The 43056-nt window shown below is 36.5% G+C and carries 28 protein-coding genes; 17 read left to right on the top strand and 11 right to left on the bottom strand.

Annotated elements, in window-relative coordinates:
- Together QM538_06230 and QM538_06225 are read left to right on the top strand one after the other, a co-directional pair.
- The coding region (locus QM538_06230) for a hypothetical protein (GenBank protein MDI9348086.1) at positions 1-3295 on the top strand (3295 nt) is incomplete at its 5' end.
- An 86-nt stretch (positions 3296-3381) separates the two neighbouring features.
- Positions 3382-4503 (top strand): alkene reductase, encoded by a 1122-nt coding sequence (locus QM538_06225; GenBank protein ID MDI9348085.1) that lies wholly within the window; start codon positions 3382-3384, stop codon positions 4501-4503.
- Positions 4504-4562: 59 nt separating this feature from the next.
- Here QM538_06225 and QM538_06220 read toward each other — a convergent pair whose 3' ends face one another.
- Positions 4563-5744 (bottom strand): SulP family inorganic anion transporter, encoded by a 1182-nt coding sequence (locus tag QM538_06220; GenBank protein MDI9348084.1) that lies wholly within the window; start codon positions 5742-5744, stop codon positions 4563-4565.
- A gap of 148 nt (positions 5745-5892) precedes the next feature.
- On the opposite strand from QM538_06220, the gene QM538_06215 reads away from it, so the two are divergent.
- Both QM538_06215 and QM538_06210 read left to right on the top strand, forming a co-directional pair.
- On the top strand, positions 5893-8529 hold the full coding sequence (locus QM538_06215; GenBank protein MDI9348083.1) for an ATP-dependent helicase: 2637 nt from the start codon (positions 5893-5895) through the stop codon (positions 8527-8529).
- Complete coding sequence (locus QM538_06210; protein MDI9348082.1) at positions 8526-9377, top strand: hypothetical protein; 852 nt, start codon at positions 8526-8528, stop codon at positions 9375-9377. Before QM538_06215 ends, QM538_06210 begins: the two co-directional genes overlap by 4 nt.
- A 181-nt stretch (positions 9378-9558) precedes the next feature.
- Here QM538_06210 and QM538_06205 read toward each other — a convergent pair whose 3' ends face one another.
- A complete protein-coding gene (locus tag QM538_06205) occupies positions 9559-10704 on the bottom strand; it encodes an ATP-binding protein (GenBank protein MDI9348081.1) in 1146 nt (381 codons plus the stop codon).
- A 337-nt stretch (positions 10705-11041) separates the two neighbouring features.
- Here QM538_06205 and QM538_06200 point away from each other — a divergent pair, with 337 nt between their 5' ends.
- Positions 11042-11497 (top strand): hypothetical protein, encoded by a 456-nt coding sequence (locus QM538_06200; protein ID MDI9348080.1) that lies wholly within the window; start codon positions 11042-11044, stop codon positions 11495-11497.
- A 174-nt stretch (positions 11498-11671) separates the two neighbouring features.
- Here the strand turns inward: QM538_06200 and QM538_06195 are convergent, their stop codons facing one another.
- Together QM538_06195 and QM538_06190 are read right to left on the bottom strand one after the other, a co-directional pair.
- Positions 11672-12910 (bottom strand): hypothetical protein, encoded by a 1239-nt coding sequence (locus tag QM538_06195; protein ID MDI9348079.1) that lies wholly within the window; start codon positions 12908-12910, stop codon positions 11672-11674.
- A 4-nt stretch (positions 12911-12914) separates the two neighbouring features.
- Positions 12915-14117, bottom strand: coding sequence for a hypothetical protein (locus QM538_06190; GenBank protein MDI9348078.1), 1203 nt, complete (start codon positions 14115-14117; stop codon positions 12915-12917).
- A gap of 378 nt (positions 14118-14495) precedes the next feature.
- Here QM538_06190 and QM538_06185 point away from each other — a divergent pair, with 378 nt between their 5' ends.
- Positions 14496-14939, top strand: a complete 444-nt coding sequence (locus QM538_06185; protein ID MDI9348077.1) for a hypothetical protein — start codon at positions 14496-14498, stop codon at positions 14937-14939.
- 81 nt (positions 14940-15020) lie between these two features.
- Here the strand turns inward: QM538_06185 and ileS are convergent, their stop codons facing one another.
- Positions 15021-18056, bottom strand: coding sequence for an isoleucine--tRNA ligase (ileS, locus tag QM538_06180; GenBank protein ID MDI9348076.1), 3036 nt, complete (start codon positions 18054-18056; stop codon positions 15021-15023).
- Between the two features lie 127 nt (positions 18057-18183).
- Between ileS and QM538_06175 the strand changes: the two genes are divergently transcribed.
- Positions 18184-20298 (top strand): Plug domain-containing protein, encoded by a 2115-nt coding sequence (locus QM538_06175; GenBank protein ID MDI9348075.1) that lies wholly within the window; start codon positions 18184-18186, stop codon positions 20296-20298.
- Here the strand turns inward: QM538_06175 and ribF are convergent, their stop codons facing one another.
- From ribF to QM538_06145, 6 genes are all read right to left on the bottom strand, one after another.
- Positions 20299-21267, bottom strand: coding sequence for a riboflavin biosynthesis protein RibF (gene ribF, locus QM538_06170; GenBank protein ID MDI9348074.1), 969 nt, complete (start codon positions 21265-21267; stop codon positions 20299-20301).
- Positions 21236-22840, bottom strand: coding sequence for a murein biosynthesis integral membrane protein MurJ (gene murJ, locus QM538_06165; protein MDI9348073.1), 1605 nt, complete (start codon positions 22838-22840; stop codon positions 21236-21238). Before murJ ends, ribF begins: the two co-directional genes overlap by 32 nt.
- On the bottom strand, positions 22837-23781 hold the full coding sequence (locus QM538_06160) for a GDP-L-fucose synthase (GenBank protein ID MDI9348072.1): 945 nt from the start codon (positions 23779-23781) through the stop codon (positions 22837-22839). The genes murJ and QM538_06160 overlap by 4 nt, the downstream gene beginning before the upstream one ends.
- A gap of 8 nt (positions 23782-23789) precedes the next feature.
- On the bottom strand, positions 23790-24845 hold the full coding sequence (gene gmd, locus QM538_06155) for a GDP-mannose 4,6-dehydratase (GenBank protein ID MDI9348071.1): 1056 nt from the start codon (positions 24843-24845) through the stop codon (positions 23790-23792).
- A 24-nt stretch (positions 24846-24869) separates the two neighbouring features.
- On the bottom strand, positions 24870-26060 hold the full coding sequence (locus tag QM538_06150) for a hypothetical protein (protein ID MDI9348070.1): 1191 nt from the start codon (positions 26058-26060) through the stop codon (positions 24870-24872).
- A gap of 97 nt (positions 26061-26157) precedes the next feature.
- Complete coding sequence (locus QM538_06145) at positions 26158-26619, bottom strand: tRNA (cytidine(34)-2'-O)-methyltransferase (protein MDI9348069.1); 462 nt, start codon at positions 26617-26619, stop codon at positions 26158-26160.
- Between the two features lie 31 nt (positions 26620-26650).
- Between QM538_06145 and lspA the strand changes: the two genes are divergently transcribed.
- The 10 genes from lspA to QM538_06095 form a co-directional block, all read left to right on the top strand.
- Positions 26651-27136, top strand: a complete 486-nt coding sequence (gene lspA / locus QM538_06140; protein ID MDI9348068.1) for a signal peptidase II — start codon at positions 26651-26653, stop codon at positions 27134-27136.
- Positions 27137-27145: 9 nt separating this feature from the next.
- Positions 27146-28105 carry a 4-hydroxy-3-methylbut-2-enyl diphosphate reductase gene (gene ispH / locus QM538_06135; protein MDI9348067.1) on the top strand — a complete coding sequence of 320 codons (960 nt, stop codon included), beginning with the start codon at positions 27146-27148 and terminating at the stop codon, positions 28103-28105.
- A gap of 48 nt (positions 28106-28153) precedes the next feature.
- Positions 28154-28510 carry a hypothetical protein gene (locus QM538_06130; protein MDI9348066.1) on the top strand — a complete coding sequence of 119 codons (357 nt, stop codon included), beginning with the start codon at positions 28154-28156 and terminating at the stop codon, positions 28508-28510.
- A gap of 5 nt (positions 28511-28515) precedes the next feature.
- Positions 28516-28947 (top strand): DUF1761 domain-containing protein, encoded by a 432-nt coding sequence (locus tag QM538_06125; protein ID MDI9348065.1) that lies wholly within the window; start codon positions 28516-28518, stop codon positions 28945-28947.
- A 14-nt stretch (positions 28948-28961) separates the two neighbouring features.
- The gene (locus QM538_06120) at positions 28962-29369 is read left to right on the top strand and encodes a GtrA family protein (GenBank protein ID MDI9348064.1); all 408 of its coding nucleotides are present in this window, start codon (positions 28962-28964) and stop codon (positions 29367-29369) included.
- A gap of 71 nt (positions 29370-29440) precedes the next feature.
- On the top strand, positions 29441-33643 hold the full coding sequence (locus tag QM538_06115; protein MDI9348063.1) for a right-handed parallel beta-helix repeat-containing protein: 4203 nt from the start codon (positions 29441-29443) through the stop codon (positions 33641-33643).
- 92 nt (positions 33644-33735) lie between these two features.
- Positions 33736-37230 carry a helicase-related protein gene (locus tag QM538_06110; protein MDI9348062.1) on the top strand — a complete coding sequence of 1165 codons (3495 nt, stop codon included), beginning with the start codon at positions 33736-33738 and terminating at the stop codon, positions 37228-37230.
- Positions 37211-40666, top strand: a complete 3456-nt coding sequence (locus tag QM538_06105) for an Eco57I restriction-modification methylase domain-containing protein (protein MDI9348061.1) — start codon at positions 37211-37213, stop codon at positions 40664-40666. The genes QM538_06110 and QM538_06105 overlap by 20 nt, the downstream gene beginning before the upstream one ends.
- 480 nt (positions 40667-41146) lie before the next feature.
- Positions 41147-42238 (top strand): hypothetical protein, encoded by a 1092-nt coding sequence (locus tag QM538_06100; protein ID MDI9348060.1) that lies wholly within the window; start codon positions 41147-41149, stop codon positions 42236-42238.
- A gap of 54 nt (positions 42239-42292) precedes the next feature.
- Positions 42293-43056, top strand: a 764-nt coding sequence (locus QM538_06095) for a hypothetical protein (GenBank protein ID MDI9348059.1), incomplete at its 3' end; no start/stop codon positions are given.

Raw genomic sequence — 43056 nt, 5'->3', positions numbered from 1 at the left:
TGCTACAGCTGGATTAGGAACTTCAAATATTTACGAAAATACCCTAGAGGCAATTACTTCTGGAACCATCACTCTCTCCGCACTTAATGGAATTTCCATGAGCGGCACCTTTACTTCAGGATTAACCCTTGCCAATAATGTTAATCTATCATTAACTACTACCTGTACTGGTTCTGTATGCACAGGCACCAATGACAATATAAATATCTCACAAGCAATTACAGCACAAGGCACAGGCACTATCACAATAACATCAGGTTCCGCTCTTGTTTTCCATCGAAATATATCTGCTAATTCAGTAACTCTTTCAGCTGAAGGGGATATTACTAGGTTTTTTTCTAGCTCCATATATCGGGTATCACAGTATGGCGCAATACCAAATGGTGGTTCCTTTTACATAGCTTATTTTTCTAATTCTAGGCCTATTAGTGTAGGTGATCTATTAGAAGTTAATTCTACGGTATATACTGTTACTTCAATTATAATTGATGGCGGTCTTACGCAAATAATTTTTGACTCACAACCTCCTTCAGCATTTAGTACTGATTACACTATAAGCTCTCCTTTATCTACAGTTACCTCATATTCAGGAACTATTGCATTGACCTCAACTAATGGTTCTATCGGTACTTCAGCTGAACCCATCTTCGTTGCCCAAGACTCTCAAACAGGCGAGTTATCCGCAACCGCATCTAGCGGTAATGTTTTCATCAGATCACGAACTTCTTCGCTCTCACTTGGAGCAATTTCTGGTGCGACTGCTTCTACTAATAATATCTCCATTGTAAGTACAGCAGCGAATGCTGATATTAATATACGAGGCAATATATCAGGAGGCAATGTAACCCTCACAACCACTAGGAATATTAGTGGTATGAACGGCTCTATTTCAATTGGCACATCAAGCACCCTTACGCTCAGGGCAACCAATGGTAGTATTGGTGATAGCACAAACAGTCTCACCATCTCTGGACCAAGCGCATGGACATCCACTAACCTCTTGCTCACCACTGCTGCTGCAGGAAACATCTACCTTAAATCAGCAAGCTCAGGTCTTCTCAATGCCACCATAAACACATTCTTGGCTGGAATCCTCTCCCTAGAACAAACTTCTGGAAACCTATCTCTCACATCAAACCCGTTGTATCCTTCCGCTACACTTATTCTTAAAACCACTGACAATACAACTGGTAATGGCTCTATTATGATTTCCTCATATATCATGTATGCTACAAATGTAACCCTTGATGCCTACAGAAACATCACCACCACTACTGGAACGATTTCTGTTGGCTCATCAGGCACCCTCACTCTCAAGGCAAACAATGGTAGCATTGGAGATAACACCAACAGCCTCACCATCGCTGGACCAAGCGCATGGTCATCATCTAACCTCTTGCTTACCACTGCTGCTGCAGGAAACATCTACCTTAAATCAGCAAGCTCAGGTCTTCTCAATGCCACCATAAACACATTCTCAACAGGCACCCTCTCCCTTCAACAAACTTCTGGAAATATATCTCTTTCCACTAACTTAAACAGACCAACAGCTACAGTTATTCTTAAAGCTTCTGACACTACTTCTGGCAATGGCTCCATCTCACTTGGTACATTTAATATCAATGCAGCATTCCTTACCCTTGATGCCTACAGAAACATCACCACCACTACTGGAACGATTTCTGTTGGTTCATCAGGCATCCTCACTCTCAAGGCAACCAATGGTAGCGTAGCAGATAGCACCAACAGCCTCACTATCTCAGGACCAAGCGCATGGTCATCATCTAACCTCTTGCTCACCACCGCAGCTGCAGGAAACATCTACCTTAAATCAGCAAGCATAGGTCTTCTCAATGCCACCATAAATACTTTCTCGTCAGGCATCCTCTCCCTTGAACAAACTTCTGGAAATCTAACACTCTCCTCCAACATAAACAGACCAACTGCTACTCTTATTCTTAAAGCTTCTGACACTACTTCTGGCAATGGCTCCATCTCACTTGGTACATTTAATATCAATGCAGCATCGCTTACCCTTGATGCCTACAGAAACATCACTACCACCACTGGAGCTATCACTATCGTTTCATCAGGCATCCTCACTCTCAATGCAACCAATGGCAGCATAGCAAATAACACCAACAGCCTCAACATATCTGGACCAAGCGCATGGTCATCATCTAATCTCTTGCTCACCACTGCAGCTGCAGGTAATATATACATTAGAACAAGCAGTATTTTTGGTGGTGCTACTATCAACAACTTCTCAACAGGCACCCTCTCACTAGAACAAACTTCTGGAAATTTATCTCTTTCCACTAACTTAAACAGACCAACTGCTACAGTTATTCTTAAAGCTTCTGACACTACTTCTGGCAATGGCTCCATCTCACTTGGTACATTTAATATCAATGCAGCATTCCTTACCCTTGATGCCTACAGAAACATCACCACCACTACTGGAACGATTTCTGTTGGTTCATCAGGCATCCTCACTCTCAAGGCAACCAATGGTAGCGTAGCAGATAGCACCAACAGCCTCACTATCTCAGGACCAAGCGCATGGTCATCATCTAACCTCTTGCTCACCACCGCAGCTGCAGGAAACATCTACCTTAAATCAGCAAGCATAGGTCTTCTCAATGCCACCATAAATACTTTCTCGTCAGGCATCCTCTCCCTTGAACAAACTTCTGGAAATCTAACACTCTCCTCCAACATAAACAGACCAACTGCTACTCTTATTTTTAGAGCCACAGACAACAGCGCAACTAATGGTAGTATTGATTTCTCATCGTTCTCAATTACCGCTAATTCTGTAACAATTACCGCAAGAATAATTACCGCGTCATCGCTTTCAACTAATACATACCATATTAGATCACCTGCGCTATCACTTATGACTACTAGTGGTGACATAGCAAGCATCACTAATAAACTAGTTATATCAAGTGCTGTAAATGAAACACCAGATTTTACCTCTCTCTCTGTTAATGTCCCGCTCGGCAACATAGCGTACTTAATTAGATTAGGTGGAGTTACTGATAAGGCACAATCAGCAATAGATTTAATCAAAGCAAGTGGCACTACTGGAGTAGTTAATATTTATAAAACAAATACAGACACCACTCCTATTGTTGCAACTGCTTTAGTTAAAACCAAACAAAAGAAAGCAAAATATGAAGGGTTTATCTCTGAACTTCTCTACAACCTAGTTGGCTCACTAGGATTTAGCTGTGATAAATCAGGATTGCTTGCAGAAACAAGTAAGCTAATTTGCTCGCTTGGCCTGTAATAGTATCCAAAGCAATAAGTAAAAAGCTAATCAATTTCTAAACTAAAACATGTGTAATCGAAAGTCGTGTAATATGTGTCATACGCATGAAACATCTGATAGAAAAAGTTTCAATTGGCAATATAAATCTTGAAAGCAGAATGGTGATGGCACCACTAACTCGCAATCGAGCTCCTGGAGCGATGCCCAATGATTTAATGAAACGCTACTATGCACAACGAGCAAATCCTGCAACTGGAGTTGGTCTGATTATTTCTGAAGGCACAGCTATTAGTAATGAGGCACAGGGTTATGCTGATGTTCCAGGAATATGGAGCCAGGCACAGTTAGAAGCTTGGAAGCCAATAGTTCATGAAGTGCATAAGTTAGGCGGTAAATTTGTTTCTCAATTATGGCATGTTGGTCGCGTTTCACATGTTGATTTGCAAATACAAGGAGCTCAACCAGTCGCCCCCTCCGCTATTGCTGCTGATACTCGTACAGTATTGCTGGAAAATGGTGTGGCAAAATTTGTTAAAGTATCTGAACCTCGCGCACTACGCTTAGATGAAATCCCTCGTTTACTTGATGACTATGTAGTGGCTAGTCGCAACGCTATAAAAAGCGGATTTGATGGAGTAGAAATCCATTGTGCAAATGGATATTTGTTACATCAGTTTTTAAGTGATACAGCAAACAAGAGAGATGATCAGTATGGAGGAACAATTGAAAACAGAGCCCGACTTTGTTTAGAAGTTATACGCGCAATAGTTAGCGAAGTTGGTGCTCATAAAACTGCTATCCGATTGTCACCTACAACTAAAGCATGTGGAATAAGTGACACTACCCCCCTGCAAATGTATCTTTATCTATTAAAAGAACTTGCCAACTATCCGTTACTGTATATTCATGTCATTGAAGGGGACACTGGTGGCGCTAGAGATAATCAGTATGCTCATGCAGAACAAATTGATTATGCCCACTTAAAAAAACACTACCTTGCTTGTGGGGGTACTAGTGCATGGATGGTTAATAATGGATATGACAAAGCGACAGCTGAAGTTGTTATCATTAATGATGCCGATTTAGTATCATTTGGAAAACTCTGCATAGCTAATCCAGATCTACGCAAACGATTTGAATTAAACGCTTCATTTAATAGTCTTGATGTAAAAAATTTATATGGTGGCGGTGAGAAAGGGTACACCGATTATCCGTTTTTATCATAATAGCAAGTTTAATTCATTGCATTACCAGAGCACTGTAAGTGCGCTAGTGGTACGCAATATTAGGACCCAACAAATTTATTTTTTAACCAGCCATAACTAACGCCAATAATAATTGCTACCAAAGGATTGGCCAAATAGGTAATTACTCCTAATGAAATCAATATCCAAAAATAATGATTTTTTGTTTTAAACAGTTTTATTAGTGCGGAATAATCTATTAAGGTAAGGGCAATATAAAATAATATTGCAGCTATAATTACCATCGGAACATAGCTAAATAAGTAAAAAAACACAGCCGATATAATCACCATAGTGCCCACATTTAAAATACCTGCACTTTTATCAGTTGCACCAGATTGACCCATAAAACTAGACCTTGAAAATGATGCGGTAGCTGGTATCCCACCAGTCAGCGCACAAAAAATATTTGCAACTGTTAGCCCTTTTAATTCTTTTTTATCATCAAAACCTATCGCACACTGTTGTTCAACTAACTTAGCGGATAACACTGTATCAATAATACATATAAAAGCTATAACCATAGATACCTCTATAATTTCAAATGTTAACATGGTTGGCTTCGGAAGAATAAAAAGCTTAAAGGTAAGTGTTCCAAAGGAATCTTTGAGGGTATATAATTTATCAGGAAAAAACTGAAAGTATCCAAGCACTACACCGAGAGCAAAAATAAGTATTGCGCCTGGAAATTTTGTTTTAAGTTTAAGTATAAATAGTAATGTTAATGCAATAACAAAAATAAATATATTTATTAATGCAGACTGAGAATAAAAATTAGTAAGTGGAGCGTTTTTCATTTCTGGAATGCTAGTAAATCCAAAAATATAACAAGATTGACCAAGTGCAATTAATCCTGCGATACCAATAGTAACTCCAAGAATTATTTCGTAAGAAACCATTCTGCAGTAGCGGTGTATTCCTATAAAATAAAAAATAGCAATTAGCGCGCTGGATGTTAAAGTTATGGTTGGTAGACATTCTGGACCGAGCTTAGCGACTACCACTCCCAATACTCCAGATATCGCAGCTGCGGTACCCACCACATTTGCTGGACAGCTACCAAAAATTGTAAATAGTAATCCAGCCCAAAAAGAAGTTATGATGCCTACCTCTGGAGTAGCGCCAGAGGCTACAGCAATAGCAATGGAAAGTGGCACATTAACTAATCCAACTGCTATGCCTGCATGAATGTTGGCTTTAGAAAAACTGTAGTTAGGAAACAAGTGGGTTAAATTAGAGTCTAAGTCTTATATAAGATATATATTATACATTTAATTAATTAGGAAAAATTAAGCAAAGGTATGCCCATTGCGGTATTGATTAATTAAATATCTACTTAGAAATTCAATTATAATTAATAAATACAATTGTATGTCTTTGGCTTCTGAAATGAAAACCCTTGAACAGTACTGGTCTCAATTAGGTTTTAGACCTAACCCTGAACAAGCACAAGCTATTCTATATGAGGGAAGAAGCCCTTTGTTTTTAAGTGCAGCACCTGGGTCAGGCAAAACCCGAGTATTATTGTGGCGCACATTCAATTTATTGGTCAATCGAGGTGTGAAGCCAAGTGAAATCTTATTATGTACCTTTACCAAAAAAGCTGCGCGTGAATTAGTTGAGGGATTAAAGCTACTATTATCTTCATATCAAAAGGTGAGTGGTGAATCCATAGATATCGCCGGGATGTTCGTAGGCACCATCCATTCGAATTGTTATCGTATCCTTGGGAGTAGAGATTTTGATGTTGCCAGAGAGCGCAAAAAGGTGCCCATGGTACTTGATGAGTTTAAGCAATATCTCTATGTACACAACTATACCTTTATGAATACCATGCTTGAGTTTGCTGGGATTAACTCTACGAGCATTGAGACTTTTATTCCCGAAGTAAATGAATATTTAGGGAAGACTAATTCTACTTCGCGGCATAAATTTACCGACAATGTAATCTCATTGTTTAATCGTCTCTCCGAAGAGTTATTTGATACTAGTCTTGATTGCGTCGGCGATGATCTAGATTCACGCTTACTTAGAATGTATCAATATTATGTTAACTCACTCACAGAAAATAGCTACAGTGATTTATCATTAATGCAGAAGGATGCGTTACATAGAGTAGTGAGATTGAAAATCAGCCCTTTTGCTCATGTGATAATTGATGAGTATCAAGACACCAACCATGTGCAAGAGCAATTATTCTTTGCGTTGACTAAAGCCGGTAGCCATATATGTGTGGTCGGTGATGATGATCAGTCCCTATACCGCTTTCGTGGTGCTACCGTTACAAACTTCACCCAATTTGATTTACGATGCCAACATTATTTAGCTATGCGGCCAACTATGATTTCACTGAATACCAATTATCGCTCATTGCCAGAGATTGTAACCACCTATCAGAATTTTATGGAAAGCCAAGATTGGGGAAAGAACTCACTATTTCATATCAAAAAGGAATTACAAGTCCATCGTAAAAATCGCAATTCAGATGCAATCCTAAGTGTTTGTGTAACCGATGAACAAGACTCTAAAGAAGATGCTATAGCCAATCTTGTTTTGTTAATTAAAAAATTAAAATCAGAGGGCAAAGTCAGCGACTACAATCAAATTGCCATTTTATTTACCTATTTACAAGGAAATAAATTTTTATCAGAATTGCGATCAGCATTAGCCGAAAGCGGGCTACCCAGCTATTGCCCACGAGCGAGTTTAATGTTAGAACAAGATGTCAGCAAAGTGATGGTGGGTTTACTCTGCACTATCTATGGGTATGATAAAAAAATCTTTGGTGAATTAAAAACATGGATACCAGCAGTGCTTCAACGGGCGCATGAGGAGATGCGAGAAGACACTGAGTTAAAAAAATATTGCAAGAACTTATCCAAAGAAATTGCACTGCAATGTGTGTGGCTTGAAGAAATAACAGAACGCATAGCTCAATGCGCAATAGATCGCGACCAAAAAATAAGTGAAGAAAATCTTGCCGCATTGCTCAAAGGTGTTAGTGCAAAAAATCAAATCGCAAAATCGTTAAGGCAAAATAAATTAATGGAGCATGGGATGAGCCGTTACCCACTCAGACGAATGCTCTCCTACGCTTCTACTTCTGATTATGGTTTCCTAGATATATTCTATAAACTACTTTCGTTTAGTTATTTTTCAAAACAGCTCAGCATAGATAAAAACTCCAGCAATGAAGATGTAACTGTCATGCACACGCTCTCTGCTATTAGTGATTTTTTAAACACCTTAGTTGAAATGGGTTACGCCAAACAACTTAACTCTGCCCTAGAGTTTGCCAATCTCACCCAATCTAAAGAAGATGAAGACGACGATGACAATCCATCATTTTCTATTTTGCCAAAGTTTTACCATAAAGGATTTTCAAGTTATTTGCGGGCAATGTATTTACAGGAAATAAAAGAGCACGAAGACTCTGATGACCCATTCCCCAAAGGCAGAGTCCCCATTATCACCATTCATCAATCAAAAGGATTGGAGTTTCCCGTAGTTATTCTTGGCAATTTATACAAAAAGAAAAATGAGGTTAATGTGCTTGAATCATTTATAAGGAAAGTAATCCCCCGTTACAGTACTATGCCACCAGAACAGCTAGAACCGATTGCTAAGCTTACCCTGTATGATACTGCAAGATTATTTTATGTCGCGATGAGTAGAGCAAAAAATACGCTGATTATGTTGCGATTTAAAAAACAAAATCGCATTGATTCACTTAAAACAATTACTGACAGTTTAAATAGTATTTCCTTATCAGAAGTATATCAATGTGTTCATGAAGAAAAAAAACAAACAGTTAGTTTGGGAAAGAGTTATAGTCTCAGTGCTGATATTAATTCTTATCAACAATGCCCAAGGAAGTATATGTTTTACCGAATGTTTGGATTTACTCCATCTCGAGAAATTGGCCCACAGTATGGTGCTCTGGTGTTTAAAACAATTAATGATATGCACAACTATGAGCTCTTGCAAAAACAAAACAAATCATCATGAGTGAAAGTGTAATATCAAAGCATCATCTCGCAAAAATACGGGAGTACTTTGATAATAATGTCAATGAAATTAAATCACAAGGTAGCCACACACTCAATAACCATGTTATTACTAATGCGTATATTGAAGTAGTTGCTTACTGGCTGAAACATGAGCAAATGAAAAATAGTATCATTGCCAGCGAAGAAAAAATTCAAGAGAATAATATTAATACCACCAAAGGAAGAGTATGCTCACTTCAAGGTGTAGTTGATATCATGCAATATGATGATGTAGAAATGAGTGCCGCTTTATTTGAAATTAAAACACAACCCAAAGAATATCTCACCGATATAGCAATTCAATGTGAAAAACAACTTTCTCTCTGCAAAGAAATTTGGAGCAAGAATATTAATAATAAGGACAAAAGCATAACCAACACCTATGTTATTTCTACTTCCGTACCTAGACATATTAAGCAAGAAATAAAAAAATTGTACCTAACTCCTGAGTCTTCATCAAGTGTAATCCAATCTAACGCCACATTAGACTCTTTTATTCGTGATTGGGACCCTATTCTCCAGATTAATACCAATGCTAAACTTGCGCGAGAGACAATCGCTGACTGCAAAGAAATAGTTGACCAAATAGAAGACTACAAATTTAATCCACCACCACCCAGCGTATTGAAAAAAGTAATGCCAGTTTCTAAAAGACCATTTGGATCTGAAGTGTGTCGCCATTGTGATGTGCGCTTTTCCTGCGAATCGTACAAAGCTTTCGTTTCATCAACTAATCCCAAAGAGATAAAAGATAAAATCTTATCAGATGATACAGATACTGAATTTGATATTGAAATGTATTTATAACTTAAAATAAAGTAAAGGTCAATTACCAAATTAAAAGGCACGATTACCTTTGAAGATATCATTGCTCTCAAGAGCACTTGCGAAATAAAATTAGCATCGCTAGGAAAATCTGCCCGATTAGGCAATAAGCTGCTTAAATATTTATTTAAGCGAAATCGTAGTTTTATATTTAGAAAATATATTACATTATTTTGATAGAGCAGTAGTTGACCAGCCATTGCGCCATTGGTTGAATGGCAACGCTACCTACTTTGTAGGGGTGATTAATTTGTTCAACCAGCTGTATAGTTTCTGCGTTGCCACATCGTTTAGCTATATTGATTAGACTTTTGCTTGGTTTGCCGTCGCTTTGTTTGCATTCTATGAGTAGGGTAGGTGTGTTATGGTTGCTAATTACGAAATCTACTTCTGCATCATCTTTTGTTCTTATGTAATGAAGTGCATAGCTTCCCTTACCTAAGTCATTTTGTAGCTGTACCCATTGGTGGAGTTCTATTGCGACAATGTTTTCAAGCGTTACGCCTCTTGATCTTTTTACTTGCGAGACATCGTAAAAATAATATTTTGGTTGTAGTTTGTTTGCATGTGCTATGTTTTTGTGCCAAGGGGTAATTTTAAAAAGTAAAAACACTGCTTCAAACAGTGTTAGGTATTTCTGTACGAGATGATGGCTAAGTCCAATATCTCTAGCGAGGGCTGTGATTGATAGGGGAGATCCAACTTTGCTCCTAAGTTCCTCATAGAGCACATCAATACTACTAATACTTCTAATAGAGTCTAGTTCTAATAGATCGTTCCTAATAATGTCTCGTGCGTATTGGTTGTGCCATTGTTGTGCAGTAGCGTCATTAGTTGCTAGACATGGTTCTGGAAAGCCACCTCGCCGCAAGAGATGTTCTAGTGATTGCTGTGCGTCCCAACTATATTCCTGCTGTAGTTCAGCTATTGTTACAGGATATAAATGATGCTGTAGATATCTGCCTGCTAGTGAATCGCCGCTCCTTCGCAATAGATTTAATTTCATACTCCCAGTAACGAGTAACTTCATCTTTGGTTTTTTACTATCAATCACTCCTTTTAGCCATGTCTTCCACTGCTTCATCTTCTGTATTTCATCTAGGATAAGCACAGAGGAATAGGAATCCCATGCTTGCTTTAGAATTATTTTCCTGTCTTCAGCAACATCATAGTTAAAATACTGGTAACCATTAGCTTGACTTGCAATCATCTTGGCTAGGGTGGTTTTGCCAGCTTGCCTAGCCCCAACCAGTATTACTGGCTTTGCATTGATTGAATTGCTGATAACTGAATCAAGATCCCTTTTCATCCTATAATTATAAGATATATTTGATATATATAGCTATATTTATCAAATATTGCAAGTTGGATATATCAACTTCTTTCAATTTGTAAGAAGTTCGTTTCCAGCAATAGCCTTGCTCTGCTAATCGGGTTGCACCTCCACCCCTATTTAAATCATGGCATAAGTAAAACAACTCCGCCTTTGACATAAGTACTATATATAACATCGTGCGAGCCATCTGCAAAGGCGTAATCTTTAGTTATCTAGTATGTAAAAAAATCAGAATTTCCCTCATCGTTTTATATTTTTATAATAATAAGATATGCATAAAACTAATTGATTATAATAAAATGGAGATGCCATGGAAAATGTAATTACTTTGATTAAAGATTTGTCACAGTTTAATATAGCAGTATTGATACTGTTTGTTTATTGTATGCATAGATTTAATTTAATGGGAGTCTGCCAAGCATCACTTGACCAAAAGATGGACGATAAGTTTAAAGTTGTGGATGAAAAGTTTAAGAATGTGGATGAAAAGTTTAAGAATGTGGATGATAAGTTTGCTGAATTGATTTTTCAAATTAAAGAATTAGTTCAAGAAAGTAAAGAATTAAGAAAAGAATTTAAAAATGATATTTCCGAATTAAGAAAAGAATTTAAAAATGAAATTACAGAATTAAGAGCTGAAATGGCCAAGGGGTTTAAAGAAGTTGCTAATGATATTCATGTGGTTAGGTTAGATATTACTCGGATATCAGAAAAGCAAGATTCTTTGCACGCTAGAGTGTTGTTGCTCGAAGGTGCGCAAAGTTAATAAAAGAATTACTCGGCTTCTCTTGTCCTCTAGAACTACAAAGATTTATTGATTAGGATTTTACTTTTCTAAGGGATCAAACTATAGATACTTCTGCGAATCACAAGTAAAGTTTGTAGATTGGCCTGATATCTCATCAGGCATTTGGCACAGTTTTACTGGATATGGTCAAAATTAATAATTGTACAGCTGATAATTTATTTTGAGTTTGCTGATAATTTCTTTAGTAATCTTGGGCACTAATATTCCAAATACTGGAATTGGTGTATCTAAATAAGGGTGTTCGTAATAACTCGAAACTAGGTAGTTGGATTGGTTGGAGCCTAAAACTCCTAGGGTTGTATAGGCAATAACTAAAGAATTTTCAAGATCATAATTTATAAAATACTCTCTAACAGTATATGAAACATGCAAGTACAGTGTCTCGCTCTCATATTTTTCTGGTTTACTCGTTAAATAGATTGGCACTGAAAATCCGTATCCCACAAGGTCTTTAGATAGTGATTTTTGTAATTGTTTATTCATCTCATTTGCTAAGTCTTGCATATTGTATTTTGTACGCGCTATAGCTCTTTTATTAATCTGTTCAAAGGCCTTTCCTTCTAAGAGTAATTCTCCAGTTTCAGCATCTCTTAATTCTTTATCTACACAATCTTTACATTCCAAGATAATTGCAATTTTCAAATTTGATTTTATGGATTTAGCTGATTCCTGCACTGCTTTTAATAATTCGAGCTTTTTAGCTTCAAATTCTTTTTCTTTCCCAATTGTATTATCAAGCTTAAATATTTCAATGGCACTTTTAATGTCATCGTAGCTAATTGTACCTAATCGTACAAAATCTGCATAGCAGGTTAGCCCACTCGCTACACAAGAGGCTGGGTTTTCTTGATAGCGTTTCATACGATCATAAGTGCCTAAGGTAAAATCTTTTATAGATTTGCTCACGACAGCACTATCCATATTACCCTTAATTATTACCTCTCTATCATTTTTAGCCAATGACATTTTCGCAATTTCTACCGTACTATGTCTTTCAGCCAATAATCTAATCAAATCTTTGTTAATACCTCTAGCAAAAGCACTTTTATAGTTACTCGCTAATTGATCAACTACTTCTTGTATGAACCAAGCATTATTTATTTCAAGATCAGGATACCGCCTCATAGAAATTTTAGTCCAATAATTAATTGCATAGACTTTTTCTCCCTTAACGGAAGAATCTACTTTTTTCTTCCAATCAGAATTTTCACCATCGATATGATTTACATTAAGATTAATATAGTCTATGGCAGCCGTATTCAATGCGCTACTTAAAAGTAACCCTATCAAAATCAACTTCATTGCTGGTAGTGTGTTATTGTTTGAGCGGTGATAATTATTATAATTATTATAATTATTTTCCTGTTGCATGAGATTAATAACTATACAATAAGAAATTATTGTTGAGATTCTCAATAATAACTCTAGTAGATTTAGGTACTATACTTACAAATGCTGGGATTGGTGTTTCAAAATAGGATTTAGTAAAATAATCCGTAACCAAGAAGTTGGATTGTTTGGAGCCTAAAACCCCTAAGGTAGTAAAGGAAATATATAATTTATTATCATACGCCCCACTTCCAAACATCTCAATAATTGTATAATTAACATATATGTATAGTGTCTGACTATCATAGGTATCAGGAGTGCTAGTTAAAAACAGCGGGGTTGTATATCCGTTTGCAACAAAGTCATTAGTAAGTGATTTTTGTAATTGATCGTTAAATTCTTTTATTACGTCCTGCATGCCGTATTTTGTGCGTGCTTCAATTCTTCTCCTGCGCGATTCATCGGCAGCAATTTCATTAATTAGACTAAATTGTAAAGGCTTTATTTCTTTGTCAAAACAACCTTTACATTCAAGGATAACTGCAATTTTCAAGTTTGATTTTATGGATTTGACTGTCTCTTGCAATGATTTTATTAATTCTAACTTTTTAGCCTTAAATTCTTTTTCTTTCTCAATAGTATTTTCAAGTTTGAATACTTTTATAACACTTTCAATATCATCGTAGTTAATAGTACCGAATCTTGCATAATCTGCATAGCAGGTTAGCCCACTAGCCACACAAGAGGCTGGGTTTTCTTGATAGCGTTTCATACGATCATAAATGCCTACTGTAAAATCTTTGATTGAATTGGTCAAGGCTGAGCTGTCTAAAGTACCTTTCATAATCAATACAGTACCATTTTCTAATGTTCTAGCGACTTCAACCGTAGTTTGTCTTTCAGCTAGTAACCTTATTAAATCTTTGTCAATACCACGAGCAAAATCTTTTCTATACTTACTCGCTAATTGATCAATTACTGATTGAGTGAGTCTAGTGAATCTAATGTAATCTAAATCAAATTTAGGATTATTCAGAGCGCTTTCTGTCCAGTAATTATTTGCATAGATAATTGAATCATTAACAGTAGATTCTTCTTTTTTTCTCCACTCAGGACTCTCACCATCTATAAGATTTACATTAAGATTAATATAGTCGATGGCAATTGCATTGAATGCATTGCTTAAAAGAAGCCCAAGTAAAAAAAATTTAAAAGCTGGTAGTGGATTAAGGTTTGATATGTTTTTCATACTTGTATTCTAGCATTAAATTTATATATTGTGCTTTTTTTTATGACAGCCTCTGAACTAGCCCATCGTCTGTACCAATTCTTAAATGAAATTCTTGCTAACCTACAGCACTCAAGAATTGCATGGGTGATTGATACTTAAGTGCGCTATGTGGTCGTTCTTCGTTGAAATACTTCTGGTATTTATTAATCTTCTCACTAACATCTTGAATATTTGTGAAGTACGCTTTATTTAAAAGTTCGTTTCTAAACTTACCATTGAAACTTTCAAGAGTCGTTATTTAGTAGGTAAAAAAATCTGAATTTCCCTCATCGTTTTATATTTTTATAATAATAAGATATGCATAAAACTAAATGATTATAATAAAATGGAGATGCCATGGAAAATGTAATTACTTTGATTAAAGATTTGTCACAGTTTAATATAGCAGTATTGATACTGTTTGTTTATTGTATGCATAGATTTAATTTAATGGGAGTCTGCCAAGCATCACTTGACCAAAAGATGGACGATAAGTTTAAACTTGTGGATGAAAAGTTTAAGAATGTGGATGATAAATTTAAGAATGTGGATGATAAGTTTAAGAATGTAGATGATAAGTTTGCTGAATTGATTTTTCAAATTAAAGAATTAGTTCAAGAAAGTAAAGAATTAAGAAAAGAATTTAAAAATGAAATTACCGAATTAAGAGCTGAAATGGCCAAGGGGTTTAAAGAAGTTGCTAATGATATTCATGTGGTTAGGTTAGATATTACTCGGATATCAGAAAAGCAAGATTCTTTGCACGCTAGAGTGTTGTTGCTCGAAGGTGCGCAAAGTTAATAAAAGAATTACTTGGCTTCTCTTGTCCTCTAGAAATACAAAGATTTATTGATTAGGTTTTTACTTTTCTAAGGGATCAAACTATAAATATCTTCTTTCTTCCCCTGTATCAGGGTTTTCAAGATTAGTAATGCATCTACTACATATAGTATTGTGTGAGCCATCTGCAAAGGTATAATCTGTGCAAGACTCTTCATAATGCCAACATCGTTCGCATTTGGTGTGTGGGCACTTGGTGACCTGAAGTTCAATCTCACTGATATTTTTTTTAGTGCTATCAATTGATAGTGCGACTTTAGAGCAGATGAAAAGATGCCTCAATTCATCGCCGAGTGGTGTGAGAAGATCATAGGTGTTCTGATCGCAAATAATTTGCACTTCACTTTCTAAAGAAGAGCCGATAGTGCCTTCTTTTCTGTGTGGCTCCATTTTAGTCTCGTAGGTATTTTTAAGCAATATTAAATAATTGAAATAAATAAATATATAATCAAATACAGAAAGTTTTCCAGGATGAACATTCTGAAGCATATGAGTAAATGTCATAATCATACCTGGTTTGATCCATCCACTTTGTTGAAATTTATTTTGAATATCTATTTGCGTTAAAAATAAATCTAATTTATTCTCATTTGGTATGCTGTAATTGAAGCCACCTATTTCATAGCGATAGAAATGTTTTATTTCTTTGGTAGTGAATGGAAATATTGGAGATAAAAGTTCTATTAAAGTAGTAAGAGCAATATCCATAGCAGTTTGGGCAGACTTTCTTGGTCGGCCATTTTTTGCTCCAGTGTACATTCTGTCTTTGTTTAGATCAAGGTAATAGTTACTTAATGTAACGGTACAGAAATTTATAATCTCATGTACAGCATTACTGAAATCATAAGCTGCGCTGAGTTCTAAGAATTTATTTTTCAATAAAATAATCTGAAGTACAACCCACTGGTCAATGAGCAACAGCTCTTCAAATGGCAGGGTATCTGTTTTAGGATTGAAGTCATTGAGATTGCTATGTAGGTAGCGTAGGGTGTTTCTGATTTTTCTATAGGCATCTGCATGTTGCTGAAGGATGGTGTCTGAAATTTTTATTTCATTGGTGGTGTCGCTGCTGGCGACCCAGAGCCTTAGGATATCTGCGCCTAGTGTTTTTAGGATGGTTTGTGGTGCTATGACATTGCCGAGTGATTTGGACATTTTATGTCCCTTTTCATCAACGACAAATCCATGGGTGAGGACATGATCATAGGGTGCGCCATAGCCATGCATGGCAACTGAGGTGAGCAGTGATGATTGAAACCATCCACGATGTTGGTCTGAGCCCTCTAGGTAGAGAATTGTCTCAGTTGGTGTTTGATGGTTTCCCTGATTGCTGTCTTGTTTCGGGCGATTATGTTTTCTATCATTCAGCACCGAATGGTGCGTTACGCCAGAATCAAACCAGACATCCATCGTGTCAGAGGCGATGGTGAGTGCGTCATTTTTATTTTCATTTTTAAGTAGTGATAGAAGTTCTGGGAGGTTGCTATGCCATGCCTCTATGCCTCCTTCACTAATTGTTTTAATTGCTAAATTGAATATTTTTGTTTGCAGGCTATTGTCGCTTGTATCGTTAAATGATTCATGAGGTTCGCCTGTTTCTTTATAGACGACTATGGGTATGGGTGTGCCCCAGATTCTTTGACGGGAGACGCACCACTCTGTTCGCCCAGCTACCATTTTGGAAATTCTCTCTTGCCCCCAATTTGGAAACCACTGAGATTCTTTAATGGCATCTTGTGCTGCTTTTTGGTCTATGGAGATAAACCATTGTGGCGTTGCTCTAAATATCACAGGTGATTTATGTCTCCAGCAATGGGGATAGCTATGTTGGTAGGTTTCATGGTGTATGAGATTACCTTGTGATTGAAGGGTGTCTAAGATGATTTGATTAGCTTTGGCGTAGAACTGATTATCCCATGCATTGGTGTTGGATGGGTCAGGGGTGAAGACGCCTTGCTCATTGATGCTGGTAGTATTGGGAAGGTTATATTTAATTCCAATGTAGTAGTCATCTAGGCCATGCGCAGGTGCAATATGGACTGCCCCTGTACCTGTGTCAAGTGCAACAAAGTCTCCTTGCACTACTGGTACGATTTTATTTTTTATAAAAGGGTGGTGTAGGGTGAGCGAGAGTTGATTGCCGAGATACATGTTGGTAAGGATGGTGGCGGTGCAATGTTCATGGGTTTTTGTGATGGTGTGAATAAAGTTCTCTGCTAATGATTTAGCGATAAGGTAGTTGGTGATGGAGCTTTGATGCTTGAGGTTGGTGATCTGAATTAATTGATACTCTGCGGTAGGGTTAAGGCACACTGCTTGATTGGCAGGGAGTGTCCAAGGAGTTGTCGTCCATATTACTAATGCTGTGTTCTGTGGAATGGTAGCATGGTTAGTTGGTTGCGCTGCGATTGGGAATGAGACATATAGGGAATGTGAGCTGTGGTCGTTATATTCAACTTCTGCTTCTGCGAGAGCGGATTTGCAGTCTATGCACCAATGTACTGGTTTAGCACCGCGCACTAATTTTTTATTTTTCCAAATTGTTTTGAGTGCTTCTACGGTCTTGGCTTCTGTTTCAAATGCCATAGTTTTGTAGGGGCGTTGCCAATCTGCCAGCACCCCCAATCGTTTGAAGTCCTGCATTTGTTTGGTAATTTGTTCTTCAGCATACTCGCGACATTTTTTTCTAAATTCATCGTTGCTTAATTTGCCTTTGCCATATTTTTTTTCTACGGCAAGTTCTATTGGTAGCCCATGGCAATCCCATCCTGGACGATACTCTATCTTTTTACCGAGGAGTAGCTGGCTTCTGACAATTATATCTTTTAGTATTTTATTTACTGCATGACCGATATGAATGTCTCCATTAGCGTAGGGAGGGCCATCATGGAGAATAAAGGTATCTTTTTTGTCTTTGGTGTTTTCTTCGATAGTGTCATAGATATTTTCTATTTCCCATTGCTTAAGCATCTCAGGCTCTTTAGTGGCTAGATTTGCCTTCATAGGAAAGTCAGTCTGCGGAAGATGTACTGTATCTTTTAGGTGCTTGGGTCTATTATTATGATCTGGGTTATTCACTGGAGTATTTTATTGAAGCTACTGGTTGCTAATAATGTCTTTATTTTACAGGTTAGCGCTACTAGTTGCTCTGAATTGTAATCGTGGTGTGACTAGAAATTTAAATGATTGACACTATAATAATGGTATGTGGTTGTTTCAATTAGTAAAATATCGAAATCTTTGTTTAGTAGTATCATTCATATCCCTTTTCCAAGTGCCTTTTTCTGCTTTAGGAGCTGACGAAGAAGTTGAAATTATAGGTAGGGTCATTGACAATGGAAGTAGTGCAACAACTTTTTCAATAGAAGAAGCTAGCCAAGTGCCAGGTGGAAGAGGAGACATTCTCAGCGCTATTCAAATCATATCTGGTGTTTCTCCGCCACAGGCCAATAGTTTTGGTCCTGATCAAGGGTATTACATTCGTGGTTCAAATCTAGTCGATAATCAATATATTGTAGATTGGTTGCCAGTAGGTTATATATTTCATTTTGGTGGTTCACAATCATATTCTGTAGTGAACTCATCTCTGATTGAAGGTTTTGATGTAATCCTTGGCGGGTTTAGTAGTAAGTATGCCAATGCAGTAGGCGGGGTAATTGATGTGCGCTTGCGCAATCCTCGAGAAGATACATTTCATCATGAGTATAGATTTGGTACTGAGATTGGTTTTTTATTAGAGGGGCCATTAAGTGAGACTGAGAGTTTTTGGTTTGCTGCGCGCCGAAGCTATCTAGATTTCTTTTTGAAAAATCTAAAATTGAATACTGGGGTTACCTTCACTCAATTCCCAAAATTTTATGATATCCAAGCCAGACTTCATTCTAAAACTGAAAATGGTTTTGTTGATTTTACCGTAATCAAAAGTGATGACACCACGGGAATTTTATTTGAGAAAACCGATGACCCAACATTTTTAGGCGCTGCAAATTTTAGTAGAGGCTTTACCGTTGCCGGTGTTCGTTGGATAGAAAATGTCGGTGGCTGGTATCAATCTTCCCAATATGTTAATTTGTATGAAAATACTAGTTTTATTACATTAGGCACGCAGACTGCGGGAGCGAACGATCCAGAGCCAGGAAAACCTTATGGCATAGATACAAAATTGAAAGGGGTTGAAGTGCTGAGTCGACATGAGTTTTATTTAAATGAAAAAAATCAGTTTTTTATTGGAGTTGATACTAGGAAAGTATTTGCTTTTGCGGATGGGTATATTACTGCTCCTCCTTCAAATGATACTGGCTCTCAATTTCCAGGATTAATTAAAACCCAAAAAACTTCAGCCAACGAAAGAGACGATTTTTTATCCATAGAGCCCTACTGGACCTATACCTACACAGATCCTGCAGTGCTGGTTAGCATCGGCACGCGAGGTATTAATGTTGCATTAAGCAATAATGTCGCAAAAGGAAAAAAATATTATTATTCAGGTTTTTCTGATAGGTATAGACTGGAGTTTCCCTTCCCAGATGTAAATGCTAAAGCATATATTCTCTACGGCACCTATGTGCAGTTGCAAGATGATATTTATTTAACGGAAACTTTTGGTCAGCCAGGCGTGATTGATTTGATAAAAACACAACATCAGATATTGGGGTTCTCAGGTACTAATCAAGATGGGCTGTTCTGGAAAGTAGAATTATGGAATAAGCCAACCGAACGGTTAGGCATCCAACCAGTACCGGGGTGTATTAAATGTGTAGTGGGTACTGCGATTGGAAAAGCTAGTGGCATAGATGTTGAGTTTAGAAAAACCTATTCCAGAGATAGTTCTCTGTATGTGGCACTATCGCGCAGTAGTGGGAAAAGAAAAAATAGTAACAGTGAAGCTAGTTATCCATATTCAGGAGATCAACCTAATTCTTTTAATCTAGCATTTGGCGATGTGATATCCAGTGATAGCAATTGGACTTGGGGGATAAGATCAATTCTTCATGATGGGCAGCCGTTCACTAGAGTCATAGGCCGAAGCGAAAAACAGACTATTCAAGTTGCGGGCAAAGATGTTGATTATTACCTTCCTGTTTACGAAGGATACAAGGAGAGCAGGCTACCGTTATTTTTTCAATTTGATTTTGGTTTTACTTACAAGGAGCGAGATTCTAACTGGAGTTATAAAATTGAATTAGTTAGCGCCTCGGATTTAATTAGGCCGAATACTTCAGGCTATGATTATGGCGACAATTATGTTAACTACAATAATCCTAAAGAACAAACCAGCGGTAATTTTTTCCCTACATTTATTATTGAAGGAAAGTTTTAGTTATTTCCATGTGCGCACCAATGCGCAATCATGTGCAATCGCAGATATTAATGCTTCTCTAGTATGGTAGCGCTCTTGGTCTCTAATCTTGTCTAGCATTTCAATGTGTACCCATTCCCCATAGAGACTCCCAGAATAATCTAAAAGATGAGCCTCAATTACTTTTCCGACAGCATGGGCAATCGTCGGCCTGGTCCCAATACTTAAAGCGCAGAGATGAGCAGTTCTAATATTATTTTTGTTGCGATGCATTTTGGCAATGTATACTCCCATCGGCCATGATTGAAGGTTGGTACTATATATATTTGCAGTGGGAAAGCCAAGCGATGCCCCTATGCCTAATCCACGCACTATCCTGCCATACCCACTCAGTGGCGAACCTAGCAGTCTAGTTGCTTCAGTAATCCTTCCCATATTGATCAGCGTTCTAATATTTGTGCTACTGATCCTTTGATTGCTGTCACAGGTATCAGGAAATACTATAGTTTTGAATTTAGTTTGCTGTTGTAGTGTGGCGATAGTGCCGAGTCTTTTATGACCAAAATGAAAATCTTTTCCAACAAGTATGGTATCAATTGCTAATCTTTCTACTAATATGTTGCTAATAAAGTTTTCTGCAGACATGGAAATAAAAGAATGTTTTGGCGATGCCACTGCCAAAAAATCTACCCCCATAGTTTTTAATACTTCAAATTTTCTTCTCAGCCCTCCAAGATTTAATTGCCCGCTCATAAGATTGTTGGGATTGTTGGGATTTACCTCAATTAATTTAGTTTTAGCAAAATGTTGTTGAATACTTGGTTCAAATGTTAATACTAAACTCACTTTATTTTGCTCTGCAGCAATTTGGAGTAAAACACGGATTAAGGATTGATGCCCGAGGTGTATGCCATCGTAATTTCCAATCGTGATAATGGCGTTTTGAAAAGACGTATGACTATTGTTTTTCTGTAATGAGCAAACGAACATTGATACCTACTAAGGTAATTGTAACAAAAAATACCACTGTACCAATGGTAATCATGGTAGTGAGCTGAATAAGTCTGAACAGAAATGTACCATCTGCGATAACAATATATTCTTTTGCAATCAAAAGAATTGTTGCCATTGCAATACAAGCGATTGTCAGCTTAGGCACAATGTCCCAACCATCAGAATGGGTTTTGTAATACTCTTTAAAATTATCAAGCAACCATTGTCGTAATAAAAAACAATTAACTAAGGCGCTTGCGCTTGTCGCGAGTGCTAAGAGAACATGAAGCCATTGGGGTTTGTTTTCTCCTGATAACAGCACCCAAGTCAATAACACTCCTATTGATAGAGCTAGGTGCATACCGAGTGATAATAATCCAGCCATCATTGGTTTTTTGCTATCTTGTAATGCAAACCAAGCTGAAGAGTATACTTTAATCAACATCAGTGCCGGTAGTCCAACCACATATCCAATCAAACTATATGCAGTTAGCTTGACATCTAAACTGGTAAATGCCCCATATTGAAAAAATGTTTGAATAATAGGCGTCGCCAAAATTGTTAAGCCTACCAAGGATGGTAGTGAGACAAAAAGTACTAATCGTACTCCCCAAGCAATCGTTTTGTGAAATTCATTGGTGTCTTGAACAGCATAGGATCTGGCTAGCGCAGGTAGGAGCACACTCCCTATTGCAATGGCAAAAATACCAAGTGGTACTTCCATAAGCCGATCCCCGTAGTATAACCAAGTTATGCTTCCCACTACTAACATTGATGCGATAATGGTATCAACAAGAGCGTTAATTTGAAACGCACTGGAAGCAACCATAGAAGGGAGCATCAATCGTATTACTTCTTTTGCATGGCGTAAAGATTTGTTAAGCGTTGGAATCCACGGATGCCCATGTTTAGAAATAGCGATTCTGAGCATGACCCATTGCAGCAACCCTGAAAGAGAAACTGCAATTGAGGATAGGTATAAAATATGCAAAGAAATTAATTGCATATATTGACCAATTAAAATAGCTCCAATAATACAAATATTAAATAATGTTGGGGCGATTGCTCCATAGACAAACCTGTTATGCGTGTTGAGAATCCCAACCAGCATGGCTGAAAGCGATATGAAGAATAAATAAGGCATGGTACATCTAAGCATTATCGTAGCGGCTTCTGCCTGCTCTACATTGTCAGAAAAACCAGGTGCAAAAATGGTAATGACTATAGGAGCAAACACGATAAACAAAGTACAAATGCTTAATAAGGTACATGATAAAACCACTGATACTTCTGAGACGAGCAAGTTGCTTGATTGTTGGTCGGTAGCAATAGTTTTAGCGTACACCGGGATAAAGGCATTGCTAAATACCCCTTCACCTAACGTGCGTCTAAAGAAATTAGGAATTCGCAAAGCGACAAAAAAAGCATCTACAAAGGCGCTGGCACCAAATACTTTTGCCATGAGCATATCCCGAAACAGTCCGGTGGCTTTAGATAATAAAGTGCACCCCCCAACTATTGCACCTGATGCAAATAATTGTTTACCTGTTCGCGGTTTTGCGATGCTCATGTAGAATGATTTTGAAGAAAATCTTGATAGGCGATTGAAACACCCGTTTCCAGCGGGGTCTTTGCACTCCAGCCAAGGGATTTTAATCTGGAAACATCAAGTAGTTTCTGTGGCGTGCCGTCTGGTTTACTGGTATCAAAAGTGAACGTTACATTTGTTTGTAGTATTTGAGCAATGGTTTGGGCAAGCTCTAGGATAGTACCGTCTCTGCCAACTCCTACATTTAACATATCAAAGCTAGTAAAAGTTGGCTCATCTAATTGTAATAAATGGCACACCGCATCGCCGAGGTCATCACTAAAAAGAAACTCTCTGCGTGGTTTACCAGTTCCCCAAAGAGTAACCGTTGGTTGATTGGAAATTTTTGCCTGATGTATTTTCTTAATCAGTGCGGCAAAGACATGACTGTGGTTTGTATCGTACGAATCACCTATTCCATAGAGGTTGGTCGGCATAAGAGTAATGTAACTTCGATTATGTTGCTTTCGCAGTGAATTAATTAATTCAACCCCAGCAAGTTTAGCAATGGCATAGGCATGGTTGGTTTCTTCTAAAGTACCAGTTAGTAAGTATTCTTCGCGAATTGGTTGAGATGCTAATTTAGGATAAATACAACTTGAAGCTAAAAAAATAAAACGCTGAACATTGTATTTATGAGCTGAGCTAATCACATTATTTTGAATAGATAAATTTTGATAACAAAAATCATACGGGTAAGTGCTGTTTGCTAAGATTCCTCCAACTTTAGCTGCGCATAGAATTACCACTTGAGGTTGGTATGCTTTGAAAAAGTTGTCGGTAGCAACTTGATCTAATAATTCAAGATCCTGATGGTTTTTAGTAATAATATTCTGGTAGCCTGAAGCGCGCAATGCACGAGCAATGGCTGAACCTGCCAACCCCAGGTGGCCAGCAAGGTAAATTCTTGTTTGCTTATCCATGGCAAATCTTAAGTGGATAGTAACTTTTCTTGTTTGGCAAGAGCCAAATCATGTTTAGTCATTTCTTGAACTAGCGCTTCAACGGTGATTTTAGGTTTCCAACCTAATTCTCTATGAGCTTTTGAAGCATCCCCTAACAAGTACTCCACTTCTGTTGGTCGGTAATACCTAGGGTGCACTTCAATAATGACATTGCCTTTTTCATCTATGCCTTTTTCATTGGCATCTTTACCAGTCCAAGTTAACTTCATTCCAAGCAAAAGCGCAACTTTTGTTGCAAACTCCCGTACTGATAATTGTTGCCCACTAGCAATAACATAATCTTTCGGTGTGTCTTGTTGAAGCATTAACCATTGAGCTTCTACATAATCTTTGGCATGTCCCCAATCTCTTTTGGAATTAAGGTTTCCAAGTCGGAGAGTTTTTTGTAATCCACAATATATCCGAGTGAGTCCTCTTGTGATTTTTCTAGTGACAAATGTCTCACCACGAATGGGAGATTCATGATTAAATAAAATTCCATTACAAGCAAAGATCTGATATGCTTCCCTGTAATTAACTGTGATCCAGTAGGCATACAGTTTAGCTACCCCGTAAGGACTTCTTGGATAAAAAGGAGTTTCTTCGTTGAAAATTTTCCCTTGCGACATGCCGTAGAGCTCGGAAGTTGAGGCCTGGTAAAATTTTGATGTATGTCCTAACTTTAGAATTCTTATTGCCTCCAACATTCGTAGCGTACCTAAGGCGTCTGAGTTGGCGGTATATTCTGGCTCTTCAAAACTAACCGCAACATGACTCTGGGCCGCTAAATTGTAAATCTCATCTGGTTGAGATCGTTCCATAATTGAAATAAGCGAACTGGAATCGGTCATATCGCCATGATGTAAATGAAAATTTAATTCACCATGTTCTGCTCGTGCTAAGAGATGGTCTATTCTTGCAGTGTTAAAAAGTGAAGTGCGGCGCTTGATTCCATGGACAGTGTAGCCTTTATCAAGTAGAAATTGAGCAAGGTATGCTCCATCTTGTCCAGTTATACCAGTTATCAGTGCGCATTTGCTCATATCCCCTTATTTTACATAAATAAGTTAAAACTTTATTAGAGCACCAACAATGTATCCTTCCACTTCGTTGAAGGCTTGCGCACCTTTAAATGTTGCGCTAAAGGTACGATACCCATAGTAAATATTTAATTTGTAATCTTTTAAGTATTGTCCAAACATAACACCAATTGAATTACCTTGTAAATATTTCTTTTTACTGTCTATCGGATCAGTGAATTGTACATCTGCAACTTGAGCATAGTCAATATTAAATGTATGGACATCTTCAGTAAATGTAACTTTCAAATATTGAAAGTTAACAGTTTTGCGATCTAAATAATTTTGATGTGAATTAGAGTACATTATCCCAAATCCACTATCTCCTCCAGAAATACTAAAGTGGGTAATCCCATTTCTTTTATTCTTTAATTTATTTGGATTCTGTACGGTGTAGCCTACTGTGGTTAATAGATTGGTGAGTTTTGCTGTAAGTTTGATTTCTGTTATGGAAGACGACGCGCCAGTATCTTCACTGGAATTGGTGCAGTCTAATCTAGTATTACTACAATTACTAGAAGGTGAATAGCTGACGGTAAAAATAACATCGTCAGTGCCACTGTCATATCTAATTCTTGCATATCGGCTAGAGTCAAAGTTATTAAAAATCTCACCTACAGTTGGCCCGCGTTTATCAATGTTTCCATCTACATAAAGTTTTGAGTCAAAGAATATATTTCTTTCACCCCAAGATTCAATGAATTTAGAGGTAACTATATCTTTAGTTCCAGTAATATCGCTTTCGTCAGCGCCATCGTTAGCTAAGGAGCCTTGGCCGATAGTTACTATACCAAACTCACCTCCAATGGTTACTTCAAGAGTTCTAATATTTATTAATCCGTCACCGTCTTTTGCAGTAGAAGTGGTTCCTCCGTTATAGGCAGCATAGTTATCTCCTTTTAGAAAGGTTACATCTCTAAGGCTAATGGTTTGCAATCCCGCTTCAATTTGAAAGCCTACCGCAAGTGAATTGATATTGCCTAAAGCACCTTTATAGCCAATACGAGTAGAGTATGCATGGTTGTTACCAACAGCTTCAACTTTATGTTTGCCGTTTTCAATGGAGAGATATGCTTGATTGATTGCCCCGTAAATTGTACCAGCATTATCTTCGGCCTGGCTAACTCCAACAAAACTCAGAAGTAGTAACATTGCAATTCTATTTTTTATTTTATTCATTATATTTTTTCCTTTTTTTAGTCTTTTAGTTCTGGCATATTCTATTTTACTTTCTCAAAGTTAAACCGTTTCATAAGTAATAATGTAGTTTCACAACCTACCCATTCATGGGGTAGTTTAACTGTCTCAGCCCTTCATAAACAGCGATGGCAACTGCATTAGATAAGTTTAGACTTCGTGAAGGTTTGAGTACAGGTATTTTTACTAATGTCTGAGAAAATTGTTTTAGTAGGAGATCTGGCAGCCCCTTGGTTTCAGAGCCGAAGAGGAAAGCGTCCCCGTGCTTAAATGAGACACTAGTAAAAGTAGTAGTTGCCTTTGTTGAAAAACCATAACAAGGTGGATGCTTAAGATAATCCAAACAATGCTCTAATGAATCATGGGTCATTGGTAGAATTCTTTCACTATGATCTAAACCTGCTCGTTTCATTTGTGCGTCCTCAAGAGTAAAACCAAGTGGCGGTATTAAGTGAAGAGAACATCCAGAATTTGCACAGAGCCTGATTATATTACCGGTATTGGGAGGTATTTCTGGTTGATAAAGTATAATGTGGAACATGATTTATGTAATAGTATAATATCTCTAAAATATGAATCCTGATAAAAATCTAAATAAAGCGATTATTTTGCGATTTTCAGTAATTGCATCAATTATATTTTTGTTGGATATGCTTACCAAGTATCTGGTTTTGACCTTCAGCCCTTATCATCTCGGCATTACCCCTTATCTATCTTTTATTAAAGTTTATAATTATGGAGCTTCATTTAGTTTAGGTAGTAGTTTTACCCATTATGCCAATTATTTTTTGTTAGCAGTGTCAGTTCTAGTAATTATTGTAATTGTTATTCAGGTTATCAAACAGAAATCATTTGCACTCCATCAAACAAATTCACTAGGGTTAATAGTTGGAGGTGCGTTGGGTAATAGTATTGATAGAATTAGGTTCGGTGCAGTTTTTGATTTTATCTCCGTACATTATAATAGCTGGTATTATCCCACTTTTAACCTAGCTGACAGTGCGATCACTATTGGTGCGATACTCTATATTTGGAATAGCCTCACGAGTCATAAATAATATTTTGCTATGAATCCTAACGAACATTCGTTTAAGATTTATATTGCCAACCCTCGCGGATTCTGTGCTGGAGTGCAGAGGGCGGTAGAAGTAGTTGAGAAAGCAGTTGCGTTATTTCCCCCACCTATTTATGTCAAACACGAAGTAGTGCACAATACCCATGTCGTACAAAGTCTAACCAATAAAGGTGTACGGTTTATTGAGGACATTCAAGAAGTGCCTGAAGGCGCGGTTCTTATTTTTAGTGCTCATGGTGTTTCTCAAGCAGTGCAGGAAAGTGCAAAAAATAGAAATCTTACTATCTATGACGCCACTTGTCCATTAGTCACAAAAGTACATATGGAGGTAAAACGATATAGCGGCAAGGGTATGGAGATTATTCTCATCGGCCATGCCAATCATCCTGAAGTAATTGGTACGCTTGGGCAAGCTTCAGCCCATACCAAAATGTACCTCGTGCAAAATAAACAAGACGCACTAGATCTGCAAGTTACCAACCCAGACCACCTAGCCTATGTTACTCAAACTACTCTATCATTAGATGAAACGAAAGAAATCTTAACCATATTGAAACAGCGCTTTCCTAAACTTCACGCACCCAATAAAGAGGACATCTGTTATGCCACTCAAAACCGACAGGACGCAGTTAAAAAACTAATCAAGCTTTGTAATTCTAGCGGATTAATTCTAGTGATTGGCTCTCGCTCAAGCTCAAACTCCAACCGTTTAACTGAGTTAGCTAAGTCACAAGGAGTTACTTCTTACCTGATTGAAGATGCAAATTCTTTTAATCCAACATGGTTAACTAATGTTAATCATGTTGGCGTTACTGCCGGTGCTTCTGCTCCAGAATATTTAGTAGAAGAGCTAATCGCAATGCTTAAAAAACTTGGTGGTAAGGAAGCCTCTTTTACACAAGGGTTTAATGAAACGGTAAGTTTCTCATTACCCAAAGGATTGCAAAATTAAATCTTGTGCTATAATCAAACATGAAAAAAATCAATTGTAACTATCTATATGAACTCTAACAAATTAACAACGCCGCTACTCGTATTGTGTAGTGCACTAGTGGGATACACCATTACTTTTGCACAAGATACCACCTCAAAAAAGATTGATGCTACAGCGATTAAACCTGATTCACTTAAAGAAAGCAGAAAAAAAGACCCAACTGCTGAAGAATTAGAAATTAAAGTTAAAAAATATCAAGGACCTGAAGAATATAATGCTCAATTTAAAAAAGATAGCACGACATTAAAATTACATGAGAATCAATCTCATACCGTCCAAGAGCTATTGTTGGATAGAGCTACTAATATTCAAGGTGCTGTGATCCAGCAAGCTATAAAAAACGAAAAAAATATTAAAAAATAGCAAGTATGGATATATCAATTAATTATCTTGCAGTTTTGGTTGTAGTCATCTTTCAGATGGCATTTGGTGTATTTTGGCATGGCCCATTATTAGGAAAGATTTACGCTAAGCTCCTGGGCATGGATCAGCTTACCGCTGAACAGCAACAAGAGATTGCCAAGCGTATGGGGCCAGTCTATGCAACTCAAATCGCTATAACTATTATCACCAATATATTTTTAGCCTATGCAATTCAACATGCTGGAGCGCTCACGGTCTCAGAAGGGATTTGCGTTGCTCTGATACTGTTTGTCGGATTTGTAGCCCCCACCCAAATTGGTGGTACTATCTGGAGCACACAAAGCAACAGTGATAAATTTAAAAAAATCCTCATAGACGCATCATTTCAATTGATTGTCATGACTGTAGCTGCAGTAGTCTTTACCCTCTGGAAATAACATAGAACAACTGTATGTCGCTAGCAGTTCTTAAACGAGAGTTTAGAATGTTTGTGATTGTAGGAATTTTCTCTGTGTCTCTTGATTTCATAGTGTATCTCTGGTTGTATTGGCACTACAACGTTTCAATTCACTTAGCAAAAATAGTAGGGTACATCGTGGGAGGTATTTTTTCAGCACTCGCCAATCGCATGATTACCTTCAGAACTAGAAAACCAAGAAAATACGCACTGCTTATCTCCCCATTAATTTTTGTCTGCTTGCTATTCTTAAATACCATCATCAATAACGAAGCATATCAATCGCTACGACACTATATTCCAATTGCATTTATTGCTCTATCATTTGCATTCATCATTTCACTTGCTATAGGCTCTCTCATCAAGTTTATATTGGTAAGGCAGCTGTCGTATAAAAAATGATCTTTCCCATAATTTGGACTCCTTCAGTATTCATGTATAATGTTACGGTCAATTTTAACTTAGGATTATTTATGCTTGGCATCAACCTCAGAAATTTTCTTATTGCTTTATTTATTTTTAGTTTAGTTCCATACGGAGCATGGTCTACAGCCTCTAATGTGACACAGGGAATAACTATCTATGTTAATCCTAATGGTGATGATAGAAATAATGGCTTAACTGCAACTTCCTCTGTGGCTACCCCTCAACGAGCATTAACCATTGCTCAAGATTATAGAAATAACCCAAATTACCGAGATATTATTATTGAATTAGCAGGTGGCCGATACTCAATTGCTGACACCATTGTCATAAATCAAAATGAATGTAGTGGAGATCAGCATCTATATTTTATTAATAAAGAAAATGAAATTCCAGAATTAAATGGTGGCGAAATTAGAAATTATACTGGAACACAAAATGTTAACGGAGTATTTGTTTATACTGTACCTGATACAGTTACTAGGATTGATGAATTGTTTGTAAATGGAAAACGAGCAGTACTGGCCCGCTATCCAAATATTGATGTTAATGGTAATACTGATACATTACAAGGATTTATTAACAGCGAAAATAAAATTTTATTATCTGCAAATGCAAATTCGTTCTCAAATTTAATAGGCGCTTCTGTTGTTGTTAAGCACACCTATTACGGAACTCGGTATATAGTTGTCAGTCAATCAAGTAATGGGGTAGTTGTGGACTCTGCGGCAGCCACTATTCAATTTGGACCAAACTCTATTGAAGGTAGCACACAGGGCAGATTACCATTTTATTTGGAAAATGCCTATTCATTGTTAGATGCACCGGGCGAGTTTTATTTTAATGCCAACACCCACCAACTATTTTATAGACCGAGAAACGGAGAAACCATAGCAAATAGTACTCTCAGTGTACCTAGACTTCCCACGATACTAGCTATTACCTCTGAAAATTACACTAATCCTGCAAACGGATCCACTGGTTCAAGTTGCCATGTGTATATTGGTGGTTTAAAATTTACACAGTCTTCTTGGCCATATCCATTCTCACAAGGGCTAATTGAAAGACAAGGTGGTTTATACACCACTGCGAATCAACGACTCAACTCAACTGGGAAACCGATAAGCTCAATTGTTCCAGCAGCAATTACGATACAAAATGCATCATTTGTAAGTTTTATTAGAAATAGAATTGAGGACACTGGTGGTAATGGGATAAACATAGAACATTCTACCTATGGAATTAAAATCATTGGAAATGTGTTTACAAGAGTGGCAAACACTGGTATGCTAATAGACACCCAACAGGAGCCATTTTTAGATACCAATCGGGTAGTAGAAAATACATTTATTTATGGTAATTATTTTTATGATATAGGTACGCAGTATATTTCAGGAAGTGCAATTTTTGCGACTTTGCCAAAAAATATAACTATCCAAAATAATGAAATTGATACCGTGCCCAATCTAGCGATTCATACTGGATGGCTCAATTATTCTTCTCCCAATACCAATTTACAACAGGTATTTATTACTAGAAATAAAATTTCACGAGCTGCTTATGACACCTCTGATAGCGGAGGGATTCATACTAAAAATAATAGCCCCAACTCAATTATATCGGAAAATTACATAACTGATATTAATGCCACCACTATTTTTCCATCTGGAAGTGGTAAGGGAAGTAATGGAGTTTACTTAGATAACTATACTTCGGGGTATGTTTTAGATAAAAATGTTTTTAGTAATGTCACCAAGAATGTGCACTTAAATAATGAATTTACCTTTACTCCTATGACCTACAACGGCGTGTTTAATTATCAATCTCTTGCACCAGCTAATTCTGTATCCAGTGTTGAGAGTTATGTTAGAGAAAATGCTGGACTTTCTTTAACTGCATTTGGGGGAATAAGAAACGCATTACAAAATACCTATATCGGAGGATCTCAATTTGATTATCAGAGCACTCTCGCACTAGTACCTCCTAGTGTTTACAGACGGTTTACTCAAAATTCAGGTTTTGCCTTGAATCGAGATACCAGTAGCTCGTATGTACAGAACTTTGAAGCCTACTCTCCTACATTGTCGCAAAGTGCAAGCAGAGACTATTTCCCTATCAATTTTTATTTTTATAATGCTTCGCCATCAACTGGAAGCCTTTCTATCGTAGATGCAGGTACCGGAAACCAAAAATTACAAATTAGTGATACTGGAACTTCAAGTGCAGCTAGACAAAGAGTAGGCGTCTCACTCAATGGATATTCAAGTGGCACAGTTACCTTTTCTGCAAGAGTAAAGGCGCTACAAAGCACTGGAGCACTTAATTTAAACATAGTTGCTCGCGACACCACCTATGCGACTAACACATTTAAAGTTGCAAGTTTAGGGTTATCAAATAGCTCTCAAGGTATTAAATTAGTTTACAACGACACTGTTACTCAAACGCTTTCTACCTATGCTGTCAATACTTGGTACACGCTTAAAATGGTTCTCAATCTAAATACAAAGGTATTACAATCCTATATTAATGATATTTTGTTTAGTACAAATACTGTTTCGAGCGCTTCTGCATCACTCACATTAGATTCATTGAGTATTACAGCTGAAAATGGGACTGGAACCTATGTCGTTGATGACTTTACAGTTCAATCAAGCGATAATCTTAATTCAATAATTAATATTGTCCTTCATCCGATAAGCGCATCGTATCTATCTAATTATTCTGGAGCGCTTTCTTGTGTCGCGTATTCAACTAATACTAGTTACTCCATTGGATATCAATGGCAGAAATCTTCCTCTAGTAACGGTGAGTATACTGATATACTTGGCATGACTTCAAGTAATTACTATTTGCCAACTGAAAATATTGGAACAACATACTATAGAGTAAAGGTAATTGCGAGAAATAGAGCAGGAGATGAAGTAACGAGCAGTTATAGCAATGTTGCATCAGTGAACAATCAATCTATCAATGATTTTACCCCAACAATACGCTCACAACCACAGAGTGCTACTTATACAACTGAACAAATTTCAACTATAAACCAACTTTCGGTTGCTGCAGATACAACTAATCAATCTCCACTTTTTTACCAATGGCAGTCTGCAACTACTGCAAATGGGATTTTTAATGATATACCTGGCGCAACCAGTGATACTTATTTCCCTTCACTGGTTAACATTGGTAGTATGTACTATAGAGTAATCATTACCAGTAGAATTAACTCTGACCCTGATTCTGGTCTAAGTGATGTGTATCAATCAACGAGTAATGTCGCAATTATTACCATTATTCCAAGTTCATTACCGTCAGTGGTAATTTCAAGTCAGCCGTTAAGCGGAACTTACAATTTAAATCAGATTGCCAATTCATTACAAGTAGTAGTAAATGATACCTCTATTCCATCTAGCATAGCTCACACAAAGCAGTATCAGTGGCAATCAGCAACAACAGTAACTGGACCGTTTACAAATATTTCAGGAGCAAATAGTAGTAACTTTATCCCTGTTACTACTAGTGCAGGAGTAGTCTACTATCGGGCACTAATCACCATATCGGCAATTGGCTATAATTCAAGTACTATTACAAGTGCGGTGGCGACAATTACTATCAATCAACAAAACTCAGCAGCCGCGACAATTACTACTCAACCAGTAAGTGCTAGTTATCAGTTTGGCGCTCTCGTTACCCCATTACAGGTAATCGTCAGTTCCATTCCTTCAAGTACGATAACATATCAATGGCAAACCGCATCAAGTAGTAATGGATCATTCACTTCAATTACTGGCGCAACGACGAGTACATTCTCTCCAAGCACATCGGCACTTGGAGTCATCTATTACCGTGTGGTGGTTACTTCTACTGAGAGTGGAAAATTGCCAACTACGACTATAAGCTTGGTTTCTAACCTCGCAGTTACTCCTTCTTATACAATACTACCTACCATAACTAGTCAACCTACTTCTAGGACAACTTCGTCCTTGATAAACCTATCAGATAGTTTTACTTTTCAAGCTAGTTGTCCTAGTTATGCAACGGTTTCAAATAAATGGCAATATTCACTAAACGGAACCTCTTGGAATTTTAGAACAAGTGACACGAGTATGCAAACCTCACTTAGTTCTTATAAAGGATTAAATAATAATATTATTCCAACACGAGTATTTATTAGAGTTCGCGTGTATTGTAACTATCCTGATACCACCACCACTAATATCTATAGCAATGTTGTAACCTTGAGCTATGTTCGGTGAGCAATTATTCTAAAGTGTGAGCAATTCTGATATTGTAAGTGAAATTGAGTTTCTAACATAAAATATACTCACTATGCTTGATAATAGGCTATATGGGTAATAAAATAATTGATAATAAGCGCTTGCGACTTGTTGATTTTCTTAACAAGCATGCTGGAAGTTTCAAAGATTTATCTATTGCTACAGGATACTGGGATTTGCCCGGTATGCATTCCGTCATAGATGCAATATCCAGTTATAAAAAAATCAGATTACTCATCGGACAAGAACCAGTAAGTCCTCGCTATAAATCTAAAGATGAATACTCACAGCCATATCCTGAAATTGATATTTTTAAAGACTTATCTATGCTTGAGCATGATCCTAAATATAAAAAACTAATTACTGACATTAAAAATATGATTGACGCTGGCGTTCTTGAAGTGAAACTATTCAGAGAGAGCTTCATGCATGCTAAATGTTATATTCTTGGTAATGCCAAAGATGAAAGACCAATCGGCATTATTGGCTCTTCTAATTTTACTTACAATGGCTTGCATTCTAATATTGAGCTTAACAATGCCGAAGATCAAACCCAGATAATTAAATTTAGACCACAAAGTGAAACCGACCCCCCAGGACATTTGTATTGGTTTGAAGAGATGTGGAATGATTCTAGATCTGTTAGTTGGGATGGTAAATTTAAACAATTGCTAGAAGAGTCCCCAGTTGGTGATATGCTCTTTAGCCCGTATGAAACCTACATTCGTACCCTGTATGAATTATATAGTGATGAAATAGAAGGAGCGCCACTACAATTTAATTTTGCAACAGGGATAGATTTATTAGCTTTTCAAAATATAAATGTTCAACATTTAATAAAAAAACTTAATAAATATAAAGTTGCCATGCTTGCTGATTCCGTTGGGCTTGGTAAGACCATTACAGCAATTGGGGTAATTCAGCAATACAGAAATAGCAAAGAAGGGAGAAAGCGAGTTGTAGTTATTTGTCCAAAGTCTATTAAAGAACAATGGAAGTATGAACTATTGTCAAATAATATAGAACTCACACCTATTGTTTTACAAAACTCAAATGCCATCCAAGAAGAAATGCAACTAGATGCTATAGCTTCAGTTAGTTTGTTTGTTATCGATGAGTCGCATAATCTAAGAAGAACAGGGGGAGAGCGATACTTGAAATTATTGCAATGGATTAAACAAAATCCCAATGCTCATGTCATGTTGCTAACCGCAACTCCGATTAATAATGAACTAAAAGATATTTCAAATCAATTTTTACTTGGTACCAGAGGGTATGGGGACCTTCTGAAAGTCCATGTTCAAAATTCAAAGACTGGTAAAACAACCACCAAGGATTTTGTAAAAGTAATAGAAGAGCTGGAAAAAAAGCTTAAAAAAAATATCTCAATGAATAAACCTATTGACTATCAAGAAATTAGAAAAGTGATTGGCCCGATTATAAGAAGTGTCGTAGTTAGAAGAACCAGACAAGGAATTATCCGAGAATATGGAAAGTTAAAAATAAATGGAAAAGATGTTGGCTTTCCTGAATCTACCCCAAAGAACCATCCATACCAGTTATCACATGAGCTATTAAAGAAGCTGCTCTCACTTTCCAGTGAGAAGTTTGATTTGAAGTTTCTATATTCTAAAAACCCAGAAGAGATAATTGAATATTGTGATAACTTAAAACATCCGCTTGATCAGCTAGAACTAGTTCCCAATCAGATCAGTGAGAGTGAATTGCAAAACGAATCACCCATTTATTTTGTCTATCAACTAATTCTATTACTAGGCTTCGTCCCCTATCGCTGGAGAATTTATTACAATGAATACTACGGCAAATCTCCCGAGCAGATAGCGGAGCTTGCATTACCGGGTGATAAGAGCAGAGAGCTTCAGCAACAACGAGGTATTTACGGAATATTCAGAACTATGTTTCTAAAAAGAATGGAATCATCGGCATTTGCAATTTCTAAATCTATAGATAAATATGAGAAAAAATTAAAAATGTTTCATAATGGCATTAAAAATAATATCATAGAGGGTATTGAGGACGATGAGAATTATAAAGAAGCACTACGAGATGATGAAGATGAGATATTAGAAGAAATTGAAGACACCCTTTCTGAAAAACAACTCAAGGTTCTAGCTACTATTGACGTAAACCAATTTAATATTCCGGCACTTCTAGCAGATATAGAAAAAGAATACGAACTTATTAGAATCATTAGACTGCAACTACAATTCTTTAATAACAACGACGCTAAGCTTAATGAGTTGAAGAAGCTACTAACACGTATCAGTACAGATAAGCCCGAAGGAAATAATAAAGTTTTAGTTTTTTCTTATTTTGCCGACACCGTTCAGTACCTAGAAACAGAGCTAAGCAAATCTTTTTTAAAGCCAGATCAAGCCGCTTTTATTACCTCAGCCAATAGAAGTAAAGCCAACCATTACGCATCGTTATTCTCACCTAACTCTAAAAAATACCAATTTAAAGCCGATCAACAAGAACTCCAATTTCTCTTCACAACAGATGTATTAGCTGAAGGACACAATCTTCAAGATTGTGGAGTTATTATCAATTATGATTTACATTGGAATCCAGTCAGAATGATTCAAAGAAATGGAAGAATCAACAGACTTGGATCACCTTTTAATGAGGTGTTTATCTATAATATGAGTCCCCAAACAAAATTAGAGTATTATTTACAGCTTGTTAAAAGATTAGAAGGCAAGATTAGCATGATCAATAACACCATCGGAAATGATCAATCAGTGCTTGGCGAAGTAGCCAACCCAATTGAATATATAGAAAGCCTAAAAGAACTCTACAGCGATAACGAAAAAGTCAGAAAGGGAGCGTTTGAACAATTAGAAGAGACTGGCGATTTTATGTCTGTAGAAGATGATTATATCCTTGACTTAAAGAAGTTTTATAATGATCCATCCATAACAGAAGAATATAAAAAGAAAATATTTGGGATTGCAGATGGTAAATGGGCAAAATTACCCACCCATCTCTCGCATGACCATGAGGTCGTTGTATTAGCGCGACTCTACAAAGATAACATTCTTCAGATACCACAGTTTATTGCTATTAACCCCAATGACGCAACAAACGATTCTACGATTAGCTTTTTACCATTGCTTGACGCATTGCAATTAATCAAAACTAATCCTGAAAACAATAGAAAAGAAAGCGATAAAATAACACTTGATAAAAGGGCAATCAAAAATCAAGCAAGTAATCCAGAGTATTATGAGAATAAGGTAAAAAATCCTTCCCATGCTAAAGGCACTAAAAAAGAAGTGATTGATATCTTATATAATAAATATCATCATAGCCCTGAGACTATACAAATGGTACAGCAAGCATTTGTAACTACTAACCATATTGAAAAAAAAGAAATTGACAGTCTAGTAAGAGCCATCATACAAAATGAAAAACAACAAAAGAATAATACCAAATATATTAATTCATTAATTACTATCGCTAAAAATTTAAATGACTCTGAGATTTCTGTGATAAAGCCAGACAAAGCAGAAGTAGTGATCTATTATGCAGCTAAAAACTCATAGCACTTCGCCATCCTTTGATGGTCTAAATAGCGCATTAAAATTACTAAAAACACACCCTTCGTTTCCTAATGCCAGACAAGTTGTTGAGTCGGTATTGTCTCTACTTGGCGCAACTCAGGTAACTATTACGCAAGTAGATTTTGGCGGCAAGATTGATAGATTGCTAAAGCTAGCCCATGGATTTGGTGATAGATTTGCGAGCTATGAGATTGAGTTTAGTAATAATAAAAATCTTAATGATAATTTTGAAGCGCATCTATTTTGGCTACACAAACCAACTAAGCGGAATATTAAAAATATCACAACCCTTAACTCTAATTTTGAAGATGAGCCTATGTATGCAAGCTATAAAATTGGAATAGATATAATCATCGCGCCTAATCTGGAATCAGTTTCAATAGTATTATCCAACAATTACAAGTTGAGAGTGCTTGAGTTACAAAATATATTATCTAATACACAGCAGAAAATATTTGAGCATTGGCACCGAGCATCTACGCTCAAAACAAAAAAAGAACTACACGAGCTCCTCTGGAACTCATTTAGTATTCAACCTCTAAACGAAGAATTCTATTCTGATATCCATAAATATTTTGTTGAGTTAATTTCACACTTTAATAAAAACGATATATTTGAAAATACTGACAGACCTCGCTTTGTAAATAGACTAATTGGCAGAATGTTATTTTGCTGGTTCCTAAAGAAAAAAGAACTGATTTCTCCAAAACAAAATTATTTTGAAGTTGAAACTTTAAACTCCACTGACTACTACAAACAAAAACTCCATAAACTATTCTTCCAAACTTTAAACACTCCCCAAGAAGAAAGAGGTCTAGAAATAGACGCAGACTTGGAGACACCATACCTTAATGGAGGATTGTTTGAACTAAAAGAAACTGACAAAGAAATAATTAATAAAAAATATCACACTAAAATTCATATCTTTCCAATAGACTATTTCAAGAAACTGATTAAAACACTAACTAGCTACAATTTCACCACTGATGAAAGCACCCAAGACTACCAACAAATCGCTATAGATCCAGAAATGCTCGGCAAGATATTTGAAGAGCTTCTCAGCCAAGAACTGACCGATTCAGGTAAATCTGAGCGAAAATCAAAAGGAGCATACTATACTACCAAAGAAATCGTAGAGTACATGTGCAAAGAAAGCCTCCAAGCATATTTAATCAATGAACATAAAAACGAACCTAATATCAGAGAATTCATAGATCAAGTTTTAGAAGCTACCAACAACAAAAACCAAACCACCAATAATAGCAACTTCCAGCATCTTAAATACAAAGTTCAAGAATCATTAGATAATATTAAAATTATTGATCCTGCCTGCGGCTCTGGAGCATTCCCCATCAGCATGCTCCTCAAACTCATCGCCTATTACGAACAACTTGATTCTGATGATGATAAACTAGGCACTAAAGATCGGTATAAAACAAAGCTAAAAATCATAAAAAATAATATCTATGGAGTAGATATAGAGCCTATGGCTGTTGAAATAGCCAGACTTAGAGCGTGGCTCACCCTCATCGTAGATGCCACCCTAAAACCAAGCTTGTCAAATAGTGGCATTGACGAACTTCCTAACCTAGACTTTAAATTTATTTGTGCAGACTCACTAATGAAACTAGATACAGATACTAGCTTCTTTGAACATAGAACACTATTCAAAGATATATCAGAACTAATCAAGGCTTATTTTAAACCAAGTGATAAAAAACAAAAACAAAAAATTCAAGATGATTATGAAAAACTGATATCTAAACTTCCTGAACAAGACACAAAATCTGTTCAACACAGCCTATCATCTTACCGACCATTTACTCCAGACTCCCAAGCGCTATTTTTTAACTCAGAGTTAATGTTTGGAGGAATAAAAGAGTTTGATATAGTAATAAGCAATCCACCATATGTATCAACTAAAGGAATAAGTGAAGAATACAAAAAGCAATTAAAAAAATACTATAATTATAGCGATGATTTGTACTCCCACTTCTTCTTTAAGGGAATAGAACTATGCAAAAAAGAAGGCATCGTGGCCTACATTACAAGTAATACTTATTACTCAACCGTAACTAAAACAAACTTAAGAGAGGAGCTTTTAAAAAATAAGATTCTGATCTTATTTGATACTGAAAACCCTTTTGATAAGGTATTAGTCTCTACCAGTGTTGTTATTCTTCAGAAAACTCCTCCAAATTCAAATACTATTAAGTATCTCACCCTAAAAAACAATGATGTAACAACACCAATTGAAACAACCATCTTACAAAAGACTTACTGTAATGCAACTAACAATGTCATTTTCAAACCAACACCTTTAAGCATGTTAATTTATGATAGATATAATCAACCGATAAAAAAATTACTGCTTACCCACCAAAACATAATGGGTACAGCAACTAAAATAAAGAATAATAAATCATACCTTGACAAATATGGAAAAGAACTCTTACCTGGTGATATAACACTCATGGGGTTGATAACTCAAGGAGGCCAAGGACTAGCTACTGCTAATAATGGTAAATTTGTAGGAGTGTTACAATCAACAAAAGAAGCCACTACCACATCAACAAAAAGAATAAAAAAGCTGACAAAATTTCTAATTGATAATAATATTAAAACATACGGCACCAATGAAGAAAAAATTCAATCTGCATTAGATACACTAACCGAATATGAAATAAGAGATATAATTGATGCATTAAAAAATAAATACGATAGAGATATACTAAGCCGAGGATTTCTTTATAGAATTGTAGATAAATCTGAGGTTAAAGATGTAAATAAAATAACTGAAACAGAAAAATTAGAAGGCATTAAAAGAGGCCCAACATTTGTTCCCTATGAGAAAGGCGATAAGGACGGCAATAGATGGTATCTCAGAACCCCATACTATATAGATTGGTCATATGAAAATGTAAAGTGGTTAAAAGATAATACTGGAAAGAAAGACATTGGTATGCCAAGGTTTCAAAATTCACATTTCTATTTTAAAGAAGGATTTTGCTGGAGCGATATACACACCCTTAATGTAAAAGCAAGAATTAAATCAATAAGTGTACATGATGTGAAAAGTATGAGCCTTTCAAGTACTATAAAAACCGTTTCAGACAAATTTATTATTTGCATACTAAACTCCAGTTTTATTAATAAATATATCTCTTACTTTATATGTAACACACAGACCTTTCAAATTAATGACGCTAGATTAGTACCTATAGTTATTCCTACCCCAGAACAGCATAGAGAGTTCATTCAGATTTATGATAAAGCATATAAAATTAAATGCGATCAGTTTGATAAAGTGATCTCAGAGCCAGAAGCAGAGAGTGCCTTGATTCAAGTTGAGCGACTACTTGATGAAAAAGTATGTGCCCTATACGGCATTGACCAAAATCTCCTTGATGCCACCTAACTTCAATGGTTAAATTTGAAAAAAATTAAGAAAAACCAAAGAGTGGCGACGAAAGTAAATCGAATAATTATACTGATCTTACTGAAAACTTAAATCAAATATTAGAGGAAGAGAGACCAGAATATAGATTGATTGCTAGTAGTAGTAAATTAACAAATATTACAGATTAAAATGAGATTGATCCTATCAATGAAGCAATTAATATTCCTGTAAGTTCAGATTTAGAGAATTATAAACTGCATTTAACTAAAGCAGTTGGCTTTCTTTACTGCAAGATAATAAAGGCTGATATTGCTACCTATATCTACTACTATTGCTAGTAAATTTCTGTCAGTAACTGGTATCACGAACTGGTTACAAATTGTAACCAGTTGAGTTTTAATTGCAAATTTATGGGGAAATGTCAATTTAAATGATTGTTTTTAATGATATAATTAATATGATTCTCGGAGAAAGAACAATTTGAATGAGGATAGTAGTATGATTAGTAAAATTGTTGTCTTTGTTGTTGGTTGTATTGTTATAAATGGGATAGTAGTAGCAGAAGAAGTTTCAACTCAAGTTGTCGTGCCTCCTGTAAAAACTCCTGAAGCCCAAAAAATAACTGAAGTAATTGAGCCAGTTGTAGCTCCTCCAGTTTCAACTTCTGAAGTCCCACCCCCACCCCCTGAATTTAGAAAACCTTCTAGGTCAGTTTCAATTACAAGAGAAATAGATAAACAAAAGGCTACTGTCACTCATCATGTCGGTGGCGATGTTTATAATATATTTATTGAAGGTGATAATAATACAGTGATAGTACCTGTGCCAGATAAAGCGCCAGATATTCTTCCAACACCTGAGATAAAAGAGAAAGTTGAACTTCCAGCACAATTATCTTCATCTAAACCTACACCTACTAAATCTTCTGTAGTTGTAATGGCTGGAAAGCAGAAGAAGGAAATTTATGATGCCTTTTTTGGATTTTCAATTTACATTCCATTTTTGACTTCTGAGAAATCTAATAATCAAATAAGAGATAATATTGCGACTACTGGAAATTTAAAAATTTATTTAGGTAGCTGGTTTGATGATGGTGGTTTTGGTTTTGAAATTGGGCAAACTAAGATAGGCAATTTTGATTCAGCATGGGAATTGGAATGGGAACCAGACCATGAGATAGTAGTTGGTAACAAATTGTTTAGCGATGTAACTAAAATTGTTTCAAGAGCAGAGGTATCGTACCTTCGCTTTATGCTTGGGGGTAAGACTGAAGATGGCATTCGATTATATGCCTCGTTAGGCAGGTATGAAGCTAAAATTAAATATTCTGTTGAAATAACAAAGCGAACTTATAATCCATACAATTATTATTACAATTACTACCCTTACGGCTATACCAGAACTACTACGACTATATCAGGCTCTGATAAGAAAGATGGTAAATTAGTAGGCCTTGGTTTAGATATGGATATAGATGAACATGCTAGTTTTAGAGTGGATTTAAATCGCTATGTTGATTTAGGATCACATCTTGGCTTTGACTATAAACATGTTCATAGTATTGAGCTTGGTTTTAATGCACGATTTTAATGATATAATTAATACGATTCTCGGAGAAAGAACAATTTGAATGAGGATAGTAGTATGATTAGTAAAATTGTTGTCTTTGTTGTTGGTTGTATTGTTATAAATGGGATAGTAGTAGCAGAAGAAGTTTCAACTCAAGTTGTCGTGCCTCCTGTAAAAACTCCTGAAGCCCAAAAAATAACTGAAGTAATTGAGCCAGTTGTAGCTCCTCCAGTTTCAACTTCTGAAGTCCCACCCCCACCCCCTGAATTTAGAAAACCTTCTAGGTCAGTTTCAATTACAAGAGAAATAGATAAACAAAAGGCTACTGTCACTCATCATGTCGGTGGCGATGTTTATAATATATTTATTGAAGGTGATAATAATACAGTGATAGTACCTGTGCCAGATAAAGCGCCAGATATTCTTCCAACACCTGAGATAAAAGAGAAAGTTGAACTTCCAGCACAATTATCTTCATCTAAACCTACACCTACTAAATCTTCTGTAGTTGTAATGGCTGGAAAGCAGAAGAAGGAAATTTATGATGCCTTTTTTGGATTTTCAATTTACATTCCATTTTTGACTGATGCGAAAATTACTAATAAAAATTTAGAAGCGAGCAGTGGAAGTCTTAAAATTTATTTAGGTAGCTGGTTTGATGATGGCGGTTTTGGTTTTGAGATTGGGCAAACTAAAATAGGCAATTTTGATTCAGCACGGGAATCGAAATGGGTATCAGACTATGAATTAGTAGTTGGTAACAACTTGTATAGCGATGTATCTCAAATTGTTTCAAGAGCAGAGGTATCGTACCTTCGCTTTATGCTTGGGGGTAAGAC

It is taken from the genome of Candidatus Methylacidiphilales bacterium, from assembly GCA_030054035.1.
In the GTDB taxonomy this organism is placed as follows: Bacteria; Pseudomonadota; Gammaproteobacteria; order JASGCS01; family JASGCS01; genus JASGCS01.
Note: the sequence above shows the minus strand (reverse complement) of the source record. Positions and strands in the feature narration are given on the sequence as shown.

Coding starts and splice junctions, on each gene's coding strand:
- QM538_06225 (MDI9348085.1), top strand. CDS start 3,382: ATGAAACATCTGATAGAAAAAGTTTCAATTGGCAATATAAATCTTGAA.
- QM538_06215 (MDI9348083.1), top strand. CDS start 5,893: ATGTCTTTGGCTTCTGAAATGAAAACCCTTGAACAGTACTGGTCTCAA.
- QM538_06210 (MDI9348082.1), top strand. CDS start 8,526: ATGAGTGAAAGTGTAATATCAAAGCATCATCTCGCAAAAATACGGGAG.
- QM538_06205 (MDI9348081.1), bottom strand. CDS start 10,704: ATGAAAAGGGATCTTGATTCAGTTATCAGCAATTCAATCAATGCAAAG.
- QM538_06200 (MDI9348080.1), top strand. CDS start 11,042: ATGGAAAATGTAATTACTTTGATTAAAGATTTGTCACAGTTTAATATA.
- QM538_06195 (MDI9348079.1), bottom strand. CDS start 12,910: ATGCAACAGGAAAATAATTATAATAATTATAATAATTATCACCGCTCA.
- QM538_06190 (MDI9348078.1), bottom strand. CDS start 14,117: ATGAAAAACATATCAAACCTTAATCCACTACCAGCTTTTAAATTTTTT.
- QM538_06185 (MDI9348077.1), top strand. CDS start 14,496: ATGGAAAATGTAATTACTTTGATTAAAGATTTGTCACAGTTTAATATA.
- QM538_06175 (MDI9348075.1), top strand. CDS start 18,184: ATGTGGTTGTTTCAATTAGTAAAATATCGAAATCTTTGTTTAGTAGTA.
- ribF (MDI9348074.1), bottom strand. CDS start 21,267: ATGTTCGTTTGCTCATTACAGAAAAACAATAGTCATACGTCTTTTCAA.
- murJ (MDI9348073.1), bottom strand. CDS start 22,840: ATGAGCATCGCAAAACCGCGAACAGGTAAACAATTATTTGCATCAGGT.
- QM538_06160 (MDI9348072.1), bottom strand. CDS start 23,781: ATGGATAAGCAAACAAGAATTTACCTTGCTGGCCACCTGGGGTTGGCA.
- gmd (MDI9348071.1), bottom strand. CDS start 24,845: ATGAGCAAATGCGCACTGATAACTGGTATAACTGGACAAGATGGAGCA.
- QM538_06150 (MDI9348070.1), bottom strand. CDS start 26,060: ATGAATAAAATAAAAAATAGAATTGCAATGTTACTACTTCTGAGTTTT.
- QM538_06145 (MDI9348069.1), bottom strand. CDS start 26,619: ATGTTCCACATTATACTTTATCAACCAGAAATACCTCCCAATACCGGT.
- lspA (MDI9348068.1), top strand. CDS start 26,651: ATGAATCCTGATAAAAATCTAAATAAAGCGATTATTTTGCGATTTTCA.
- ispH (MDI9348067.1), top strand. CDS start 27,146: ATGAATCCTAACGAACATTCGTTTAAGATTTATATTGCCAACCCTCGC.
- QM538_06130 (MDI9348066.1), top strand. CDS start 28,154: ATGAACTCTAACAAATTAACAACGCCGCTACTCGTATTGTGTAGTGCA.
- QM538_06125 (MDI9348065.1), top strand. CDS start 28,516: ATGGATATATCAATTAATTATCTTGCAGTTTTGGTTGTAGTCATCTTT.
- QM538_06120 (MDI9348064.1), top strand. CDS start 28,962: ATGTCGCTAGCAGTTCTTAAACGAGAGTTTAGAATGTTTGTGATTGTA.
- QM538_06115 (MDI9348063.1), top strand. CDS start 29,441: ATGCTTGGCATCAACCTCAGAAATTTTCTTATTGCTTTATTTATTTTT.
- QM538_06110 (MDI9348062.1), top strand. CDS start 33,736: ATGGGTAATAAAATAATTGATAATAAGCGCTTGCGACTTGTTGATTTT.
- QM538_06105 (MDI9348061.1), top strand. CDS start 37,211: ATGCAGCTAAAAACTCATAGCACTTCGCCATCCTTTGATGGTCTAAAT.
- QM538_06100 (MDI9348060.1), top strand. CDS start 41,147: ATGATTAGTAAAATTGTTGTCTTTGTTGTTGGTTGTATTGTTATAAAT.